The sequence below is a fragment of the Streptomyces bauhiniae genome (genome assembly GCF_004784475.1).
In the GTDB taxonomy this organism is placed as follows: Bacteria; Actinomycetota; Actinomycetes; order Streptomycetales; family Streptomycetaceae; genus Streptomyces; species Streptomyces seoulensis.
Genome location: NZ_SRRT01000007.1, coordinates 56,785 through 113,392 on the forward strand (window position 1 = coordinate 56,785; position 56,608 = coordinate 113,392).

A 56,608-nucleotide genomic window follows, 5' to 3' on the forward strand; every position below is an offset into this window, starting at 1 on the left:
ACTCCCCCGCCAAGACGCCCGGCGAGCTGCGCGAGGCGCTGGCGCTGGGGGTCGCCGTGAACGCGGACAATCCGCAGGAGCTGGCTCGTATCGACGCCCTGGTCGCGGCCGGGCCCACCCGGTCCCCGCTCGGCATCCGGGTGAACCCGCAGGTCGGCGGCGGGACGATCGGGGCGACCTCCACGGCGACGCCGACCTCGAAGTTCGGGGTGGCGCTGCTGGACGAGGGGGCGAGGGAGTGGGTGGTGCGGGCGTACCTGGACCGGCCCTGGCTGACCCGGCTGCACGCGCACACCGGCTCGCAGGGCATCCCGCTGCCGCTGATGGCGCGGGGCGTGGCGGAGGCGTACGCGCTGGCGGAGGAGGTCAACGAGCGGGCCGGGCGGCGCCAGATCGACACCCTGGACATCGGCGGCGGCCTGCCGGTCGACTTCACGGCCGAGGCGACCGCGCCGACGTACGCGCGGTACGCCCGGCTGCTGGCCGCCGAGGTGCCGGGGCTGTTCGACGGGCGGTACGGGCTGGTGACCGAGTTCGGCCGGTCGCTGCTGGCCAAGCACGGCACGGTGCTGGCGCGGGTGGAGTACGCCAAGAGCGCGGGCGGCCGGCGGATCGCGGTGACGCACGCGGGCGTGCAGGTGGCCGCGCGGACGGTGTACGCCCCCGCGCAGTGGCCGCTGCGGGTCGCCGCGTACGACGCCGAGGGGCGCCCGAAGTCCGGGCCGGAGGTGGTGCAGGACGTGGCGGGGCCGGCCTGTTTCTCCGGGGACCTGCTCGCCGAGGGGCGTTCGCTGCCCGCGCTGGAACAGGGCGACCTGGCGGCCGTGCTGGACACGGGCGCCTATTACTTCGCCCACCACTACTCCTACAACTCCCTTGCCCGGCCCGGCATTTACGGCTTCGTGCCGGACGGTGCCGGGGGCGTGGAGTTCGCGGTGGTGCGGGAGCCGCAGACGGTGGCTCAGGTCGTGGCCGAGTCCGGAGGGGCGCACGCGGACGCGCTCACCACCCTGGACGCGCTCGGGAGCCGTTGACGCGGGAAGCCGGGCCGGAGGACAAAGAGCGCACGGACAAAGGGCCCGACTTCCGCGCAACGCAGGCCAATCGGCCCACACTAGTACGCCGGACGCACGTTCCAACGGAAAATGCCAAAGCCCTCACCCGCCACGCACACGTTGCGTAGTGTCAGTGTCACTGAGCCGGAGACCCAGGCGGGGAGGGGAGCCCACGGTGCCCGGAATCGACGAATGCTTACTGGAAGCCATGCGGCTGCCCGGCGCCCGGGGGGCGGCGCTGGTGGACTGGACCAGCGGACTGGCCCTCGGCACGGTCGGCGAGGCGCCCGGCGGTGACCACGAGACCACCGCCGCCGAGGCCGCCGAACTGGCCCGGCTGGCCGCCGAGCACGGCGCCTTCTCGGCCGGGGAGAGCGAGGACGGGCGGCCGCCCGTCGAGGACGTGATCGTCAGCAACCACGACAGCTATCACCTGCTGCGGTTCGTGGACACGTCCTTCGACAGCAGCGTCTTCCTCCATCTGTGGGTGGGCCGCGCGGAGGGCAATCTCGCGCTCGCCCGGATCAGGCTCGGCGAGATGGCCGACCGGCTGGTGCTGGGATGACCGTGGTGGACATACCCCCGCCGCTGCCCGTGCGGGACCGGAGCGACCAGCGCGACCCGTCCGCGGGGGCCCTGTCCCCGATGCTCAGACGGCTGGCGGAGGAAGAGGCCACCGGCGTCCTCGTCCGCGAGCACGGCACGCTCTACCTGGCCCAGGGCCGAGTGGTGCACGCCGAGAGTCCGCTCGCCCCCGGCCTCGGCGTGCTCCTCACGGCCCACGGCACCCTCGCGGCGACCGCCTGGCAGCGCGCCACCGAGCACTCCGCGAGCCCCGCGGACGCCGCCCGGCTGCTGCTCGACGCCGGGCTGCTCCCCGAGGGCGCGCTGGAGCTGTGCCACCTGGACGCGCTGTACGACGCCGGGTACTTCGCCCTCGCGCCGAGCAGCACACCGGGCCGGTTCCGCTACGACGGCACGCCCCGGCTGGGCCCGCTGCCCTCGGTGCCGGTGGTGGCGCTGGAGCGGGAGACGCTGCGCCGGCGCCTGCTGCTGCACCGGCTCTGGCCCGACCCGGCCGCCGACAGCGCCCCGCTGATCCGGGCCGACCCGGCGGGCGCCGCCCAGGTCCCGCCCCGCCGCCGGGCGGTGCTGGAGCGGGTGGACGGGGTCCGTACCGCGCTGCGGATCGCCCATGACCTGGGGCGGCAGGCGTTCCACACCCTGGTGGACGTACGGCGGCTCACCGCGGACGGGCTGCTGGCGCCGATGCCGGTGCCGACCGCGCCGGACCCGCCGCCCGCGGGGTTCCATCCGCCGGCCCCCCTCACCGTCACCGACCCCGACATCGCGCTGCTGAAGAGGCTCAGGAATGCGCTGGAGGCGCTTTGAACGGCAACCGCCCGCCGAGAGGAGAGAGCTGATGCTGCCCGAACCGGACCTGGCCGCCGTCGTGGACGAGCTGCGGCGGCTGCGCACCCGCGTGCCCCAGCTCACCGGCGCCCTGGCGGCGGGCGTGGACGGCCTGGTCGTCGCCCACGACACCCCCGGCGTCGACCCCGACGGGCTGGCGGCGCTCACCGCGGCCTCGCTGGGCGTCGCCGTCCGGCTCGCCGAAGCCACCGGCAACGGCGGCTTCCGGGAGCTGCTGGTGCGCGGCGAGCGCGGCTATGTCGCCACCTACGCGGCCGGGCGCACCGCCGTCCTGACACTCCTCGCGCAGGACCGGGTCAACGTGGGACGGCTGCACCTGGAGGGCCGTCGGGCCGGCGCCCGCGTCGGGGAGCTGCTCGACGCCGCCGAGGCCGAGGCCCGGCGCCGCCCGCCGGAGCGGCCCGCCCGGCCCGCGCCCGCCCGTACCCGCGCCGCCACCCGCACTCCGCGGGCCACGGCCACCGAAACACCTACCGCAACCGAGAGTTGAACCTCCGAAAGGACAGCAGAACCATGGCGAACACCGAAACGGCGCTGAAAGAGGCGCTCACCTCCATCGAGGGTGCCACCGGCGTCGCGCTCGTCGACTACACCAGCGGCATGGCGCTGGGCACGCTGGGCGGCAGCAAGACGTTCGACCTGAACGTGGCGGCCGCGGGCAACACCGACGTGATCCGCGCCAAGATGCGCACCATGGAGCACCTGGGGCTCAACGCCGAGATCGAGGACATCCTGATCACGCTGAGCGACCAGTACCACCTGATCCGCCTGCTCAAGGGCCGGGGCGGCAACGGTCTGTTCCTCTACCTGGTGCTGGACGGCCGGGCCAACCTGGCGATGGCCCGGCACCAGTTGAAGCGGATCGAGAGCGAGCTGGAGGTCTGAGCCGGACCTGAGCCGGTCTCCTGAGCTACACCGACGCCGTGGCACGGCGGCGGGCCCCGCCGGGGGTCGCGTCGCCCGCCGCGACCCCGGTGCTCCGCAGCCCCCGTACGGCCTTGCCGGCCGGGGCTCCGCCGCGTCGGTCCAGCCAGTCGACACGGACCCAGAGCAGCGCGTCCAGCGCCCGTTCGCGGCGCCCGAGCCACCCCGCCTTCAGCCTGAGCCCGGCGCCCGCACCGGCGAGCAGCAGCCCCCCGGCCACGGGCAGGGCGAAGGCGCTGCCGAGCGCGACGACGAAGGCGAGCAGCAGCCACCAGCGGTGTCCCCGGCGCCAGTTGCGCACGGTCACCGCGCGGTCCTGGAGCAGGTCGTACCGTCCCGCGCGGGTCGCCCCGGCGGCGAGGGCCGCGTACCGGGACCGGTGGGCCAGGGCGGTCACGGCGGCGGCCGCCACGAAGAGCGCGGCACCGGCCGCCGCTCCTACGAGGCGCCCGGTCAGCCCCTCCGGCACCGCGCCGATCACGGCCGCGAGCACCCCCAGCCGGACCAGTGGGGCGGCTCCCGCCCGTACGACGACGGCCACTCGGGCCAGTCCCTGTCCACCGCGCGCCACGTCGGCCTCCCGCGTCACCGTGTCTGACATTCGCGCGGCAGGTTAACGAGGGAACCTGAGACGAGCCTTAGAGCGCGCCGGTCACTCCACGAAGAGGCCCCGCGCCGAGGCCCGCGCGTCGAACTCCTCCAGCCGGGCCTGCGCGTCCGGCAGCCCGTCGCACAGCGCCTCCAGCAGGACCCGGCCCAGCAGCATCGGCGCGCACGCGGTGTCGAAGGCGAGCCCGGTGCCGACGGCGGCGGGCAGCAGGAGGTCGGAGTACTTGGCGACCGGCGCGAACGCGGAGTCGGCCACCGTGACGATCGTCAGCCCGGCCTCCCTGGCGTACGCGAGGGTGTCCAGCACCTCGCGCGGATGCCGGGGCAGCGCGAAGCAGAGCAGCGCGGAGGCACCGGCCCGTACGGCGGCGTCGATGCGGTCCTGCACCATCGAGCCGCCCTCGTCGAGCAGCCGGACGTCAGGGTGGACCTTGGCGGCGAAGTAGGCGAAGCCGAACGCCTGCGGGGCGGCAGCGCGCAGGCCCAGCACCAGCAGCGGGCGGGAGGCGGCCAGGACACGCCCTGCGCGCTCGACCGGGGCGGGGTCGGCGAGGAGTTCGGCGAGGTGGCGCAGGTTCTCGATCTCGGCCTCGACGGCCTGCTGGTACTCGTTGAACGCGCCGTTGTCGGCGGCCGGTTCGGCGGGGACGACCTCGCGCAGATGGCGGCGCAGCGCCGGGTAGCCGTCGAAGCCGAGGGCGACCGCGAACCGGGTGACGGAGGGCTGGCTGACCCCGGCCAGCTCGGCCAGCTCCACACTGGACAGGAACGGCACGTCGGCCGCGCGGCGCACCATGCTGTGCGCGATGCGGCGCTGGGTGGGCGTGAGCCGGTGCCCCTCGAAGAGCGCCTGCAACCGGTTCGCAGGGCTGTCGCTCGCGCTCATGCCGCGCTCCCCCTCCAGATGTCGTCGGGTCCCAGGCGCCCCCGCGCGGAAAGTACGGAGGGTACAGCGCCGGGGCGGGGTGGGGCAGCGTCGCCTATTCAGCCACAGCACCCCTTGCATACCTTTATACAGCGCGGCGGGCGGCCCGTCAGTCGGCCAGCAGATCCTCCGGCGCGGACCGGGCGATCCCGGCCAGCGCGTCCAGGGCGGCCCTGAGCACGTCGGCGGTCGGGGAGGCGAGGGCGAGCCGGACCGCGTGCGGGGCGCTGTCGCGGCGGACGGCGAAGGCGGCGGCCGGGGCGACGGCGATGCCGTGCCGCGCGGCGGCGGCGACGAAGGTGTCCGCGCGCCAGCCCTCGGGCAGCCGCCACCAGCAGTGGTAGGCGCGGGGGTCGCCGTGCACGTCGAAGCCGTCGAGCCGCTGGGCCGCGAGTGCCTGCCGTTCGGCCGCGTCCCGGCGCTTGTCGGCCACGAGCCGGTCGGCGGTGCCGTCGCGTTGCCAGCGGCGCATGACCTCCAGGGTGAAGCGCATCGGGGTCCAGCCGCCCGAGCGCAGTGCGGTGGCCAGGGCGTCGGTGCGGGTCGGGGGTGCGACGAGGAAGCCGAGGGTGAGGCCGGGGGCGACGCGCTTGGAGAGGCTGTCGACCAGCACGGTCCGCTCGGGCAACAGGGCGGCGAAGGGCGGGAGTTCACCGCGCAGGAACCCCCAGACCGCGTCCTCCACCACGGGCAGGTCCAGCCGGGTCAGCACCTCGGCGAGCGCGGCCAGCCGGGCGGGCGGTGCGGTGAGCGAGAGCGGGTTGTGCAGCGTCGGCTGCGTGTAGACGGCGTGCAGCGGGGCGCGCCGGTGCGCCTGCTCGACGGCACCGGGGACGAGCCCCTCCTCGTCCATGGCGAGCGGTACGAGGGTGACGCCGAGGCGGGCGGCGACGGTACGGATGACGGGGTACGTCAGCTCCTCCACCCCGAGCCGGCCGCCGGGCGGGACCAGGGCGGCGACGGCGGCGGAGACGGCCTGGCGGCCGTTCCCGGCGAACAGGACTAGGCCGGGGTCGGGGCGCCAGCCGCCTCGGGCGAGCAGGTCGGCGGCGGCTTCTCGGGCGGCGGGGGTGCCGGCGGCGCCGACCGGGCGGAGGGCGTCGCCGAGGATGTCGGGGCGGGTGAGCGGGGCGAGGCCCTCGGCCAACAGGGCCGGGTGGCCGGGCAGGTTGGAGTGGTTCAGCTCCAAGTCGACGCGGGCGGCGGCCGGTTCGGTGAGGGCGGGGGCGGCGGCCTCGGCTCCGGCGCGGACGTAGGTGCCCCGGCCGACCTCGCCGACGGTGAGGCCGCGGCGGGCGAGTTCGCGGTAGACGCGGGTGGCGGTGGAGTCGGCGATGCCATGCCGCCGGGCGAACGTCCGCTGCGGGGGCAGCCGGTCGCCGGGGCGGAGGGCGCCGCTGCGGATCTCCTCGGCCACCGCGTCGGCCACGCTCCGGTAGTCGCTCACTCGGGCCCCCTCCCACGACATTGCCCTGAGAACAATAGTGGCTATTGCACCGAGATTTGAGGGCCCATAGCCTCAAGGCAATACCGCTCACGCACCCAACGGGGGGACTTCCCATGCTCATCGAGCCCAGCGCTGCCCTGGGGGTGACGGTGGTGGCCCTCGGGATGGTCCTCACACCGGGCCCGAACATGATCTACCTGGTCTCCCGCAGCATCACCCAGGGCAGACGCGCCGGGCTCATCTCCCTCGGCGGGGTCGCCCTCGGCTTCGTCGCCTACCTCCTGGCGGCCAACCTCGGCCTCTCGGTGCTCTTCCTCGCGGTACCGGAGCTGTACGTCGCGGTGAAGCTGGCCGGCGCGGGATACCTCGCGTATCTGGCCTGGTCGGCGCTGCGGCCGGGCGGGGTCTCGGTGTTCACCCCGCGCGAGGTGCCCCCGGACTCCCCGCGCCGCCTCTTCACGATGGGCCTGATGACGAACCTCCTCAACCCGAAGATCGCCATCATGTACGTGTCCCTGATCCCCCAGTTCGTCGACCTGGACCGGGGCCATGTCCTCACCCAGGGCCTCCTCCTGGGCGCCTGCCAGATCGCGGTGAGCGTGACGGTGAACCTCGCCATCGTCCTCGCCGCCGGCACCATCGCCACGTTCCTGTCCCGCCGCCCGTCCTGGCTGAAGTTCCAGCGGTACGCGATGGGCACGGTCCTGGGAGCACTGGCCATCACCTTGGCGGTGGACACGTCGGGTCCGAGCGCGACGAGCTGAGATCCCGCAAGAAAGCCCCGTAGAAGAACATTCGCGGGGACCGCCGCACCCCCGGTGAAGGGGGGCGGGACGACGGCGGTCCCCGCGAAGGACGCGGGTCGGGTCAGGCCCGTGCGCGTCCGAGGCGCCGTGGGAGGTCCGGGAGCCGCTCCGGAGGTTCCTGGGCGCCGTTCGGCGCCGGCACGGGCGGGGAGCCGCTCCCGCCCTTGCCGACGCCCACTACTGTGCCGGGCCCGTGTTAAGCACGTGCTGCGCGCACGTGACACGCTCGTGCCGCTTGGGCCACGGCCCGGTCAAAGGCGGTCAGTGATGGGCGCCCTTGGCGAGGAAGGACAGCAGGTCCTGGCGGCTGACCACGCCGGTCGGCTTGCCCTCGACCAGGACGATCGCCGCGTCGGCCGCGCCGAGTACGGACATCAGGTCGCCCACCGGCTCGCCGGAGCCGACCTGCGGCAGCGGGGCCGACATGTGCTTCTCCAGGGGGTCGCCGAGCGAGGCCCGCTGGGAGAACAGCGCGTCCAGCAGCTCGCGCTCCACGACCGAGCCGACGACCTCGGCGGCCATCACGTCCGGGTGACCGGCGCCCGGCTTCACGACCGGCATCTGCGAGACGCCGTACTCGCGCAGCACCTCGATGGCCTGGCCGACCGTTTCCTCCGGGTGCATGTGGACCAGGGACGGGATGACACCGCCGGCCTTGTCCTTGAGCACGTCGGCGACGCGGGCGCTGGGGCCCTCGTCCTCCAGGAAGCCGTAGTCGGCCATCCACTCGTCGTTGAAGATCTTCGACAGGTAGCCGCGGCCGCTGTCCGGGAGCAGCACGACGACCACGTCGTCCGGGCCGAGGTCCTCGGCGACGCGCAGCGCGGCAACGACCGCCATGCCGCAGGAGCCGCCGACCAGCAGGCCCTCCTCCTTGGCGAGGCGGCGGGTCATCTGGAAGGCGTCCTTGTCGGAGACCGGCACGATCCCGTCGGCCACGTTCCGGTCGTAGGCGGACGGCCAGAAGTCCTCGCCGACGCCCTCGATCAGGTACGGGCGGCCCGAGCCGCCGGAGTAGACGGAGCCCTCCGGGTCGGCGCCGATGACCTTGACCTTGCCGCCGCTGGCGTCCTTGAGGTAGTTGCCGGTGCCGGAGATGGTGCCGCCGGTGCCGACGCCCGCCACGAAGTGGGTGATCTTCCCGTCCGTCTGCTCCCACAGCTCGGGGCCGGTCGAGTGATAGTGCGAGAGCGGGTTGTTCGGGTTGGAGTACTGGTCGGGCTTCCACGCGCCCGGCGTCTCACGGACCAGCCGGTCGGACACGTTGTAGTACGAGTCCGGGTGCTCGGGGTCCACGGCGGTCGGGCAGACCACGACCTCGGCGCCGTACGCGCGCAGCACGTTGATCTTGTCCATGCTGACCTTGTCGGGGCACACGAAGATGCACTTGTACCCCTTCTGCTGCGCCACGATGGCGAGCCCGACACCGGTGTTGCCGCTGGTCGGCTCGACGATCGTGCCCCCGGGCTTCAGCTCCCCGCTCGCCTCCGCCGCCTCGATCATGCGCAGGGCGATGCGGTCCTTCACGGAACCGCCGGGGTTGAAGTACTCCACCTTGGCCAGGACGGTGGCCTGGATGCCCTCGGTCACGTTGTTGAGCCTCACCAGCGGGGTGTTGCCGACGAGGCTGATCATCGAGTCGTGGAAATGCACCGTTGTCTCCGGTTGCTTGCAAAAAACTGTGGTCGTCGTGGTTGTGCCAGCCTACGGCCAGCGGGAGGAGATGCGGACGGGCCTTCACTCCGTGTGGAGATTGGCGCACATGCCGTACGGGGCAAGGAGTGGGTACGGCTACGAGGAGGTGGCGGCGACGCATGACGAGCATGTCGAGGGCGAGAGTGGCCCGGCGCATCGCGGCCGGGGCGGCGTACGGCGGCGGCGGGGTCGGACTGGTGGGCGCGGCCGCCGTCGGACTGCTGCTGACGGAGATGCGGATGGCGCGGCGCCATGTGAACAACGGCGGCGCCAGCGGCCGGGTCCCCCTGGCGGACGGTGTGTACGGCGCGGGGTACGGGCGCTTCGGCGAGCCCCCGCTGCGGCTGGCGATGCTGGGCGACTCCACGGCCGCCGGGCAGGGCGTGCACCGGGCGGGCCAGACACCGGGCGCGCTGCTGGCCGCCGGGCTGGCGGCGGTGGCGGAGCGGCCGGTCTCGCTGCGCAACGTCGCCCTGCCGGGCGCCACCTCGGACGACCTGGAACGACAGGTGGCGCTGGTGCTGGCCGCCCCGATCACCGCGCCCGACATCTGCGTGATCATGATCGGCGCCAACGACGTCACCCGCCGCATCCCGCCCACCCGCTCGGTGCGCCACCTGTCGGCGACGGTACGGCGGCTGCGCTCGGCCGGTGCCGAGGTGGTGGTCGGCACCTGTCCCGACCTCGGCACCATCGAGCCGGTGCGGCAGCCGCTGCGCTGGCTGGCCCGGCGCGCCTCACGGCAGCTCGCGGCGGCGCAGACCATCGGGGCGGTGGAGCAGGGCGGCCGGACGGTGTCGCTGGGCGACCTGCTGGGCCCGGAGTTCGCGGCCAACCCCCGCGAGCTGTTCGGCCCGGACCACTACCACCCCTCGGCCGAGGGGTACGCGACGGCGGCGATGGCGGTGCTGCCCACCCTCTGCGCGGCGCTCGGCCTGTGGCCGGCCGAGGAGGAGCAGCCGGACGCCTCGCGCCGGGAGGGCTTCCTGCCCGTGGCCCGCGCGGCCGCCGAGGCCGCGTCGGAGGCGGGTACGGAGGTCGCGGCGGCGATGCCGACCGGGCCGCGCGGCCCGTGGGCGCTGCTCAAGCGGCGCCGGCGCCGCCGGGTGCGGGAGACGGAACCGGTCACGCCCTCTGGCTGAAGCCGCGGGGCGGTGTGACACTGGCCAAGCAAGCGCTTAGACAATTGCGGCCAGTGTCACACCGCCGCACCGGTGACCCGGACCATACGTACGGGTAACTTCCGACTCGGCCCTGCCCGAATTCCCGCAAGCCTCTGGAGCCGTGATGCCCGAAGCCGTCATCGTGTCGACCGCCCGCTCGCCCATCGGCCGCGCCTTCAAGGGCTCCCTGAAGGACCTGCGCCCGGACGACCTCACCGCCACGATCATCCAGGCGGCGCTCGCCAAGGTCCCCGAGCTGGACCCCAGGGACATCGACGACCTGATGCTCGGCTGCGGCCTGCCCGGCGGCGAGCAGGGCAACAACCTCGGCCGGATCGTGGCCGTGCAGATGGGCATGGACCACCTGCCGGGCTGCACGATCACCCGTTACTGCTCCTCCTCGCTGCAGACCTCCCGGATGGCGCTGCACGCCATCAAGGCGGGCGAGGGCGACGTCTTCATCTCCGCCGGTGTGGAGATGGTCTCCCGCTTCGCCAAGGGCAACTCCGACAGCCTGCCGGACACGCGCAACCCGTTCTTCGCCGAGGCCGAGGCCCGCACCGCGGCCGTCGCCGAGCAGGAGGGCACCACCTGGCACGACCCGCGCGAGGACGGCCTGGTCCCGGACGCGTACATCGCCATGGGCCAGACCGCCGAGAACCTCGCCCGGCTCAAGGGCATCACCCGCCGGGAGATGGACGAGTTCGGCGTCCGCTCGCAGAACCTCGCCGAGGAAGCCATCAAGAACGGCTTCTGGGAGCGCGAGATCACCCCGGTCACGCTGCCCGACGGCACCGTGGTCGGCAAGGACGACGGCCCGCGCGCGGGCGTCAGCCTGGAGGGCGTCGAGGGCCTGAAGCCGGTGTTCCGCCCCGACGGCCTGGTCACCGCGGCCAACTGCTGCCCGCTGAACGACGGCGCCGCGGCCCTGGTCATCATGAGCGACACCAAGGCCCGCGAGCTGGGCCTGACCCCGCTCGCCCGCATCGTCTCCACCGGTGTCTCCGGCCTCTCCCCCGAGATCATGGGCCTCGGCCCGGTCGAGGCGAGCAAGCAGGCGCTGAGCCGCGCCGGGCTGAGCGTCGGCGACATCGACCTGGTCGAGATCAACGAGGCGTTCGCCGCCCAGGTGATCCCCTCCTACCAGGAGCTGGGCATCGACCTGGACAAGCTGAACGTCAACGGCGGTGCCATCGCGGTCGGCCACCCCTTCGGCATGACCGGCGCGCGCATCACCGGCACGCTGATCAATTCCCTGCAGTTCCACGACAAGCAGTTCGGTCTGGAGACCATGTGCGTCGGCGGCGGCCAGGGCATGGCCATGGTCATCGAGCGGCTCAGCTAAACCCCTTTTGATCGACCCTCGGTGACCATCTCCGCACGGTCGGTCGAGAACGGCCCAGAACCAGGTAAAGCCCCCTGGTTCTGGGCCGTTTTGTGATCCAATCTCCCCCAGGGTGTGACCTATCTCGCTCACTGGGGGAACGGCGCAGGTCAGTGCCGTGACCCGAGTGACACCCGAGGCCGCCGGGACCAAAACCCTGTCCGTTTCGTGACGTTACGCACTGACAGGCGGTCAGTCCACCCATCAAGCTGAGGTAGGAAGTCGGGGGTCGACTTTGAACCTGGGAGTACGTCAGTGAGCGCCATGTCCATCGCCCTGCTGCTCACCACGGCCGCCACGGGCGCCGTGGGCGTCGCCGTCCTGTGCACCGTGCTGCGGCTGCGCCGCCAGATCGCCGAGCTGCACACGCAGCTCGCCGCGAACCAGGCGGCCGAGATCCGCGCGCTGCTGCCCGCGGCCCGCACCACCGCCGACGCGGAGGAGATACGCGAGGCCGTGGCCGCCGCGCTCGCCGAGGAGCGGGAGCGCGAGCTGGCCGAGGCCCGCGCCTTCTGGGCCGCGCAGGAGGTCCGCGACCTCTCCGACGCGCCGCCCCCGCTGTACGGCCTGGACGCCGATACGTTCCTGCCCCGCGCGTCCGACTTCGCGGGCCTGGAGCCCGTCTCGGAGCCGGTGGTCGAGCCGGACGAGTTCGCCGGCGACTCCCCCGAGCTGGCCGCGGCCCGCCGCCGCCACCCCTCGCACCCGGACTTCGTCCCCGTGCAGTCGCCGGTGGGCGACGAGGAGGACCGCGCCGTCACCATCCTGGAGCGGCTCTCCGTGGAGGGCACCGCCCTCGCCGACGTCCGCCCCGGCCCGCTGGGCACGCTGGACGTCTATGTCTTCGCCGACGGCACCACGCTGTGCATGACGCCGGGCCACCGCGAGACCGCCGAACGGCTGGCCGCCGCGCTCCAGGAGGGCGAGGCCCCCTGTCTGCTGGGCGGCTCGGGCATCTCCGGCGCCTTCACCCTGACCTTCGCCTGCGGCGAGGAGACGGTGTACGTCCTCGCCGACCGGGTCATCGCCTCGCTGTAGGGCCCGCCCCTCAGACCCCGGCCCGCTTGCGGGCCTCCTCGACCAGCTCGACGGCCTCCGCGAGCTGGTCCTCGCCCTGCAGCGCGACCGCCAGGTCGTGCCCGGCCACCGTGATCTGGTCGGCCGCCGCGAACATCCCGGCGTCCGGCATCTCCCGCGGCTCGCTGCCCGGCTCCTCCAGCTCCTGCGCCCGCCGGGCCAGCTCCCGCGCCACCGCCAGCGCCTCGGCGGCCGCGCCGCGCTGCAGCCGGCTCTGCGGGGCGGCCCGCAGCCGGTCGGCGAAGAGTTCCACTGCTTTGGTCAGGGGCGTCGTATCCAGCACGGGCCGAGCGTAACGCGGGCACTGTTGCCAAGCGGCCCGTGCTCGGGCACGGTGACCTGAAGGACCGGCCTTAATTTCCCTTGTGTCCGGAGGCGCCGATGTCCCAAGTCTTCTCCGAGGAGACCCACCGCAACCTGCTCGCCCGCATCCCGCACTGCACCGGCCGTGAAGTCACCGACTGGCTGCGCACCGTCGACGAGGGGCCGTCCCTCTTCCGCTTCGAGGACAAGGTCAACTGGCTCCGGCACGAGCACAACCTCGCGTACGGCCACGCCAAGGCGATCATCCACGAGTACGACCTGAGGAGGGCCGCGCGGAAGCTGGGCTGACCGCCCCGCCCCCCGCACATGACGGAGGGCCCCCGGCGCGTCTGCACCGGGGGCCCTCCGTCGCGTCGAAAGCGCTAGTCGTTGTTGCTGAAGATGGCGACCAGGCGCAGCATCTCCAGGTAGATCCAGACCAGGGACACGGTGAGTCCGAAGGCGGCGAGCCAGGACTCCTCGCGCGGGGCGCCGTAGGCGATGCCGTCCTCGATCTGCTTGAAGTCCAGCGTCAGGAAGAACGCGCCGAGCAGGATGGCGATGACGCCGACGATCGCGCCCAGCGGGCCCATGCCGCGCAGACCGCCGTCCGGGGCGACCCCGAACGCGACCAGCAGCAGGTTGACCACCATGGCCAGCACGAACGCGATGGCGATGGCCATGCCGATCCGGGCGTACCGCGCGGTGACGCGAATCCAGCCGGCCTTGTAGACCAGCAGGGTGGCGGCGGAGACCGCCATGGTGCCGAGCACCGCCTGGAAGGGCGCGCCGCTCCAGCGGCTGTTGTACATCTCGCTGATGACCCCGAGGAAGACGCCCTCGAAGGCCGCGTAACCCAGGATCAGCGCGGGCGACGGCTTGCGCTTGAAGCTCTGCACCAGGCCCAGGACCATGGCGACGATCGCGGACCCGAAGGCCAGGCCGAAGCTGGTCGTGGAGACCGGCAGCAGGGCCCACGCGAGCACCGCGCCGAGGACGACGACACCCAGCGTGGTCGCCGAGCGGACGATCACGTCGTCCATCGTCATCCGGCCGGCCGCGGGCGGCGCCTGCGGCGGCGCACCCTGGCCGACGGTGGTCTGCGCGTACGGGTTCTGCGCATACGGGTTCTGGCCGTACGGGTTGCCCTGCGCGTACCCGGCCTGCGGTGCGGTGTCGAAGCCTGCGTAGCCGTTGTCGCGGCCGAACCCTCGGCGCGAGAAGACCGGGTTGCTGCTCCTCATTTCACTCCTCCATGGCTGCCGTGCGCAGCCTTGGCTCAAGAGTAATGGATTGGCAAAGGACCGTCAGTGCTCCTCAAGGAGGATCTTTCCTTCGCCGTGCTTGACCAACGCACCACGCGGAAGCCATGTTCCCGGACCGGCCCTTTTATATGCGCAGGCCCGTGCAGGCCCGCGCGGAAGAGGCCGGCCGCCGGTCCCCCGCGGGAGGCGCTCGCGGGAACCGGCGGCCGGCCGGGAGGGACGGTCGGACCGGGGTCAGTGGCCCGGCCAGCCGTCCAGTCGGCGGTGCAGGGTGACGTCCGGCCGCTCGGTGCCCTTGGGCGCCTTGGCCACGGCCGCCTGGAGGACGCCGTTCACCTCGCCCGCGAGGGCGTCCACCCGCTGCTGCAGCTCGGTGGCGGGCAGCGTGGACCGGGTCAGCGCGTCCAGCCTGCGGTGGATGTCGGCAAGCCGGCGCCGGGCCCCGGCGTCCAGGGTGAGCCGGTGCGGCGTCGAGACGACGAACTGGTAGGCGCCGGCCAGCGTCTGGCAGCCGTCGCAGTACTTGTTGGCCGCGTCGCTGACGTTGACCGCCTTCAGGTGGTGCGCGTCCCCGGCGACCGTGACGATCTGGAAGGACAGCGCGACCGAGCGGCAGTGGTCGTCCACCGAGCAGCCCATGGAGACGGCGCGCGCCTGGTTGCGTACGGAGGTCGCGTCGACCTTGCCGAACTGGCGGATGGTGAAGGAGTCGCGGGCCTGGGTGTGGTGGAGCCGGTTGGCGTTCGTGAACACGCTGTCCGACACCACGGCGGCCGACCGCGCGGGCCCGGTCGCGGCGTGCGCCGGGACGGCGGTGGCCACGCCCGCCGCACCGGCGGCGAGAAGGACGGTACGGACGGCCCGCCCGTTGAACGGACTGCTGCGTGGTTTCCGGTGGCTGCTCATGGGTTCTCTCCCGAGGAATGAATGAAGGACGTGCTGATGAGGGGCCGCGACGGGGATCAGGACGTGGACACCGGGGCCGGTGAATCGGTGGTCGGCGGCGTCGAGGGCTCGGGGGTCGGCGTCGGGGCCGCGCTCTCCGACGGGACCGACGACGTCTCCGTGACCGGGGGCGGCGACTGCTGCGGGGGCGGATCGCCCCCCGTGGCCGGGCCGCTGCTGCTCTCGCTCTGCCGGGGCCCGTCCTCACCGCGCGTCGGCTTGTCCGGTGCCGTCGACGCGGCGGCCGACGGCTGCGGCGCGGAGGCGGAGGCATCCGCCGAGGCCCCGGCGCTCGGGTCCCCCGGCTTGCCCTCGGCCGGTGCTCCCGGCGAGACCGAGGGCTCACCGGAGGCGGCGCCCGGCCCGCCGGAGGTGCCCTCCGGACCGGCGCCCGGTGTCGAGGCGTCCGGGGACGGCGGTGGTGTGGTGGGCACCCCCGGCTGGAGGATCGGCGCGATGGGCGGCTTCTTCGGCAACGGCTGCGGGGTCACCCCGGACGACCAGGCGTACGCGAGCCCGCCGAGCCCGGCGAGCAGCACCCCGCACAGCGCGACACGCAGCGTCGGCCGGCCGGCCGTGGAGCGCTTGGCCAGCCGGAACAGCCGGCCGCCGATCTTCACCGAGAGATAGAGGACACCGGCCATCGGGAACAGCAGCATCAGCGTGCCGAGCACCCCGACCAGGCCGGACAGCACGTCCCCCGACGCGAACGCCGACCCCGTGCCGGTGACCTGCTCGGTGAGCGAGCGGATCATCGTGCTGATGATCCGGGGCAGGTTCCACAGCCCGTAGCCCAGCTCGCCGATGATCAGCGGCACCATGGTCAGCACCCAGGTGGCGACGATGGTGCGCGCGGACTTCTTCAGCCCCGCGACCTCCTGGCGGGCCGACTGCCCCCGCTTCCCCGGCACCAGGGAGAGCAGGATCGGCTTGATCTTGCCGTACAGGTCCGGGACGCCCGCGAGGTCGCCCAGGATGTAGTAGCCGTCCAGGCGGACGGCGGGCATGAGCTGTTCCAGGATCTCGAAGTGGCCGAGGTAGACCGCGGCCAGGAAGAACTGCTCCCCGGTGGCGAAGTAGGCGCCGGCCATGGCCAGCATGAAGACGACGTTGAAGTACACCCCGCCGAAGTCGGTGCGGATGCGCCCGGCCTTGCCGATCCGGTAGACGTCGGTGACGTCGGTGTACATCGACGGCCAGATGAGGAAGAGCCCGCAGCCGATGCAGCCGGGTCTCGCTCCGCCGTACCGGCACGCGGAGGCGTGGCCGAACTCGTGGAAGACGAGCGAGGCCACGGTGAGCACGAAGACCAGCAGGATGAGCACCGGCTGGTCCAGCACCTCCAGCACCGGCTCGATCGCGCCGAAGAAGCCGAACAGCCAGACGTCCAGGACGACGGCCGCCAGCAGCACCGCCGCGACCACCGCCGGTCGGTGCAGCCAGGCGAACGACTTGGCGATCCGGGCGGTGCGCCGCTCGTCGAAGATGACCCGGTGGCCCTTGAGGGCGAGCAGCAGGTCGGAGCGCGGGGCGTCGACCTCGTCGCTCTCCTGACCCTCCGGGACCGTCACGCCCAGCGGGTCGAGCTTGTTCTCCACGAGGTAGCGGATGTTCTCCCCGCTGACCTCGCGGCCGAAGCGGGCGCTGACCCGGTGGGCGATCGTGTCGTCGTCGCGGACCCCGTCGACGGACGACGCCACCAGGTACAGCAGGCGTGAGAGCTGCACGACCTGCCCGTCCCCCCGACGGGCGATGTACTTGGGCTCGGTGAAGCCCGAGCCCTGGTACTCACCGTGCAGCCGCAGCCCCGCGCTCAGCCGCGGAACGGGCCGGACCGGCACCCCGGCGACCGGCAGGCTGCCGGTCGCCACCTGCTCGTACGTCACCGGCCAGCCACCGGGTCCGGGCAGCGGTCCGGTGTCGTACAGCGTGGTCGTGCCGTTCCCCAGCACCGTCATCCGTGGTCTCCCCCCACCTTGACGCCACATCGATGCCGCCGCGCTTCCCCCGGCATGGCCGCGGGGGCGGACCGCCCCGCACTCGGGCGCGGTCCGCCCCCGTGACCGCCGTCGCGGCGGTGGTGCTACTGCTTGACGCTGATCGTCTGCCCGGCCTGCGACTGGGCGTCCGACCACAGCGAGTGGTCGTTGAGCGCGGCGGACTGGTTGGCGGCTTCGATGTTGGCCACGTGCTTGGTGACGTTGACCGTCTTGTTGAAGCTGAACTTCAGCTTGCCCAGGGCCTCGCGGCCCGGCAGCAGCTCGGCGGACTCGGCGTCCAGGTCGCGCATGTCCATGCTCATGATGGTGTTCCCCTCTTACCGTGCTTGGCGTGCTGTGCTTGCCGGCGGTTTCCCGACGGTCCGGACTACTGGGTGACGCTGATTGCCTGCGAGGCGCCGGAGCCGGCGACGGACCACGCCGAGTGGTCGTTGAGCGCGGCCGACTGGTTGGCCGCCTCGATGTTGGCGACGTGCTTGGTGACGTTCACCGTCTTGCCGAAGCTGAACTTCAGCTTGCCGAGGGCCTCGCGGCCGGGCAGCAGTTCGGCGGACTCGGCCTCGAGCTCGTGGGCGTCCATCATGGTGATTCCCCCTCGGGAAATGGGCATTTCCGGTCGGACCGAGTCAGGTTCCCCCCGGACTCTGTCCAACTTAGTCGGACGAGCTGTCCAACGAGATTGGACACTAGGCCCTCGCGGCGGCTGCCCGCAACCCTTTTGGGTCATCACTCTTTCGGCGGGTCGGCTACTCGCCCGTAGACTCCCTCCCGACAGGGACGTGCGGCCGAGCGGCGAGCAGGACGAGCAGGAAGTGACCAACGGTGGCCAACGCACTGCAGCAGTTGATCCGCGAGCGCCTGGACCGCGAGGGCTGGTCCTACGGCGAAGTGGCACGTCGCGGCGGCGTCCCCCGCTCCACCGTCCACCATCTGGCCACCACCGAGCGCGTGGTGCGCATGCCCCAGGCCGGCACGCTGGAGGGCCTGGCCAAGGGGCTCGAACTCCCGCTGGACACCGTCCGCCGGGCGGCCGCCGAGGCGTGCGGCATCCATGTGTACGGCAGTCCGGCCGGTGAGGACTCCGCACCGGCCGCGCCCCGCTCCGGTGACCCCGAGGTGGATCTGCTGATCGCCAGCGTGCAGCGGCTGTCGTCCGACGACCGCAGACACGTCACCGCGCTGGTGGAGTCCCTGCTCGGCCGCGCGGCGAAGCCGGAGCAGCGGGACTGAGCCGGCTCACCGGGGCGCGTCGCGGAGTGTCCGGGCGGCGCCCTCACCCGGCCGCGCTTCCGTCAACCCGGAAAAAGAAAGCAAGTCCACCCGAACGGGCCGAGATCCCCCGCTAGTCTCTCGTCCTGCCCGAGGAGCGAGAGCCGCACGACCACGGGCCCTTGGGGGGAACGTGTTGTTGGTGCATGGCGGCCCGGCCACCGCGGTGGTCCGGGGCCCGGACGGCGAGTCCGTCGTCCTCCTGTCCGGCGAACTCCCCGAGGTCCTCACCGACCAGGCGGTCCACGAACTCCTCGACCTCGCCGCGGCCATCCTGGACACCCCCGAACTGACCCTCTTCCGCACCTGCCTGACCACCCTCCGCACGAACGGCATGCGAGCGGGCCGCAGCATCGAGGTCGACGGCGCGGTACTGACGGTCTACGAGGGCTGAGCGTGGCTCCGCCGGCCGGCACAGGGGAATCGCGCGCGGAGGCGACACGACGCCGTCGGCCCCGCACCGCCTCCGCATTACCGCCGGCCTGCCCGCAGGCGTCCGGCAGCAAGGGACACCAGAGACCGAGCGCAGGCGATGCGGCCGAGGCGGGCCTGCCCCACGGGACGGGCGGTGCGGAAGGTGTTCGAGCGGTGCGTGCGCCGGCCTTCTTCGGCCAAGCCCCCTGCAAGGGAATGTGCCCGGAGCCGGACTCGAACCGGCACGCCCGCGAAGGGGCAGCGAGGTTTAAGCTCGCCGTGTCTGCATTCCACCATCCGGGCAGGCCGTGGGCTCCGCATTCGAGATCCAGAGCCTATCGGGAGGGCTCACTCGGACAGCGGAAAGAACGGACCGACGTTGTCTTATTTTATTGATGTCTGAGGGTGCATCAGACCACGGAACGAGCCATCCGCACTTGCCAACAGCCTGCCGGGACACCCCCGCACCCGTACGCGGAATGACGGAATTTCACCTACCGAACAAGGGCGGTCCCCCTGTTCCTGGTGGTACGCCCCCTCAGGGTCGGCCGTCCTCCCCAGGTATGACACGGAGCGGCGCCGTCCGACCGAGGTCGCGGTAGGGAACGGGAACAGCGGCTGACCGAATGGCCACCGGGAGCGGGGACCATGGGAACAGACCCCCGAGACCCGTCCGACAGGAGCACCACCCCGTGACCACCACACCCACCACCGGCAGGACCACCGCCGTGGCCGCGCGCGCCGCGGAGCTGTCGAAGATCTACGGGCAGGGTGAGACCCGAGTGGTCGCCCTGGACCGGGTCTCCGTCGACTTCCGGCAGGCCGAGTTCACCGCGATCATGGGCCCCTCCGGCTCCGGCAAGTCCACCCTGATGCACTGCGTGGCCGGACTGGACTCCTTCTCCTCCGGCTCGGTGCGCATCGGCGAGACCGAACTGGGCTCGCTGAAGGACAAGCAGCTCACGCGGCTGCGCCGGGACAAGATCGGCTTCATCTTCCAGGCGTTCAACCTGCTCCCCACCCTGACCGCGCTGGAGAACATCACGCTGCCGATGGACATCGCGGGCCGCAAGCCCGACAAGGAGTGGCTGGACCGGGTCATCCAGATGGTGGGCCTGTCCGGACGCCTCACGCACCGCCCCTCCCAGCTCTCCGGCGGCCAGCAGCAGCGCGTCGCCGTGGCCCGCGCCCTGGCCTCCAAGCCGGACATCATCTTCGGTGACGAGCCGACCGGAAACCTCGACTCCCGCTCCGGCGCCGAGGTGCTGGGCTTCCTGCGCAACTCGGTGCGCGAACTGGGCCAGACGGTGGTCATGGTGACCCACGACCCGGTCGCCGCCGCCTACGCGGACCGCGTCGTCTTCCTCGCCGACGGCCGGATCGTGGACGAGATCCAGGACCCGACGGCCGACTCGGTCCTCGACCTGATGAAGCGCTTCGACGCGAAGGGCCGTACGAGCTGATGTTCCGCACCGCGCTGCGCAACGTCCTCGCGCACAAGGCCCGGCTGATGATGACGGTGCTCGCCGTCATGCTCGGCGTCGCCTTCGTGTCCGGGACGCTGGTCTTCACCAACACCCTCTCCCGCGCCTTCGAGAACAGCTCCGCCCAGGGCTTCGACGGCGTCGACGTGGCCGTAAAGGCCAAGCACCAGGACGCCAGTGGCGACCGGGTCGGCTCCACCCCGGACCTGACCCCGGCGCTGCTCGCCAAGGCCGAGAAGGTGCCCGGCGCCGCCTCCGCCACCGGTGTGGTCAGCGGCTTCACCGCGCTGGCCGACAAGCACGGCAAGCTGGTCGGCGACGGCTGGCAGTCCATGGGCGGCAACTACTGGGGCACCAAGGACCCCCGGTACACGCTCGTCTCCGGCCACGCCCCGCACGGCAAGGGCGAGCTGCTGATCGACTCCGAGACCGCCCGCCGCACCGGTTACGGCGTCGGGGACACCGTCCGCCTCTCGGTCGACGGCCCGGTCCTCACCCCGCGCGTGGCGGGCATCTTCACCACCGACGACGGCAACGTGGCCGCGGGCGGCAGCCTCACCCTCTTCGACACGCCCACCGCGCAGACCCTGCTCGGCAAGAAGGGCACGTACGACGAGATCGACGTGACCGCCGCCCCCGGCACCAGCCAGAGCGCCCTGAAGTCCGCGCTGGACAAGGCCCTCCCGGCCGGCCAGGTCAGCACCACCACGGGTGAGAAGCTCGCCGCCGACCAGGCCGAGCAGATCTCCGCCTCCATGAGCGGTCTGCGCCAGGCGCTGCTGGTGTTCGCGGGCATCGCCCTGTTCGTCGGCACGTTCATCATCGCCAACACCTTCACCATGCTGGTCGCCCAGCGCACCAAGGAACTCGCCCTGCTGCGCGCCGTCGGCGCCTCGCGCGGCCAGGTCACCCGCTCGGTGCTCACCGAGGCGCTCGCGGTCGGCACGGTCGCGGGCGTCGCGGGACTCGCCGCCGGTGTCGGCATCGGCGCCGGACTGCGCGCCCTGCTGAACTCCTTCGGCGCGAGCATGCCGGACGGGCCGCTCGTCATCACGCCGGGCACGGTCGTCGCCGCGCTCGCCGTCGGCATCGTCATCACCGTGCTCGCCGCCTGGCTGCCCGGCCGCCGGGCCGCGAAGATCCCGCCGGTCGCGGCGATGAGCAGCGTGCACGCGACCGCCACCACCCGCTCGCTGGTGGTGCGCAACACCATCGGCACCCTGTTCGCGGCGGCCGGCGCGGCCGTGGTGTTCGCGGCCACCACCATGAACACCGACAAGGGCCAGGGCGCGATGGGCCTCGGCGCGGTGCTGCTGATCATCGGCGTGTTCGTGCTGACCCCGCTGCTGTCCCGCCCGCTGATCGCGGCGGCCGCCCCGCTGCTGCGCCTGTTCGGCGTCTCGGGCCGCCTCGCCCGGCAGAACGCGGTGCGCAACCCGCGCCGTACGGCGGCCACCGCGTCCGCGCTGATGATCGGCCTGACCCTGATCACCGGCATGACGGTGATGGCGGGCAGCCTGCAGAAGTCGATCGACAAGATGGCCGCGGCCTCGATCCGCGCGGACTACGTCGTCTCGATGGCCAACCACACCCCGCTCTCCCCCGGCGTGGCCACCAAGCTGGCCGCCACCGACGGGGTCTCCGCCTCCAGCCCGCTGCGCAACGGCGCCTCGCGCATCGGCGGCGAGACGCAGTACCTGACCGGTGTCACCGGCTCGTCCATCGGCGAGCTGACCGACCTGAAGGTGAAGCAGGGCACGTTCGACGTGTCCGGCGACCGGGTCGTGGTGGACGCCGACCGGGCCGAGGAGCACGGCTGGAAGGCCGGTTCGAAGCTCACCGCGCACTTCGAGGACGGCAAGCAGGCCACGCTGACCGTCGCCGGGGTGTACGAGGGCAACGAGATGATCCGCGGGATCATGATCGACGACAAGACGCTCACCCCGCATCTGCGCGCCCCGGCCGACATGCAGGTCCTGGTCCGCACGGCGGACGGCGCCTCGGACGCGGCCAAGGACCGGCTGGCCAAGGCCCTCGGCTCCAACCCGGCCATCCAGGTGCAGGACAAGCAGGACATCACCGACGGCATCGCCAAGGTCTTCACGCTGATGCTGAACCTGGTCTACGGCCTGCTCGGCATGGCCGTGGTGGTCGCGGTGCTCGGTGTCATCAACACGCTGGCCATGTCGGTGTTCGAGCGCTCCCAGGAGATCGGGATGCTGCGCGCGATCGGCCTGGAGCGCGGGTCGGTGAAGCGGATGGTCCGGCTGGAGTCCCTGGTGATCTCGCTGTTCGGCGGGGTGCTGGGCATCGGGCTCGGCGTGTTCTTCGGCTGGGCGGCCGGTGAGCTGCTGGGCACGAAGATGGCGACGTACGAACTGGTGCTGCCCTGGTCCCGGCTGGTGCTGTTCCTGCTGCTGGCGGCCCTGGTGGGCGTGCTGGCGGCGCTGTGGCCGGCCCGGCGCGCGGCCAAGCTGAACGTGCTCGGCGCGATCAAGGCCGAGTAGCGCGCAGGCACAGTCGTGGGGCCCCGTTCCGGGTTCGGAACGGGGCCCCACTGTCGTATGTCAGGTGTTCCAGGTGCGGGTGCGCGCCGGGAGGCCCGAGGTGCCGGTCTCCGGGGTGCGGACGGCGAGGACCTGGTTGACGCCGATCTGGTTGCGCTCGAAGGCCAGCGCGGAGGCCGCCATGTACAGCCGCCAGACGCGGGCGCGGCCGAACCCGGCGAGCCGCGTCGCGCGGGCCCAGTCGCCCTCCAGGTTGGCCACCCAGGCGCGCAGGGTGCGGGCGTAGTGCTCGCGCAGCGACTCCACGTCCCGTACCTCGAACCCGGCGCGCTCCAGCATGGTGACGGTGGTGCCCAGCGGGGCGAGTTCGCCGTCGGGGAAGACGTAGGAGTCGATGAAGGCGTCCACCTCGTACGCCGTCTCGTCCTGCTGGGGGCGGCGGGCGATCTGGTGGTTGAGCAGGCGTCCGCCGGGCTTCAGGAGGCCGTACAGGTCGCGTGCGTAGTCCAGGTAGCGTTCGGCGCCGACGTGTTCGGCCATGCCGATGGAGGAGATCGCGTCGTAGGGGCCGTCGCGGACGTCGCGGTAGTCCTGGACGCGGATCTCGACCCGGTCGGTGAGGCCCTCGTCGGCGACGCGCTTGCGGGCGAAGGCGGCCTGCTCCTGGGAGAGGGTGACGCCGACGACGCTGACCCCGTGCTCGCGGGCGGCGTGCACGGCCATCGAGCCCCAGCCGCAGCCCACGTCCAGCAGCCGCTGACCGGGCTTCAGGCCGAGCTTTTGGCAGACCAGTTCCAGCTTGTCGCGCTGGGCGGTCTCCAGGGAGCAGTCGTCCTCCCAGTAGGCGCAGGAGTACACCATGGACGGGCCGAGGACGAGGGCGTAGAAGTCGTTGCCCACGTCGTAGTGGTGGCTGATGGCCCGCTTGTCGGTGCGGCGGGTGTGCAGATGGCGCCGCCTGCGGACCTCCTCGCGCGGCGGGGCGGGCGGCAGCGGTGGCCCGACGAGCCGGATCAGGTCGCGGACGGCGGCCCGGGCGGCGGGGTCACGCACCGTGTCGGCGAGGGAGCGGCCGCGCCCCTCGTCGTCGTGCTCCCAGAGCAGGCCGGCCATGGCGCCGAGGGCGGTGTACAGATCGCCCTCGATGTCCAGGTCGCCGGCCACCCAGGCGCGGGCCATGCCCAGTTCGCCCGGCTTGAACAGCATGCGGCGCAGGGCGCGCCGGTTCCGTACGACGATCACGGGAGCCCCCGGCGGCCCGGCCTGGGAGCCGTCCCAGGCGCGTACCCGCACCGGGAGGGGCGCTCCCAGCAGTTGTTCGGCAACACTCACCAAGCGCGACGCGGCGTCGGCCATGACGCACACCTCCAAGACGACGATCCCGGATGTCCGTTACCACGTAAACACCGCGCCGTACCCGGCACAGTCCCGCATTGGGGTTACGACAGGGCAAAACAGGGGGCGCGGCCGGGAACGCCGAAGGACCTCCCGCACCACGGATGGCGGAAGGTCCTTCGGGTCGAGCAGGGTGAGGGTCAGGCGGGTGAGGGGAACTGACCGGAGGTCAGCTCGCCTTGGCCTTCTCCTCGGTCTTCGGCGCGGCGGCGGCGACCGGGGCGGGCTTGGCGGCCTCGTAGAACTCCTCGCGCGGGTGCTCCATGGCGCCGAGGGCGACGACCTCGCGCTTGAGGAACATGCCGAGGGTCCAGTCCGCGAAGACGCGGATCTTGCGGTTGAAGGTCGGCATGGCCAGACCGTGGTAACCGCGGTGCATGTACCAGGCGAGACGGCCCTTGAGCTTGATCTTCATCTTGCCCATGACGATCATCGCCACGCCCTTGTGCAGGCCGAGACCCGCGACGGCGCCCTTGTTGGCGTGCTCGTAGTCCTTCTGCGGGAAGCCCCGCATGCCGGAGACCACGTTGTCGCCGAGGACCTTGGCCTGGCGCAGCGCGTGCTGGGCGTTCGGCGGGCACCAGGCGTTCTCGTTGCCCGCCTTGCGGCCGACGAGGTCGGGCACCTGGGCGTTGTCGCCCGCGGCCCAGATGTAGTCGGTGCCGGTGACCTGGAGGGTCGGCTGGCAGTCGACGTGGCCGCGCGGGCCGAGGGGCAGGCCGAAGCGGCTGAGGGCCGGGTTGGGCTTGACGCCCGCGGTCCAGACGATCGTGTCGGAGTCGACCTCGAGGCCGTTCTTCAGCACGACGTGGCCGTCGACGCAGGAGTCCATCGAGGTGGAGAGGTAGATCTCCACACCGCGGCTCTCCAGGTGCTCCTTGCCGTACTGGCCGAGCTTGGGGCCGACCTCGGGGAGGATCTTGTCGGCGGCGTCGACCAGGACGAAGCGCATGTCCTCGCGGGACACGTTCTTGTAGTACTTGGCGGCGTCGCGGGCCATGTCCTCGACCTCGCCGATGGTCTCCGCGCCCGCGAAGCCACCGCCGATGAAGACGAAGGTGAGCGCCTTGCGGCGGATCTCCTCGTCGGTCGTGGAGTCGGCCTTGTCGAGCTGCTCCAGGACGTGGTTGCGCAGGCCGATGGCCTCCTCGATGCCCTTCATACCGATGCCCTGCTCGGCGAGGCCGGGGATCGGGAAGGTGCGCGAGACCGCGCCCATGGCGATGACCAGGTAGTCGAACGGCAGCTCGTACGCCTCGCCCACGAGGGGGGCGATCGTGGCGACCTTGCGGTCCTGGTCGATGGTGGTGACCCGGCCGGTGAGGACCTCCGCCTTCGGCAGCACGCGTCGCAGCGGTACGACGACGTGGCGAGGGGAGATGTTGCCGGCGGCGGTTTCGGGGAGGAAGGGCTGGTAGGTCATGTACGACCGGGGGTCGACGACCGTGACGGTCGCCTCTCCGAAGCGCATCTTCTTGAGGATGCGCCGAGCTGCGTACAGGCCTACGTACCCACCGCCTACTACGAGGATCCTGGGACGCTCCGTGGTGCTCATGCCATCGAGTATCCACCCGCCCCGAGGGGGTAGCTCGTGCGCCCCTTCACAAGCTTGGAGAGGGGGTGTGTTATCCTCCGCCACCCGCGTGACGCAGGTCATGTTCACAAGGGGGAACCCCACGTGAACGGGGTGCGTTGTCCATGCCGCTTGAGCTGGCTTTCCGACCTCTGCGACCCCTCCCGCGACACCCCTCCCGGGCGCTCCGGACACCCCGCCGAAACCCCGTCGCAATACGGTCGTGATCATGCTCCAGGGGCCGTCCGGACCCCGAACGGGGCAATGCGGACCCTTGCGTCCCCCACCGGGGCCGATTTCCTTGTGAAGAACTTCACGAAGGTTGTGCCGAGAGCCCCGCGAAGCGGTGTGTCAGCCGCCTCGCGGGGGCGCTCAAACGTCGTCCGGGCTGCTCAGCCGCACACTACTGGACAGTAACAAGCCGTGCCAGTAAGGGTGTCGGAAAGGCCGCGCGGAGTCAGGCGATGGACCACGCGATGCCGTCGAGGATGTCGTGCTCGCTGACGACGACCTCCTCGGCACCGGTGCGCTCCATGATCGAGAGCAGTACGAGGGCGCCCGCGCCGATCACGTCGACCCGGCCGGGGTGCATGGAGGGGATCTCCGCGCGCTCGGCGTGCGAGGAGCTGAGCAGCCACTCGGTGATCTGGCGGACGCGGGCCCGCGAGATCCGGGAGTGGTGGATGCGGGCGGAGTCGTACTCCGGCAGCTCCAGGGCGATGGCGGCCACCGTGGTGACCGAGCCCGCGAGGCCGACCAGGGTGCGCGCGTCGTCCAGCGGCACGGTCTCGGCGGCCAGGTCCAGCGCGGCCGCGATGTCCGTCCTTATGGCGGCGACCTGCTCGTGCGCCGGCGGGTCGGTGACCTTGCCGTCGTGCACCAGATGCCGCTCGGTCAGCCGTACGCAGCCGATGTCCACCGACCGCGCGGCGCCCACGTGGTCGTCCCCCACGACGAACTCCGTGGAGCCGCCGCCGATGTCCACCACCAGGTACGGCTTCTCCAGGTGGTCGCCGCCGGACAGCTCCCGGGTCGCGCCGGTGAAGGAGAACTCGGCCTCCTGGTCGCCGGTGATGACCTCCGGCTCCACGCCGAGGATGTCCACGACCCCGCGTACGAACTCGTCCCGGTTCTCGGCGTCGCGCGAGGCGGAGGTGGCGACGAACCGCACCCTGGTCGCGCCGAGTTCGCGGATGACCCCGGCGTACTCCCGGCAGGCGGCGAAGGTGCGCTCCAGCGCCTCGGGGGCGAGGCGGCCGGTGCGGTCGACGCCCTGGCCGAGCCGGACGATCGTCATCCGGCGGTCCAGGTCGGTCAGTTCACCCGTCTCGGGGTCGGCGTCCGCGACCAGCAGGCGGATGGAGTTGGTGCCGCAGTCCACGGCGGCCACACGGGTCATCGCTGCTCCTCCGCACCGGACTCGGCAGTCTCGTCGGGTTCCGCCGCGCAGGCGCCGGGGACCACGCACGGGCCCTTCGCCCACCACTCGGGCAGCATGGCGATGGCCTCGTCGCCCAGCGGGTTCACGCCCGGTCCGGCGGCCAGCGAGTGGGCAACCAGCACGTGCAGGCACTTCACCCGGTCGGGCATGCCGCCCGCGCTGGGGAAGCCCGCCAGCACCTCGATCTCGTCCCGGCGCCGGATGTAGTCCTCGTGCGCCGCCCGGTAGGCCGCGGCCAGCTCCGGGTCGGTCCCCAGCCGCTCGGTCATCTCCTTCATGACGCCGTTGGCCTCCAGCGTGCCGATGGCCGAGTTGGCGCGCGGGCACGTCAGGTAGTACGTCGTCGGGAAGGGCGTGCCGTCGGGCAGCCGGGGCGCCGTCTCCACGACGTCCGGCTGGCCGCAGGGGCAGCGGTGGGCGATGGCCCGCAGGCCGCGCGGCGGGCGGCCGAGCTGGAGCTCGAAGGCGGCGATGTCCGCCTCGGTGGGCTCGGTGCGCGGGGTGTGGGGCGGGGGCGTTTCCATGACTGCTTCCGTAAGTGGCTTGTCTTCGGTCACCGGCGGGTGCCGGTCACTGGTCGGAGGCGTCGGACCTGTCGACGCCGTCCCAGACGTTGGCGTACCAGGGCCGGTGGGCGGCGCCCCGGTCGCTGCGGGACTGCTGGGCGGCGCCGGGGTCGATCACGACGTACCCGGTCTCGCCGGGCATCACATAGTGCAGCCTGCGCCGGATCTGCTGTTCGGCGTAGGCGTCGTCCTGCCAGCGGGCCTTGACGTCCCGGAGCTGCTCCACCCGGGCGCGGGCCTGCTCCTGGCGGTGCCTCAGGTCCGCGATCTCGGCGCGCTGGGAGACGTACTGCCGCATCGGGTAGGCGAGCGCCACGATCATCGAGCACAGCACCAGGGCCAGCAGGGCGGCGCGGCCGGTGAGGCGGGAGCGGCGGACCTGCCGCTTGGCCTGGGAGCGGTAGACGCGGGCCGCCGTCTGCTCGCCGAGCAGCCGCAGCCTGGTCGTGGTGGAGAAACGGTCCCGGTCCCTCGCGGCCATCTGGCTCTCCGCCTCCACTGTGCCTGTGCGTCTTCTGCTGTGCGTGTGCCGCTGTGCGTGTGCTTCTGGGCTCACACGTGCGTACGTCCCCGGACACGGTACGGGACCGCGTCCGGGGACGTACGTACGACGGGCGGGGGCCGGCTCGTGCCGACCCGCCGGGGTCAGCCCTTGAAGCGCGGGAAGGCGCTGCGGCCGGCGTAGACCGCGGCGTCGTCGAGGATCTCCTCGATGCGCAGGAGCTGGTTGTACTTGGCGACGCGCTCGGAGCGGGCCGGGGCACCGGTCTTGATCTGGCCGCAGTTGGTGGCGACGGCCAGGTCGGCGATGGTGACGTCCTCGGTCTCGCCGGAGCGGTGGGACATCATGCACTTGTAGCCGTTGCGCTGGGCCATCTCGACGGCGTCCAGGGTCTCGGTCAGCGAGCCGATCTGGTTGACCTTGACCAGCAGGGCGTTGGCGATGCCCTCCTCGATGCCGCGGGCGAGGCGCTCGGGGTTGGTGACGAACAGGTCGTCGCCGACGATCTGCACCTTGTCGCCGATGCGGTCGGTGAGGGCCTTCCAGCCCGCCCAGTCGTCCTCGAACAGCGGGTCCTCGATGGAGACCAGCGGGTAGGCCGCCACCAGCTCCTCGTAGTACTCCGTCATCTCGGCGGCGGAGCGCTCCTTGCCCTCGAAGAGGTACTTGCCGTCCTTGTAGAACTCGGACGCGGCGACGTCGAGCGCGAGGGCGATCTGCTCGCCGGGGGTGTAGCCGGCCTCCTTGATGGCCTCGAGGATGAGGTCGAGGGCCTCACGGTTGGAGCCGAGGTTCGGCGCGAAGCCGCCCTCGTCGCCCAGACCGGTGGCGAGGCCCTTGTTCTTCAGGACCTTCTTGAGGGTGTGGTAGACCTCGGCGCCCCAGCGGACGGCCTCGGAGAAGGACTCCGCGCCGATCGGGGCGATCATGAACTCCTGGATGTCCACGTTGGAGTCGGCGTGCGAGCCGCCGTTCAGGATGTTCATCATCGGCACCGGGAGCAGGTGCGCGTTGGGGCCGCCCAGGTAGCGGAAGAGCGGCAGGTCGCTGGCCTCGGAGGCGGCGTGGGCGACGGCGAGGGAGACGCCGAGGATGGCGTTGGCGCCCAGCGAGCCCTTGTTGTCGGTGGCGTCCAGGTCGAACATGGCCTGGTCGATCAGGCGCTGCTCGGTGGCGTCGTAGCCGACCAGCTCCGGGCCGATCTGCTCGATGACGGCGAGGACGGCCTTCTCGACACCCTTGCCCTGGTAGCGGTTCGGGTCACCGTCACGCAGCTCGATGGCCTCGAAGGCACCGGTGGAGGCGCCGGACGGGACGGCGGCACGACCCGTGCTGCCGTCGTCGAGGCCGACCTCGACCTCGACCGTGGGGTTGCCTCGGGAGTCCAGGATTTCCCGGGCTACGACGACGTCGATGGACGGCACGAGCATCTCCTTCATGGATGTGACGCGATGAGTGCGGGGCGTGCGCCGGATGGCATGCCTTGCGTCTAGAGCCTAACCGTCCCAGGGGCGTCGGCACTCGACCGACCGCCTCGTGGACGGGGTGGGACAGGGAGACGGTACCCATTGTTCCCGTCCGGAACAAAGGGTTCTGGGCAAAGGTTCCGGGCGGGGTGGGGAACGCGCACCGCCCCGGCGCGCGGGGGGAACGCGCACCGGGGCGGGGGGTCCGTCAGGGGACCGGAAGCTCGGGGACCGGACGGTTCGGGGGCCGGGCCGCCGAGCGGGTCGCGGTTACTTCAGGTGCAGCATCTGGCCGGGGAAGATGAAGTCGGCCTTCTCGACGATGTCCTTGTTCAGGTCGAACAGCTTCTTCCAGCCGCCCTGGACCTTGTGCTTGGCGGCGATGGAGCTGAGCGTGTCGCCCTTGACGACCTTGTACTCGCCGTCGCCCTTCTTGACCTTGCCGCCGGTCGGCGTGGTGACGGTCTTGCTCGCGTCCGGACGCTCGGTGGAGCGGGAGGCGGCCTGGTCGTCAGAGGTGCGGTCGGAGGTGTCGGCCGCGGCCTTGTCCTCCGTCTTGCTGTCCGTGGAGGGAGCCGGGCTCGCCGGGGCGGCCGAACCGCTGTACGGCGTGCTGGACAGGCCCGTGCCGCAGACCGGCCAGGCGCCCTTGCCCTGGGCGGAGAGCACCTTCTCGGCGACGGTGATCTGCTGTTCCTTGCTCGCCTTGTCGGCGGTGGCGGCGTACTGCGTGCCGCCGTACGCGGCCCAGGTGGAGGCGGAGAACTGGAGCCCGCCGTAGTACCCGTTGCCGGTGTTGATGGACCAGTTGCCGCCCGACTCGCACTGGGCGACGGCGTCCCACTCGGAACCGGTGGCGGCGGAGGCGCTGCCCGACGCCATCACCGGGCCCGCGACGGCCGCACCGGCGACACCGGCGAGCGCGAGGACACGGACGGTCTTGGACGGGCGACGGTGCTTGCCCTTGCTGGAGAACAGCATGGATCGATCCCCTCACCGACGCCTGCGAGGTGAGCTGTCGGGTTCGGGCCGGTTGAGTTGCCCGGCCACCCCTCCCCGGTACTGCTGGAAGGCGTGGCTCCACCCCAAGCCCGTCCCGGTGTCAGACACCGGTCCGGGCACCTACCTTGGGTCCCCCGCTCCTGCCTACGGCGCTTGACGCGACGGTTGTCCCCGACGGCCGCTGGCAGGATTCGGCGTTGCGGCCACGGGGGCTCGTGGTGACGAGCGGTCCCGACCGTAGACATGCCGCGCGGCGAAATTCAAAGACGATCAGGTCTTCTGAGAGTCATCCCACACTTTCGCCAAATAGGACATATAAGAAGATAGCGGGGCGTCAAATGCCGCTGTGTGACGCCCGTTCGCCCTATTCGCCCGGCAGTTTGAGGGTCTGACCCGGGTCGACATGGTTCGGGTTCGCGCCGATGGCCTGCTTGTTCGCGGAGTAGAGGGCCTCCCAGCCGCCGTCCACGTCAAGGGAGTCGGCGATGGAGCCGAGGGTGTCACCGTCGCGGACGGTGTAGGTGCCCGGAGAGGTGGTGGCGTGGCGGCCCGTGCCGGCCGTGTGCTGACCTTCCGTCACGCTCTCCTCGGCACTGCCGCCGCGGTGACGGCCGCCGCCGAGGTCGCCGGTGTCGACGAGGCTCCAGGAGCCGCCGTCCTCCCACGACTCGTCGTCCTCCGTCGCGGGGGCGCTGGAGGGCGAACCGCCGTCCTGGTAGCCGTGACCGGCGGCCGGGGGCGCGGACGCGTCGGAGCGGGAGGCGCCGGTGTCCTTCTCGGAGTCGCCGGCGGTGTCCTTCTCGCTCGCGCTCGGGGACGGCTTGCCGGTCTCCTTGGCAGAGGAGTCGGACGAGTCGGACGACGGGGAGGAATTACCCAGTCCGGACGAGCCGGACCCATCGGACGAAGCGCCCGCGTCGGGGGCCTCGCTCGACTTGCCGGCGTCCTTGTCCGAGCCGCCCTGGTCGGCGGACGGGGACTCGCTCACGCCCGTGTCGACGTCCACCGAGCCGGAGTTGGAGGTGAGCCCGGCGAGCAGGGCGCAGGTGGCCCAGTGGGTGGTGCCCTGGTCGGCCAGGATCTTCTCGGCCACCGAGATCTGCTGCGAACGGCTGGCCTGGTCGGCGCTGGCCGCGTACTGCGTGCCGCCGTACTTGTCCCAGTCGTCCTGGGATATCTGGAGGCCGCCGTAGTAACCGTTGCCGGTGTCGGCGCTCCAGGAGCCTCCGCTCTCGCACTCGGCGACCTTGTCCCAGGTGGTGCCGTCGGCCGCGTTGGCGCTCGCCGCCCCGAGGAGCGGGATGGCGATGGCGGACGTGGTCACGCCGGCCGCGACGAGGAGCGCCGGAGCCTGGCGGGGGCGACGGTGCCTACCGTTCCCGGAGAGCATGCGGTTGCCTTTCGTGCGACAGCGGTACGGCGTGGCGAGTGGTACTCGGCGCCACACTGATGGGTGAACGTAGCGTCAGACGAACACTTGTCACAAGTTCATGCCGCAGAGATCACATGAAGATCACATAGTTGAACGTCCGTCATGTGTGCTTTCACGACTGGGACCGACCGGTGTGAACTCCACCGGCAGTGTGCGCAGTCCACGCATGATCAGCCCGCCGCGCCAGCGGAGTTCGGCCGGATCGGCCCCCAGGGCGAGGTCCGGCAGCCGGGTGAGCAGGGTGGCCAGCGCGGTCTGTCCCTCCAGCCGGGCGAGCGGCGCGCCCACGCAGTAGTGGATGCCGTGTCCGTATCCCAGGTGCTGGTTGTCGCGGCGTCCGAGATCCAGCAGGTCCGGGTCGGCGAACCGCTCCGGGTCGCGGTCCGCCGCCGCGAGGACCACCAGCACCGGGTCGCCGGCCGCGATGTCCTGGCCGCCAATGGTGAGCGGCTCGGTGGCATAACGCCAGGTCGCCAGCTCCACCGGCCCGTCGTAGCGCAGCAGTTCCTCCACTCCGGTCTGGAGCAGGCCGGTCTCCCCCGCCGCCAGCGAGAGTTGGAGCCGATGGCGCTCCTCGGGGTGGGTGAGCAGCGCGTAGGTGCCGTTGCCGATGAGGTTGACGGTGGTCTCGAAGCCCGCGAACAGCAGGATGAAGGCCATGGCGGCGGCCTCGTTCTCGGTGAGGTGCTCACCGTGGTCGGAGGCCCGGATGAGCGCCGAGATGAGGTCCTCGCCGGGCGCGGGCTCGGCGGGGAGCGCCTGGCGCTTGCGGTGGATGAGGTCCGCGAGATAGCCCCGCATCTTCTTCACCGAACGCGCCACCCCGCCCCTGGGCCCGCCGCCGTGCCGGATCATCATCCCGGCCCAGTCCCGGAAGTCGTCCTGGTCCTCTCGCGGGACGCCGAGCAGGTCGCAGATGGCGTAGATGGGGAGCGGGAAGGCGAACTCGTGGATGAGGTCGGCCGAACCCTTCTCGGCGAACCGGTCGATGAGGTCGTCCGTCAGCTCCTGCACCCGGCCCGCGAACTCGGCGACCCGGCGCGGGGTGAACGCCTTGCTGACCAGCCGGCGCAGCCGGGTGTGGTCCGGCGGGTCGATGTTCAGCAGGTGGGTCATCAGGTCGGCCTTGCGCTCACCGGGGATACCGGTCTTGCCCTTGGCCTGCGCGGTCTCGGCGTGGTGCGCCGGGTTCTTGCTGAGCCGCTGGTCGGCCAGGGCCTGCTTGGCATCGGCGTACCGGGTGACCAGCCAGGCGTCCACCCCACTGGGCAGCTTGGTCCAGCGCACGGGAGCGTGCTCCCGGAGCCAGGCGTAGGCGGGGTAGGGGTCGGCGGCGAACTCCCAGGTGAAGAGGTCCGGGGCGGGTCCCTGGGCGGGGGCCTCGGCGGTGTCCTCGGCGGGGGCTCCGGGGGTGGGGTCGTCGGGAGTGGGCTGGTGCGGCTGGGTCACTCCCCGACGGTATCCGGCGGGCCGGGGTGGGGGCGGGTCGGCTCCTTTCTGCTGGGTCTGCTGGGGCCGGCTCTGTGCCGGTGGGGGGCCCGCGCCGGTGTGGGCCCGCCCGGCCGGGCTACTCGGTGTCGTGGTCCGGGGCGGTCACGCCCTCGGCGGTGCGTATCGCGTCCCGGTAGGTGCGGGCAGCCGCTCTCAGGGCCGCTTCCGGGTCGACGCCCGCCTGCTCGGCGCGGGCGGCCAGGTCGAGCAGTTCGTATCCGATGCCGTCGCCCTGGGGCAGGGGCACGTCCAGGCCGGCGGTGCGGACACGGGAGGCGAGCTTGGCGGCGAGGGCGAGGCCGGGCTGGCCGAGGGGGACGCCTTCGGTGACGGAACTGCGCTGCTTCTCCTCGGCCTTGGTGCGCAGCCAGTGCGCCTTGACGTCCTCGGGGGTCTCGGCCTCCTCCTCACCGAAGACATGCGGGTGACGGTGGATCAGCTTGGTGACGATGCCCCCGGCGACGTCGTCGATGGAGAAGGGCGCGTCCGCGTCCTCCTCGGCGATGCGGGAGTGGAAGACGACCTGGAGCAGCACATCGCCCAGCTCCTCCCGCAGCTCCTCGCGGTCGCCCGCCTCGATGGCCTCGACCAGTTCGTACGCCTCCTCGATGCCGTACTTGGCCAGGCCCTCATGGGTCTGCCGGGAGGACCAGGGGCACTCGGCGCGGATGCGGTCCATGACCTGGACGAGGTCGAGGAGGCGGGCGCCGGGCAGGTCGTAGGAGGCGGGGAGCAGCTCCAGTTCGGGCATCTGCACCCGGCCGGACCCGGCGAGCCGGGCGAGGCCGTCGGTGAGGGCGGGCTCTCCCTCACCGGTGGCGACGACAACCACCGTGCGGTCGCCCGCGCAGGCGTCGACCAGTTCCTCGGCGGTCGGCGACGCCTCCGTCACCGCTATCCCGGCCTCGCGCAGATACGGCACCTGCGGATGGGCGCCGTCCGCGCACAGCACGGCGTCGGCGGAGCGCAGCGCCTGCCAGGCGGGCCAGGACAGCAGGCCGGGGGCGACGCGGTGGCTGGTGGTGAGCAGGACGATGCGGCCAGGGGCGGAGGCGGAGCTGTTTGCGTTCACGATCCGAACGTAACCCAGGACGCGGAAGGACGGGCCGGGTTATCCACAGGGGTGGAGGAGTCCTGTGATCGTATGACCGACACACCGTGCGGGGCCGGGAATCAGCAGGTCACCCGCCCCGCGCCGGGCGTACCGCGCTCAGGCGCTCTGCGCCGCCGAGGCGTCCCGCAGCCAGGGTGTACGGGCGTCGACCCGGCTGCTCTTGGCCACGTCCCAGGCGCCGTAGCGGGGGTTCACGTCGATGTGGAGTTCCTTGGACGCCTTGGACAGGGCGTCCCAGAACGGGGGCTGGCTGGTGTCGGTGCCGAGCTTGGCGGCGAGCTTCTGCGCCTCGATCTGGAGGCCGAGGTTGTCGTCGAGGCGCTCGGGGGCGATGCCGTACTTCTGGAGCCAGGCGGACTGGAGCTGCTTTTCGCCGCCCGCCTGCTTCTCCAGGTCGGCGTGCATCCGCTGGATCTCCTTGCGGGTGACCGTGACGCCCTGGTCGCGCGCGGCGCGGTGCAGTACCTGGTCCAGGACCATGTTGTGCAGGGTGTCGCGGGTGAGGCTGCCGGTGGAGGCGAGGACCTGCTGGTACTGGGCCTGGTCGGTCACCTCGGCCCGCTGCGCCGCCCGTACCTCGTTCACCCGGCTCTCCAACTGCGACACGGAGATCCGCTGCCCGCCGACGACGGCCGCGGCGCCCGGATGCGCGTCGCTGCCGCAGGCGGTCAGGAGCGGGGCCGCGGCGGCGATCGCGGCGGTGAGGACCAGCGTGGTGCGACGGCGGCGGAGCAAGGGGAACCTCCTGAGGAGATTGTGCGACGGTGCACAAAGTCTTGCGGTGATCGATGTTAGGCAGCCGTACTGCTCCGGCCAACCCATTGGACCAACGATTCACCACGAGTTCGGGCACCGCCGCGTCACTCTGCCGGGGGCGCTCACCCCGTGCGCGGCCGCCGCAGCATGCTCACGGCCGGCCAGCCCACGCCCGCCACCGCGGCCCACAGGACACAGGTGAGGATCGTGTACTCGCCCGCGCCGGTCTCCGGATCGCCCGCTCCCCCGACCGTCCAGGCCAGGGCCACGAAGGCGAGCAGCGCGGTGAGCGACAGCAGCAGGAAGATGCCGATCCGCTGCCCCCAGGTGCGCCGGGCGGGCGCGGCCCCGCTTGCCGTGGCCACCGGCTCCGGGCGCCGGGCCGCCGGTTGCGGCTGCTGGCGGGGCGGCAGGTGGACCACCGCATGCGGCGGCACGGCGGCGTCCAGGGCGGCCATCGTGTGGGCGTCGATGCCGTACAGGCCCGGCTCCACCTCGACGGTCAGACCATCCGTGCCGACCAGTCGCCGGCCGCCGTCGGGCCAGCTCAGCACGGCGGCGCAGGCGCGGTAGTGGACGGTGACGGCGCGCTCGGAGCCGTTCGCCGTCCGCCCGGTCAGGCTGACACCGTCGGCGCCCATGACCAGTGCCGTGTCGTCGCCGTCCCGCGCGGGGAAGCACCGTCCGGTGACCGCGTAGGGGGAGTCGACGGGGGCGGCGGTGTACCCGGCCCAGTCGGCGCTGTGGCCGCCGGGCACCTGGAGCAGGGCGGTGCCCGCCGCCTCCAGGGCCACCTGGTGCAGGTCGGCGGGGGTGACCGCGCGCAGCTCGGCGCGCAGTTCGTCGGCGGTGCGCAGCGGGCGCCCGGCGAGCAGGTCCTCCGCGAGGCCGGGCAGCCTGCGGGCCGCCGTGTCGGGGGCGGCCAGAGCGCCGTCGGCCCGGCCGCGCACCGCGTCGAGGTCGGCCTGGGCGATCCGGCCCGCCTGGAACCCGGCGAGCACGTCGACGAAGCCGCCGAGTACCGCGTCCTGCTTGGCGGGCAGGCTGTCCGCGAACGCGGTCACCAGGGCGTGGCCGTCCCGGCGGGAGGTGAAATCGCTCGCGGCGGTGTACGAGTAACCGCCCTCCTGCCGCAGGGCGCGGGTCAGTTCGCGCTCCAAGACGCCCGAGTACAGCCAGGCGGCGGTGGTGTCGGCGACCACGGCGTCCAGCAGGACCCCGCCGGTGCCGTCCGAGAAGTACGCCGGGGTGGTGGGGAGGGCCGAGGTCACCGCGGGCATCGGACGCCGGTCGCCCGCGGGGAGCTTGAGGGAGAGGCCGGCCGGGATGTGCTCACCGGCGATCCAGAGCACGGCGTTGTCCGCGGTGAACCAGCTCTGCGCCCACTGCCACACGTCCTGCGCGCTCGCGTTGCGCACCCCCCACTCCGGGTAGCTGACCAGCCCGTACCCCTGGGCGCCGTACCGCCACAGGGGGAGCAGGCCCGAGTCGCGGCGGGACTCCTCGGTGCGCAGGATCTCCTTCTCCGTCTCCAGCCGGTCCATGGGCAGGTCGGTGAGGGAGGCGCAGACACCGGTGAGGTAGGCGGCGATCTCGTGCTCGGCGCCCTCCACGTGGAAGTGGGTGAACGCGGCCTTGGTCGCGCCGTTGTAGTGGTAGTCCGCGACGCCCTGGCGGTACAGCGCGAGGTGCTCGATCAGATGGGTGAGCCCCGCCCGGCCGAGGGTCTCGTCGGCGATCCCGACCCGGAAGACGAGCCCGGCGCGCATCGGCCCGGCCGCCTGGACGAAGAGCGTGGGTATGCCGTCGACCCGGGTGTGGTGGACGGCTGCGTGCGGGTTCATCCTCGGCCTCTGTTCGGCATGGTGGTCATCCTCGGGCGAGCGCCGCGTCGCGGTGCTTGACGTACGCCTCGGCGGGCTTCCCGAGGTAGCTCCAGGGGAATTCGGACGCCAGGTTGCCGAGGGCGCGGAAGTGGTGGGCGGCGCGGACGGTGTCCCCCATCAGGGAGAACAGGGCGGCGTACGTGCCCTCCACGCCGACCCAGCCGTAGCCGCGCGCGAAGTCGGGGTGGGCCACCGAGCGCCCGGCGCTCTCCACGAGTTCGGCGTGGACGTGGGGCTGGCGCAGGTAGGCGGTGCGCTCCTGGCCGGCGTCGAGTTCCAGCCAGTGTTCGAGGTGGGCCTCCGCCACCAGGCCGCCGTTCAGGGCGCCTTCGGGGGCGGCGAGCATGCACTCGCGGGCGAAGCCGTGGGCGTCCTCCCAGGTGCCGCTCCACTTGGGACACAGTTGCTGGAGCAGCCGGGCCTGGCCGGTGAAGTGGTGCGGGTGGTGCTTGGCCAACTGCCGGTAGCGGCGCCGGGCCTCGTTCTGGCCGAGCTGCAGGCCCCGTGCGGTGTTGAGCCGGGCCGCCCAGGCCGCGTCGGCGGACGGGTCGAGGGCGGTGGCGCGTATGAGGTACTGCTCGGCGGTCCGCAGATGCCCGTGGAAGGCGGCGAACTGCTCCCGGCTGACGTGCTCCGCGCGGAACGCCGTGCGTACCGCCCAGCCGATCTCGACCTCCCGGGCACCGAGCAGCGTCAGGCCGAGTACGTCGTCGGGAACCGCCTCGACCCGCGCGCGCAGGGCGTGTTCGACACCGTCCACCTCGCTGACGATCCGGACGGGGAACGCCCGGTCGGTGCCGTGCGGCAGCCCGTGGAAGTACCGCCACAGCGCCTCCAGGTCGCCCGCGGCGGCGGCCTGCCGGAGCCAGGCGACCTCGGGGAAGGCGGACGCTACCTCGAAGTCGGGTGGCGGCAGGGCAGATCCGGAAGCGAACGACATGCGGCGGATACTAGGTGAGACCAGTGACAACCCCTCGCACGGGGCGCCTTCCGGAACTTCCGTACAACCATCGCCGCCCGGCGTGAGTCTCCTTGGAGCCCTTTTCCCAGCAGCGCTTCCCCGGAGTCCGAAAATGTCCCTCAATGCCCGCCGCAACCGGCAACTGCTCGAAGCCACCGCCCCCTTGCTCCTCCAGGGTGAGCGGGTGGAGTTCACCTCGCTGGCCGGGGTCGGCTCGGTGTCGGTGCGCAGGCAGGCGCTCACCGCGGCGATGGTCGGCGTGCTGAGCGCCGGCACGGTGATGGCCACGGTCACGCCCCGCCCGCTCTACCTGGTGCTCACCGACCAGCGCCTGCTCTTCTTCGACGGCAACCAGGGCCGCAAGCCGGGCCGGCTGGTGCTGAACCTGCCCCGCCCGTACCTCTCGGCGGGCAACTCCAGGAAGGTGTTCCTGGGGCTGCAGTTCGCCACGGTCCTCTCGCTGGCCGGTGAGGAGCACGGGCTGAAGGTGACGTTCCCGGTCCAGCACAAGTCGGACGGGCCGCGCTTCGTCGCGGCGCTGCCGGTGACGCGCTGAGCGCTTCAGCGCACCTGGCCCAGCCATTGCAGGGTCCGCCGGATCTCCATCGCCGTCGGATGTCCGGGGCCGTGCGTCCGCTCCACGTCCATCAGCAGCCGCGCCAGCGTGTCGTGCGCGGCCGGGCGGTCGCCGAGGGCGAGCAGCAGATGACCGATGCGGCGGCGGACGTCGTGGGCGAGGCCGGGGTCGTCGAAGGCGTACCGGTTCTCGTAGTACGGGAGCAGCGCGCGGTACTCCGCCAGTGCGGCGGCCGGTTCGCCCAGTTGCTCCAGGCACTGCGCGGCCTCGTAACGGAAGCGCAGGGACTGCTGGTCGGCCTGGCCCGCCTCGGCGGCGCGTTCGTCGGCGAGGCGGCGCAGCTCGGGCAGGGCACGCCGGTACTGGCCGTCGTCGAGCAGCGTGGCCGCGTACTGCTTGCGCAGGGTGCGGACCACCGGCGAGTGCTCGCCGTGCTGTTCGGCCGCGGTGGGCAGGATCGCGCCGAGGATGTCCACGGCCCGGGTGATGCGCCCCTCCCCCAGCAGCCGCTTGACCTCGTCCACGGCGGCCGCCACATCGGGCTTCTCGTCCACCGGGGGCGCCGGGGCGACCGGTGCCGGCTGCGGCGCGGGGGTGCGGGCGCGGTCCGGCCAGGGGGCGTGCGGGCGCAGGAAGGGACGTGTGGGGTCGAGCGGCGCGCCGGTGGGCGTGCCCCGCGCGGGCAGCAGCGGCGCGAGCTGCTCGTACACCTCCTGCGCGGAAGCCGGGCGCGCCTGCGGGTCCTTGGCGAGCAGCCGCAGCACCAGCGCCTCCAGCGCGGGCGGCACCTCGGGGCGCAGGCGGCGCACCGGGAGCGGGGGCTCGTACAGATGCCGGTGCAGTACGCCGAGCGCGGTGGAGCCGGTGAACGGCACGTCCCCGCTGAGCAGTTCGTGCATCAGCACGCCCAGCGCGTACAGGTCGGTGTACGGGCCGACCGCGCCGCCCATCGCCTGCTCCGGCGCCATGTAGGCGGGCGAGCCGATCGGTGAACCGGTGTGCGTGAGGCGGGTGGTGTCGGTGTCCATGACGGACGCCACGCCCAGGTCGAGCACGGTGACGGTGCCGTCCTGCTTCACCATCACATTGCGCGGCTTGAGGTCCCGGTGCACGATCGGCACCGCGTGCACCGCGCTCAGCACGGCGCACAACTGCGCGGCCACCGCGACCGTCCACGGCCACGGGTACGGGTCGTGCTCCGCGAGGTGGTCGGAGAGGTCGGCGCCGTCCACGTACTGCATGACGAGGAACAGCTCGTCGCCCTCACTGCCCGCGTCGTGCACGGTGACCAGACCGGGGTGGTCCACCTGCGCGGTGACCCGGCACTCGCGCAGGAACCTGCGGCGCAGCTCGTCCGCCTCGAGACCGGCCACCTTGTCCGGGCGGAGCAGCTTCACCGCGACCCGCCGGTCCAGCCGACGGTCGTACGCCGTCCAGACCTGGCCCATGCCACCCTGCCCGATCAGCGTGGACAGCTCGTACCGGTCGGCGACGACGCGTCCCTGCGTCACGCTCACCGTCCGCCCTCGGGCTTGCCGTCCTGCCGGCGCAGGTAGTCGCTCAGCTCGTCCAGCTCGGCACGCACCTGGTCGATACGGGCGGGCGCGGGGCGGGGCGGCGCGGAGGGCTGGGGCGGGACGGTGTGGGGCGCGGGGGTGTGCGGCGGCTGCGGGGTCGGTATGTACGGCGGCGGCGTCGGGGTCTGCGCCGCCGGGTAGGGCGTGTTCGGGTAGCCGTAGGCCGAGGGAACCGTCTGGGCGGAAGGCGGCGCGTAGCCCGCGGGCATGTCGCCCTGTTGGTTCTGGAGTCGCATGTCCACGACCAGGAAGTGGACGGCCGCCGCGATGGCGAGCATCAGGATCAGGGCGAGCGCGACGTCGCTCATCGGGTCGTTCTCCGGCAGGGAGCCGACCACGGCGAAGCCGCCGACGCCCAGCGCCAGGCCCGCCCAGGCCAGCAGCCAGTCGGAGCTGCGCCCGCGCAGGTACGCCACCCGGAACAGCGGCACGCACGCGAACAGCCCGCAGGACAGCAGCGCGCACGCGGTCAGCAGCACACGAAGGAGGACGCCCGTACCCGCGCTGCGGGCGGGCGGCTGCGCGCCTTGGCCGTGCATGACTGCTCCTGGACGGTTCGGTATCAGGGTTCGAGCGTATAGGCCGACACCGACAGGGCGTTACGGGTTGTGCATAACCGTTGTACGGGGTTCCGCTCAGTGCGGCTCGACCGTGCCGTCCGTGAGCCCGTCGTACATGCCGCGCAGCAACTGCTCCCCCAGCCTGCCCGCTTGGCGCAGCGCCTGCTCGAACTCGTCCAGGGCCCGGAACCGGGCGCCGTAGCGGCGCTGTTCGTCCAGCGGGAGGCGGGGCAGTTGCAGGCGGCGCACGTCGAGACGGGTGGCGGTGGAGGCGTAGCTGCTGGCCTGGCGGTTGTTGGCGGTGCCGCGCAGGAACCCGGCGAGGAACCACGCGTCGAGCGCGCCTGCGTCCGGGCGCAGCAGGACGAGGTTGCGGCCGAGCGCGGCGCCCGCCGTGGCCGCGTCCACCACCCGGGCGACCGAACCGCCGCCGAGCACCGGGACGACGACGTCGCCGGGCTCGGTCAGCACGGCCTCCTCGTCGCTCTCCGGGAGCGTGCCGGAGGGGGGTGATCCGGCGAGCACGTCGTGGTCGGTGAGGACGGGTACGCGCGCGTGGGCGGTGGTCGCGGTGCTGCCCGGGGTGCCTGGCATGGCGCCGGTGCGCAGCAACAGGGCGCCGCCTCGGGCGAGTTCACCGATGGTGGTGAGCGGCCAGCGGGTGGGCGGGGCCGGGACGGCGGGGGGCGGGGTGAGATCGGTGGTGAGGCGGAGGGTGGCCGCCAGGTCGTCCCGGACGGCGGCGAGCTGCTCCACCCCGTCGGCCGCGGCGGGGGGCGGGAGGTGACGGGCGGGGGCGAGGTCCACGTCGTCGTCGAGGAGTTCGATGACCGGCACGGAACGCGCGAGACCGGCCCGCTCCGCGAGCTTCCCGTCCCGCGCGAAGGCGCGCCAGGTGCCGAGCGCCGCGTCCCGCACCGCATGCCAGTCCGGCCCGCCGCGCGCCTCGCCGGCGAACGCCCCGGTGTCCACGAGCAGCACCTCCGGTGCCACCGGCGTCCGGTCGGGACGGCGCAGCACCCAGAGGTGAAGCGGCAGGTTGTACGGCGGGGCCGCCCCGACCGGCAACGCGAGCACCGCCCTGAGCGCGCCCCGGCGCAACAGGTCCGCGCGGATACGGCGCCCGGAACGCCGGGAGGCCGCGGCCGGCGGCATGAGCAGCACCGCGGTGCCACCGTCGGCCAACCGGGCCAGCGCGTGCTGCACCCAGGCCAGCTCGGACTCGTTGCGCGCCGGGAAGCCGTACTCCCAACGGGCGTCGTAGGCCAGCTCGTCGTGCCCCCAGTTGCGCTCGTTGAACGGCGGGTGGCACAGGACGGCGTCCGCCCGCAGCTCCGGGTACGCCTCCGCGCGCAAGGTGTCCCCCACGGCACCGCGCACAGCCGCGCGAGTGTGCAGCGCGAGTCGCAGCGCGGTGAGCGCGACGAGGTCGGGGGCGCTGTCCTGGGCGTACAGCGTCTGGTCGGGACGGGCTTCGACGGCCCGCAGCAGGGCGCCGGTGCCGCAGGCCGGGTCGAGAACGGTGAGGGCGGGGCCTGCCAGCTCCGCCATGAGCCCGGCCAGCTCGACGGGGGTGGGCGTGTACTGGCGTGAGTGCGCGTCCAGATACCGGCCCAGCAGGAACTCGAACGTCTGCCGCGCTCCCAGCTCCCCGGCGAGTTCGACGGCGCCGCGGAGAAGGGGGGCGGAGGGGAGGAGCTGCGGCCCGGAGGGCGTGTGAACCGGCGTCGCGGTGTTCACAGAGCCTGAGGGGTTCACAAGCCCTGAGGTGTTCACAGAGCCTGACGTGTTTACGGGGCCCGAAGCGTTCACAGGCTGACAACCGAACCGCGCCGCCATCACCGCCTCGAGCACACCGGGCAGCTTCGCGGCGAGCCGCTCGTCGGAACCGGCTTCGATGTCGAGCCAGACGGTGGGCCGTTCCTGGACGAGCAGCAGGACACAGCCCACATGCACCAGAGCCACGGCCGGCCCCTCGGGGTGACCGGTGAGCTGCTGCCAGACCCGCTCCCGCAACGGCACCTCGGCGAGTTTCCCCTGATCACGCAGCCACGCCTCGACCTCGGCGAGCGCGAAGGAGGGGCTGGTCTCGGTACCGCCGACCGGCTTGGGGAAGTCGGGGTGCCGACGGCGCCAGTTGCTGACGGCGGCCCGGCCCACCCCGGCGAGCCGCGCGATCCCGGCCGCGGTCACCTCTGTCGCGTTGTCCTGCACCGGCCCCGCTCCCCTCGTCCCATGTGTGCACCGAGCATACCGACGCTTACACAACTCTTGAATTCACACCTGTGCACTCCCCACTTCTTGTGAACCGTGTTGACTCGGTTCACAAGCTCTGTTCTTATTGACCCAGCGAACGAGCGGCCCGCTGGAGGGGGTTGGCCGCAGGCATCAGGGAGGGACGCGCCGTGGGCATGATGGGCAGGATCGCGCTCAACGCAGCTACCGGACTCGTCGTCATCGGCGCCCTCTCCGCGAACACCGGCAACGGGGGGGACCTCGGCGCCGGGGGCTCGGGCGGGGAGGCGTCCACCAGCGCCGGGAGCGGGTCCGGTCAGGCGCCGGGCGGTGACGGGGGCTCAGGGGGCGCCGAGTTGGGTGCGACGAACGGCGTGCTGTCCGGTGACGGTGACTTCCGGGTCGGTACGGACATCGCGCCGGGTACTTACCGGTCCACCGGCAACGCCCACCGCACCTGCCGCTGGGAGCGCGTCAGGGACGCCAAGCATCGCTTGCGCTCGGTCATCGCCAACGGACACACGGCCGGCACCGCTGTCGTCACCATCCGCGCTACGGACGCCTACTTCAGGTCGACCGGCTGCGGCGGGTGGAAGAGGACCGGCTGACCTGCGTCGGGCACCAACTCCTCCTTGGCAAGCTTTCGTTCGCGGCGCTCCTTCGCCGTCCGGCGCACTCACGCCCGGACCGCGCACCTCACTTCTCTTCACATCTCCTCTCTCCTCCCTCTCCTCGCTCCTCTCTCCTTTCACGACTCTTCAGTAGGAACTCTCATGCGCATTCCGGCCCGTTTCGTCCAGGTCATCGCCGTCGCCGCGCTTCCGCTGGCCCTGGCCGCCTGCTCGCCCAGTTCGTCCGACTCCGGCGCGTCGGCCGGGAAGCCGCAGGCGAAGAACCTGAACGCCGGTCTGATGACGGGTACGCAGCTCAAGAAGGCGCTGGCGCCGGCGTCGGTGTTCCCGTCCAACCTGAGCGTGGTCCCCGACGGCTTCTCGGACAGCGGTGACGAGTTCGCGTCCCCGGCCGGCCGGGACACCGCCAAGCCGGACTGCACCAAGTTCGAGAACACGACCTGGCTGGACGTCTCCGGGTTCAAGGGAGGCGTGTCGTTCGCGCAGGGCGAGTACGCCAACAAGGACGAGACCGAGGAGATGGTCCAGGAGCTCGACGTGTTCCAGGGCACGACGGGCGAAACGGTGATGCGGCAGATACGGGCGGCCGCCGGAGCCTGCGCCACGTTCACGGACCTCAACGACCACTCGAAGGTGAAGCTGTCCGGCAGCACCACCTCCGGGCTCGGTGATGACGCCTACACCATGACGATGACCAGCGGACACTGGGAGAACGGCACGACCCTGGTGGCCGCCCGCGTGGGCAACGCCGTGGTCACCGTGACCTCCACGGCCGGCAAGGACAACGGCGCCGCCAACGCGGCCAAGCTGGCGGGGCACCTCGTGGACTCGCTGAAGGCCGCCGGCGCGAAGGGCTGAGCCGGCCCCGAGGACTGACCGGCCGTGGACTGGCCCGCCGGGCAGCCGCCAGTCAGCAGGCTCAGCGGGCCCGGAAGCGGGACGGGGCGTTGGTGGGGTTGCCGCCCGTGGGGAGCTTCTGGGCGGGGCAGGAGGTGAGGATCTTCTTCATCGCGGACTTCTCGGCCGAGGTCACCCAGAGGTCGTACTTCTTCTTCACGGCGACCTGGGCGGCGACGTAGGTGCAGCGGTACTTCTTCTCCGGGGGGACCCAGCTCGCGGTGTCGCCGTCGCCCTTGCCCCGGTTGGTGCTCGCGTCGACCGCGATGAGGTTCAGGGGGTCGTTGGCGAGGGCTATGCGCTTGCTGCTGTCCCAGTACTTGGCGCCCTTCTGCCAGGCGTCCGAGAGGGCGACGACATGGTCGATGTCGACGAGGCTGCGGCCGCGCCGGTAGGTGACCGTCTTGCCGGAGTAGGGGTCGGGCTCCAGTACGCCGAAGGTGACCTTGCACTTGCCTCCGCTGAACTTCACCTCCTTCAGGTCGCGCTTGAGGATGTCGTCACGGGTGTCGCAGGAGTTGGAGTCGGTGTCGGCCCAGGCGCTGCCGAAGCGCTCACGGGAGTAACCGGTCTTCGGCGCACGGCCCTTGACGTCCAGTGAGTCGACGGCGGTCAGGGCGGCACCCTTGGCGCCCGTCGGCTCCGCGCCGGAAGAGCCGTTGACCTCCTCGGCCTTGCAGCCCGTCACGGCGGTCATCACGGCCATGGCGGTGACCGCCCCGCCCCACAGACGCTTCACGTGCGTCCCCCTCGTTCGCCCTGGTCCGTCCGCGGACGCGGGCGGAGAGATCCGCCCTCCACCGTAACGGCCGCGCCGTGCTTGGTGGATAGGAACAGAAGGGGCGTACAGGGTTATTGGGGGCCTTGGATGACTGCCGGTTCGTGCGCCTTGCTCAGACCTTGCCTATTCCCAGGGTCGATTCGGAGGGCAGCAGGCCGGAGGAGAGGACCGCGACCCAGTGGTCGCCGAGGAGGTCGCCCAGGCGGTCGGCATCCGTCCGGCCGAGGGACTGCCACGGGGCGGCGGCCAGGCGGTCGGTGTGCTCCTCGACGCGGCGGCGCAGGGCGCGGCCCTCCTGTGTGGCCGTACCGTCCGGCTCCACCAGGCCGCGCTCCGCGAGGCGTTGGCGGGCGGCCGCCCATTCCTCGCGGCTCCAGCCCCGGCTTTCGAAGCGTTCCACGGACGCGGCGCCTATCGCCGCGAAGGACACCAGGGATTCGACGGGATCGAGTCCGGCGACGAGCAGGGCGGCCAGGTGGCCGTCGCCCCGGTGTTCCCGCAGGATCGTGGCCGCGTGCCACAACTGGAGGTGCGGGGCTTCGGGCCAAGGGAGTTCGGCGTTGGCCGCCGCGAGGGGACGGCCCTCGGTGCCGGCCGACTCGGCCGCGCGGCGGGCCAGGGCGGCGGCCTCGGCCAGGCCGGGCCCCTCGACACCGTCTCCGAGTATGGCCCGGTAGGCGCGGTCGATGCCGCGCAGGCGGGCCGCCAGGACTTCCCGGGGGCCGGCGATGCCCCACGTCCCCTTCATGTGCCGAGCCACCATGCGCGGGCTGAAGCTGTAGAAGGCGGAGGCCACACGCTCGGCACCGACCTCTCCCAACGGGGCCGCGCGCAGAGGGAAATACGTGGGCCAGCGGTCCTCGGTGCCGTACCCGAGCGCGGCCATCTCCTCTTCCACCTCGGGTGCGAAATAGAGCAGAGCGTGGAACGGCTCCAGCAGGTGCCAGAGCTGGCGTACGCGGGCCGTCTCCACCGTCTCCAGTGTCTTCTCGGACATGCCGGTCTCCTCCCCCGGATGCGACCGTCGGCCGGTCGCCCTCGACTTGACACTGACTAGATTGCCGGAGCAAAAGGAACTTGTCAATGACTAGATTCCGCGTATGCTGATTCCATGAGCCCCTCGAACTCCACGTCCGCGGACCGGCGGACGTACCACCACGGCGATCTGCGGCGGGCCGTGCTGTCCGCCGCGCTCGACGTCATCGCCGCCGAAGGACCCGGTGCGCTGAGCCTGCGCGACCTCGCCCGCCGCGCCGGGGTCTCGCACGCGGCGCCCGCGCACCATTTCAAGGACCGCACCGGACTGCTCACCGCGATAGCCGCCGAGGGGTTCGGCCTGCTCGCGGACGCCCTCCGGGAGGCTCCCGGCCTGCGCGAGGCCGGTGTGCGGTACGTCCGCTTCGCCCGCGAACACCCCGCGCACTTCCAGGTGATGTTCGGCCCCGAGCTGCTGCGCGCCGAGGACCTGGAGCTGACCACCGCCCGCGCCCTGGCCGGTGACGCCCTGGCCCAGGCCGTCACCGCCGTCGATCCCGGCGACCGGGGCCCCGACGCCCGGCTGGCCGGGGTGGCCGCCTGGTCGCTGGCCCACGGCTACGCGACGCTGCTCCTCGGCCACAACCTCGACAACCAGTTGGGAAAGGAGGACCCGGAGGACACGTTCCGCGCACTCACCGCGATGCTGTTCCACTCGGCCGCCGACTGACGCCGGACCCGGGCAGCGGAACGGGCCGAGGGAACCAGCGCTCCCCCGGCCCGCTGAAGGTCTTGCTCAGGACCCCAGGATCGACGCCAGGAACTCCCCTACCCAGCCCAGGAGTTCCCGGCCGACCAGCGGCTTGCCGCCGACCTTGGCCGTCTTGGGGCGCGGCACCAGCACCTGGTGCGCGGTCGGCTTGATGACCGAGCCCGGGTACAGCCGCTTCAGCCGCAGCTCCTGCGACTCGCGCAACTCCACCGGCGCGAAGCGGATGTTGGGGCCCTGGAGGACGACCTCGCCGACCCCGCAGGCCCGCGCGAGCATGCGCAGTCCGGCGACGAGCAGCAGGTTCTCCACCGGCTCGGGCAGCTTGCCGTAGCGGTCGGTGAGTTCCTCGCGGACGGCCTTGATGTCGTCCTCGGAGTTGGCGGAGGCGATGGACCGGTACGCCTGGAGGCGCAGCCGCTCGCCCGGCGCGTAGTCGTGCGGGACGTGCGCGTCGACCGGCAGCTCGATCTTGACCTCGAGCGGCGCCTCCTCCACGCCTCCCGCCCCGTGCTCGCCTGTCTCCAACTGGCGCCGGTAGTCGGCCACGGCCTCGCCCACCATGCGCATGTAGAGGTCGAAGCCGACGCCCGCGATGTGCCCGGACTGCTCGCCGCCGAGCAGGTTGCCCGCGCCGCGGATCTCCAGGTCCTTCATGGCGACGTACATGCCGGCGCCCATCTCGGTGTGCTGGGCGATGGTGGCGAGCCGTTCGTGCGCGGTCTCGGTGAGCGGCTTCTCCGGCGGGTACAGGAAGTAGGCGTACCCGCGCTCGCGGCCACGGCCGACGCGGCCGCGCAACTGGTGCAACTGGGAGAGGCCGAAGTTGTCGCCGCGCTCCACGATCAGGGTGTTGGCGTTGGAGATGTCGATGCCGGACTCCACGATCGTGGTGGAGACCAGGACGTCGAACTTCTTCTCCCAGAAGTCCACCACGACCTGTTCCAGGGCCTGTTCGGACATCTGGCCGTGGGCCGTGGCGATGCGCGCCTCGGGGACGATCTCGCGGAGCTTGGCGGCCGCGCGGTCGATGGACTCGACCCGGTTGTGGATGTAGAAGACCTGGCCCTCGCGGAGGAGTTCGCGGCGGATGGCGGCGCCGATCTGCCGCTCCTCGTAGGGGCCGACGAAGGTGAGGACCGGGTGGCGCTCCTCGGGCGGGGTGGTGATGGTGGACATCTCACGGATGCCGGTGACCGCCATCTCCAGGGTGCGCGGGATGGGCGTGGCGGACATGGTGAGGACGTCCACGTTGGCGCGCAGCTTCTTGAGCTGTTCCTTGTGCTCGACGCCGAAGCGCTGTTCCTCGTCGACGATGACCAGGCCGAGGTCCTTGAACTTGGTCTCGGAGGAGAACAGGCGGTGGGTGCCGATGACGATGTCCACCGAGCCGTCCTTGAGCCCCTCAAGGACGGCCTTGGCCTCGGTCTCGGTCTGGAAGCGGGACAGGGCGCGCACCTTGACCGGGAACTGCGAGTACCGCTCGGAGAACGTGCCGAAGTGCTGCTGCACCAGCAGGGTGGTGGGCACCAGGACGGCGACCTGCTTGCCGTCCTGGACGGCCTTGAAGGCGGCGCGGACGGCGATCTCGGTCTTGCCGTAGCCGACGTCGCCGCAGATCAGGCGGTCCATGGGGACGGACTTCTCCATGTCCTCCTTGACCTCGGCGATGGTGGTGAGCTGGTCCGGGGTCTCCGCGTACGGGAAGGCGTCCTCCAGCTCGCGCTGCCAGGGGGTGTCGCCGCCGAAGGCGTGGCCGGGGGCGGCCATGCGGGCGCTGTAGAGCCGGATCAGGTCGGCGGCGATCTCCTTGACGGCCTTCTTGGCGCGCGCCTTGGTCTTCGTCCAGTCGGCGCCGCCCAGGCGGTGCAGGGTGGGGGCCTCGCCGCCGACGTACTTGGTGATCTGCTCCAGTTGGTCGGTGGGGATGTACAGCCGGTCGCCGGGCTGGCCGCGCTTGGCGGGGGCGTACTCCACGACCAGGTACTCGCGGGTGGCGCCCTGGACGGTGCGCTGCACCATCTCGATGTAGCGGCCGACGCCGTGCTGTTCGTGGACGATGTAGTCGCCCGATTCGAGGGTGAGCGGGTCGATGGCCTTGCGGCGGCGGGCGGGCATACGGGCGCCCTCGCGGCCGGCGGCCTTCTGCCCGGTCAGGTCGGTCTCGGTGAGGACGGCCAGCTTGAGCGCCGGGTCCACGAAGCCGTGGTCGATCGAGCCGCAGGAGACATGGACGACGGACGGGCTCAGCTCGTCGAGGTCGGCGTCCAGCCGGGCCGCGATGCCCTCGCCGCCGAGCACCTCGACGGTCCGGGCGGCCGGGCCGTGGCCCTCGGTGAGGAACACCGTGCGCCAGCCGTCGGAGAGCCAGCCCTTGGTGTCGGCGAGGGCGCGGGCGGTGTCGCCGCGGTAGGTCTCGGGGGCGCGCATGCCGAGCTTGAGGGTGTCGCCGCCCAGCTCCTCGTCGGCGGCGAACGGCGAGACGGACCACCACATCATGTCCAGCTCGCGCGCGCGGTCCCGTACGTCCGCGATGGACCACAGGGAGGCCGCGCCGACGTCGATGGGCGCCTCGCCGCCGCCCGCGCTGGCCGCCCAGGACGCCTGGAGGAACTCCTGCGAGGTGGCGACGAGGTCGGAGGCGCGGGTACGGACCCGCTCCGGGTCGCAGACCACGGCCATCGCGTTCTTCGGGAGGACGTCGAGGAGCAGTTCCATGTCGTCGACGAGGACGGGGGCGAGGGATTCCATGCCCTCGACGGCGATGCCCTCGGCGATCTTGCCGAGCAGTTCGCCCAGCTCGGGGTGTTCCTCGGCGAGGGCACGCGCGCGGGCGCGTACGTCGTCGGTGAGGAGCAGTTCGCGGCAGGGCGGGGCCCACAGGCCGTGGTCGGCGACTTCCAGGGAGCGCTGGTCGGCGACCTTGAAGTAGCGGATCTCCTCTACGTCGTCGCCCCAGAACTCGATGCGCAGGGGGTGTTCCTCGGTGGGCGGGAACACGTCCAGGATGCCGCCGCGTACGGCGAACTCGCCGCGCTTCTCGACCAGCTCCACGCGCGCGTACGCCGCGGCGGCGAGGGCTTCCACGATCTCGTTCAGGTCGGCGGTCTGGCCGGTGCGCAGGGAGACGGGTTCCAGGTCGCCCAGGCCCTTGACCTGGGGCTGGAGTACGGAGCGGACGGGGGCGACGACGACCGAGACGGGGCCGGTCTCGGGGTCGTCGGGGCGGGGGTGGGTCAGGCGGCGCAGTACGGCCAGGCGGCGGCCGACGGTGTCGCTGCGGGGGCTGAGGCGTTCGTGCGGGAGGGTTTCCCAGGAGGGGTACTCCACCACGCCCTCGGGGGGCAGCAGGGAGCGGAGCGCTGCCGCCAGGTCCTCTGCCTCTCGGCCGGTCGCCGTCACCGCGAGTACCGGGCGGGTGGTGTCCCGGGCGAGGGCTGCGATCGCCAGGGGGCGGGCCGCCGGGGGGCCTACGAGGTCGATGTGGGGGCGGTTGCCGTCCGTGGCCGCGGTGATCGCTTCCGCGAGGGCGGGGTCCTTGACGACGGCGTCGAGCAGACCGTGCAGGCTCATGGAGGGGCTTTCCGTCCTGGGGGTGGGAACGCGAATCGCCCGACTCGTCGTACGGGCCGGGGGTCTTCCCAGCGTACGTCGCTGCGCTCTGGCTTGGCGGGGGCTGTGGATAACGTCTGCTTCCTGGGGGGCCTGTGCTGCAGCTCGCGTACCAGGGGGCTCTGCCCCCTGGACCCCCGCTTTCCCACCCAGCCCACCCGTCTCGGTTGGCTGAAAAGGCGAGCGGCTCAGTCCGGGCTCGGTTGGCTGAGAGGCGGCCGTCGCGGTCGGGTGGGATGGGCTCGTTCCCGGAGCTGCCCGAACACACGCGCCCCCAAACACGCCGGTGCCGGGAGCCCCCAAGCTCCCGGCACCGGACCACCCTCAGTCCCCCTACTCCGTGGCGATAGCGCTCAGCACATTCATCCGCCCCGCCCTGAACGCCGGGATCAGCGCCGCGAACAGCCCCACGAAGGCCGAGGCGATGAACACCGTGATGATCGTCGGCCAGGGAATGTCCAGGACCTTCAAGCCCTGGAGGGCCAGCAGCTTCTGGGCAGTGGCCCCCCAGCCCATGCCCAGCCCAAGCCCCAGGAGCGCGCCGAAGAGGGCGATCACCACCGACTCCAGGCGGATCATGCGGCGGAGCTGGCGGCGGGAGAGGCCGATGGCTCGCATGAGGCCGATCTCGCGGGTGCGTTCGACCACCGAGAGGGCGAGGGTGTTCACGACGCCGAGGACGGCGACGATGATGGCGAGGGCCAGCAGGCCGTAGATCAGGTTGAGGAGCTGGCCGATCTGGTCCTTGAGGGCCTGCTTGTAGTCGGTCTGGTCGCGGACGGTGTACTGCGGGTAGTCGTGCAGGGACGCCTTGAGCGCCTTGTACGCGGCGTCCTGCTGCCCCTCCTTGGCGGTGGCGAAGAAGAGCAGGTCGAGTGGCATCTTGTCGGCCGGTACGTACTTCTTCGCGGTGGCGATGGAGACGTACATGGCGCCCTTGTCGACCACGACCTCGTCGCTGGTGATCGCGCGGACCGTCAGCCTGGCGGTGCGGCCGTCCTTGAAGGCGACGTCGACCTGGGAGCCCAGCTTGATGCCGTGGTCCTTGGCGAAGCCGGCGAAGACGGACATGGAGTCGGCGCCGTAGGCGTCGGCGAGGTCGCCCTGGACGGTCTTGGTGCGCAGATCCTCGGCGTAGGAGGGGTCGGCGGCGTTGAGGGACTCGTTCTTGGAGACCTTGCCGTCCGGCGTGGTCATGGTCACCGGGAGGATCTTGTACTCGGTGACCCGCTCCAGGCCCGGCGTGCTCTTGAGGGCGTCCACGGCCTGCGGGGTGATGACCGAGCCGTTGTCGCTCTGGACGATGAAGTCCGCGCCCACCGTCTTGTCGAGCTGGTCGGTGGCGGAGGCCACCATGGACGAGCCCACCACGGACAGGCAGGCCACCAGGGCGAGGCCGATCATCAGGGCCGCGCCGGTCGCGCCGGTGCGGCGCGGGTTGCGCAGCGCGTTGCGCTCGGCCATGCGGCCGACGGGCCCGAAGACCCTCAGGACGATCGCGCCGAGGACGCGCACCACGCCGGAGGCGAGCAGCGGGCCGATCACCACGAAGCCGATCAGGGTGAGCACGATGCCGAGGCCCAGCCAGGCCGAGCCGGTCGTGGCGTGGTCGCTCGTGCCGGCCGCGGCCAGCCCGGCGGCACCGGCGCCGGTGAGGACCAGGCCGATGACCGCGCGGATCACGCCGGCCCTCGCGTCGGCCGGGGCGCCCGCGTCGCGCAGGGCGGCCATGGGGGAGATCTTGCCCGCGCGGCGGGCCGGCAGATAGGCGGCGAGGACGGTGACGACGACGCCGAGCACCACACCGGCGACCGGGGTGGTCCAGGCGACCGTCAGATCGTCCGTGGACAGGTGCATGCCGATCTGACCCATGAGCTTCATCAGGCCGACGGCGATCCCGACCCCGGCGCCCACGCCGAGCACGGAGCCGACGACGCCGAGCAGCAGGGCCTCGATCAGCACCGACCGGTTGACCTGGCGGCGGGAGGAGCCGATGGCCCGCATCAGGCCGATCTCGCGGGTGCGCTGGGCGACCAGCATCGAGAAGGTGTTGATGATCAGGAAGATGCCGACCAGGAAGGCGATCCCGGCGAAGCCGAGCATCGCGTACCGCATGACGTCGAGGAAGCTCTTCACGTCCTGCTGGTTGGCGTCGGCGACCTCCTTGGCGGTCTGCACCTTGTAGCCGGTGCCGAGGGCGGCGCTCACGTCCCGCTTGAGGCGGGCGTCGGTGACGCCCTGGCCGGCGGTGACGTTGACGTTGGTGAAGACGCCGGTGCGGCCGACCAGGGCCTGCTGGGCGGTCCTGGTGTCGAGGTAGAAGATCGCCGCGCCGGGGTTGGTGACGGTGAAGGTGGCGATGCCGGACACGCGCGCGTGGTGCGTGCCGACGGCGGTGATGACCCCGATGTCGTCGCCGAGCTTCAGGTGGTGCTTCTTCGCGGTGTCGGCGTCGACCATGATCTGGCCGGACCCCTTCGGCGCCGCACCGGTGGTGATCTTCATGGTGCGGGCGTCGTTGGCGTTCCAGTTGCCGACGATGGTCGGGGCGCCGCTGGTGGGCGACAGCTTCTCCTTGTCGCCGTCGACCACGGTGACCGAGGTGGAGAACACGGTGCCCTCGGCCGACTTCACGCCCGGCGCCCGCTCGATCTTGCCCACCACGGCTGCGGGAAGGACCGGCGGCTTGCCGGTGTCGGAGGTGGTCTCCCCGGTGTCGGAGGCGCCCTTGGCGCTCACCGTGACATCGGAGGACGTCACCTGGAAGAGCTTGTCGAAGGTGGTGTTCATGGTGTCGGTGAACACCAGGGTGCCGCAGACGAACGCCACCGAGAGCAGGACCGCGATCGCGGAGAGCGCCATCCGGCCCTTGTGCGCCAGGAAGTTGCGCAGCGAGGTCTTCAGGACGGTCATGAGGTGCGCCCCCGCGCGTCGAAGTCCTTCATCCGGTCCAGGACCTGCTCGGCCGTGGGCTTGAGCATCTCGTCCACGATCCGGCCGTCGGCCAGGTAGAGCACGCGGTCCGCGTAGGAGGCGGCGACGGGGTCGTGGGTGACCATGACGATGGTCTGGCCCAGCTCGTCCACCGAGCGGCGCAGGAAGCCGAGGACCTCGGCGCCGGCGCGGGAGTCGAGGTTTCCGGTCGGCTCGTCACCGAAGATGATCTCCGGCCGGGCGGCGAGCGCGCGGGCCACGGCGACACGCTGCTGCTGGCCGCCGGAGAGCTGGGTGGGCCGGTGCCTGAGCCGGTCCTTGAGTCCGACGGTCTCCACGACCCGGTCCAGCCACGCCTTGTCGGGCTTGCGGCCGGCGATGTCCATGGGCAGCGTGATGTTCTCCAGCGCGTTCAGCGTCGGCAGCAGGTTGAACGCCTGGAAGATGAAGCCGATCCGGTCGCGGCGCAGCCGGGTGAGCTTTTTGTCCTTCAGGCCGGTGATCTCGGTGTCGTCCAGATAGATCTGACCGCTGGTCACGGTGTCCAGACCGGCGAGGCAGTGCATCAGGGTGGACTTGCCGGACCCGGAGGGGCCCATGATCGCGGTGTACTGGCCGCGGGCGATGTCCACGTCGACATGGTCGAGGGCGACGACGCGGGTCTCCCCGGCCCCGTATGCCTTCACGACCTGCCGCGCTCGTGCGGCGACGGCCGTAGGCCCTCCAGTGCCCCCGTGCCTGGGAATGGTCACAGCCGATGTCACGGTATGTCTCCTATGCGGGTCGATCGCGGGCACCCTGGATCGCGGTGCGATGCGGGAGTGGAGTGGTGCGGGCCGGTACGTCCGTGCGCTACGCCTTGAGTCTGGCCGTGGCGGGGGGTGCCGCACGCTGGTGCGGGCCCCCGTTTCCCGGGGGGAAATCCCTACCCCCGGGGTTCGGCCAGCCGCCCCCCTGGCGGCATAAAGACAGACTAAGGACGGGGCACGCCCGCCCTCGTCCTCCGCGGGGACGAACCCTCCCCGAGCCCTCGTACGGAGATACCCCTAGGGGTACTCCACCGACGGGTGGAGCCGTTCTCAGGGTCGTGTCCACCCCCGACCCCGGTCAGCCTCCACCCTTACGCCGCGTCAGGGTCAACCCGCCCCCTACGGGCACCCCGACATGACCCCACGTCACCGCGCGGCGGCCCGCCCCGTCAGCTCGGTCAGCCGGTCGCGCACGCGGCTCGTCTGGGCCTGGACGTCGTCCCAGGTGTCGCTGTGTTCGCGCAGGACGCGCTCGGTCTCGCGGGCGGTGCGTTCCGCGCGGAGGCGGGCCCCGGCGAGGATCTCGGCGGCACGCGCGCGTGCCTCGTCCTGGCAGTGCCGCGCCCGGACGGCCGCCTCCTCCAGCGCCCGCCCGGCGGCCGCGAGTTCGGCCTCCGCGCGGGCGGTCCGCTCGGCGAGGCGGGCTTCGGCGGCCGACTCCCGCTCCGCGTCCGCGCGTTCGGCCGCCGCCCGGCGCTCCGCCCGCTCGGTCTCCAGTACGGCGGGCAGCGCGGCGGCGTGGGCGCGCGCCTCGCGCAGGACCGCGAGGGCCCGCCCGCGCAGTTCCCGCACCTCGCGCCGGGCGCCCACCCGCACCCGGTCCGCCTCGGTACGCGCCGCCAGCAGCAGCCGTACGGCCTCCTCCTCGGCCTCGGCGCACCGGGCCCGCGCCGCCTCCCGCGCGGCCCGTACGGCGCCGGCCGCGTCCTGTTCGGCCCGCGCCACCTCGTGCCGGGCCTCCTCGTGGGCCGCCTCGCGCACCGCGCGGGCCTCCTCGCGCAGCAGCCCGAAGGCGTACCGGGCGCGCTCGCCGAGGGTGTCGTACTCCTGCGGGGCCAGCCCCGCGGCCGTCTCCCGGAGCCGCGCGGACTCGGCCTCCATCCGCCTCGCCAGAACGGTCAGCCGGGCCGCGCGCTCCCAGGCGGCGTCCCGGTCGCGGGAGAGTGCCGTCAGGAACGCGTCGACCTGGTCGGGACGGTAACCCCGCGGTGTCCTCGCTGTGCCGCTCACCTTCGGACCCCTCTCCGCCGGACCTACCCGACAGGACGATTTCCCGCATATCCTGCCGGTCTGGTCATACGCGCTCATAACGCGACACTCCGCAGACACCACTTGGTCAGGAGCGGACAGGAAACGCCAAAGGGCCCTTCACCCGAACCGGTGAAGGGCCCCATGTTTGAGCGGCGGCGCGCGCTAAAGCAGGCCGTCCCACATCTGCTCCAGCAGCACCGACCACCAGCTCTCCGGCGACGCCAGCGCGGCCGGGTCCAGGGCGGCGAGCTGGGCCTGGAAGTCGACGGTCCAGCGGGCCGCCTGCTCCTGGTTCAGGCCGTACCGCAGCCGCCACATCCGGCCCAGCAGCGCCAGGCAGCGGGCGAACTCGGGCAGCCCGGAGTTGACGAACTGCGGCGGCACCGGCGCCCCGCCCGGCCCGCTCTCCACCGGCACGGCCACGATGTTCGCGGTGCCGTACTGCACGCAGATCGCCTTGCCGAAGTCCGTGCCCATCACCAGGTAGGACCCCGCGTCCGAGGCCGGGGCCACCCCGCGCTCGGCCGCCAGCTCCGCCAGCGTCGGCACCGGACGGCCCGGCTGGGCCTGCGCCCAGAAGAACGGGCCCATGTCCAGCGGGAGTCCGGCCACCACCAGGGTGTGCGCGACGACCGGCGGCACGCCCTGCCGGGCCACCGCCTGCTGCTCGAACCGGTACACGCCCGGACCGAACACCGCCGCGAGCTC

Annotated in this window: 51 protein-coding genes, 1 tRNA gene and 1 riboswitch (2 of these 53 running past the window's edge); of the genes, 18 read left to right on the forward strand and 34 right to left on the reverse strand. The window is 72.1% G+C overall.

The annotated features are described in order from the left end of the window. The 5 genes from E5083_RS22910 to E5083_RS22930 form a co-directional block, all read left to right on the forward strand. Nucleotides 1-1,034 carry the 3' portion of a type III PLP-dependent enzyme domain-containing protein gene (locus E5083_RS22910; RefSeq protein ID WP_425276749.1) on the forward strand. The gene continues 352 nt to the left of window position 1, outside the view, so the window shows 1,034 of its 1,386 coding nt (coding positions 353-1,386); its start codon lies off the left edge, out of view; it ends in the stop codon at nt 1,032-1,034. 196 nt (nt 1,035-1,230) lie between these two features. Further along, a complete protein-coding gene (locus E5083_RS22915) occupies nt 1,231-1,620 on the forward strand; it encodes a hypothetical protein (protein WP_078858580.1) in 390 nt (129 codons plus the stop codon). After that, nucleotides 1,617-2,447: a transcriptional regulator gene (locus E5083_RS22920; RefSeq protein ID WP_135787593.1), complete on the forward strand. Its 831-nt coding sequence runs from the start codon at nt 1,617-1,619 to the stop codon at nt 2,445-2,447. The genes E5083_RS22915 and E5083_RS22920 overlap by 4 nt, the downstream gene beginning before the upstream one ends. A gap of 31 nt (nt 2,448-2,478) precedes the next feature. Then, complete coding sequence (locus E5083_RS22925) at nt 2,479-2,979, forward strand: roadblock/LC7 domain-containing protein (RefSeq protein ID WP_135787594.1); 501 nt, start codon at nt 2,479-2,481, stop codon at nt 2,977-2,979. A gap of 23 nt (nt 2,980-3,002) precedes the next feature. Beyond that, entirely contained in the window at nt 3,003-3,374 is a 372-nt protein-coding gene (locus tag E5083_RS22930; protein WP_030814321.1) for a roadblock/LC7 domain-containing protein, read from the forward strand. Nucleotides 3,375-3,399: 25 nt separating this feature from the next. Here E5083_RS22930 and E5083_RS22935 read toward each other — a convergent pair whose 3' ends face one another. The 3 genes from E5083_RS22935 to E5083_RS22945 all read right to left on the reverse strand — a co-directional run bounded on the left by E5083_RS22935 (nt 3,400) and on the right by E5083_RS22945 (nt 6,394). After that, entirely contained in the window at nt 3,400-4,014 is a 615-nt protein-coding gene (locus E5083_RS22935) for a hypothetical protein (RefSeq protein ID WP_244317630.1), read from the reverse strand. 51 nt (nt 4,015-4,065) lie between these two features. Next, the gene (locus tag E5083_RS22940; RefSeq protein WP_135787595.1) at nt 4,066-4,908 is read right to left on the reverse strand and encodes a MurR/RpiR family transcriptional regulator; all 843 of its coding nucleotides are present in this window, start codon (nt 4,906-4,908) and stop codon (nt 4,066-4,068) included. Between the two features lie 148 nt (nt 4,909-5,056). Further along, on the reverse strand, nt 5,057-6,394 hold the full coding sequence (locus E5083_RS22945; protein ID WP_135787596.1) for an aminotransferase-like domain-containing protein: 1,338 nt from the start codon (nt 6,392-6,394) through the stop codon (nt 5,057-5,059). 113 nt (nt 6,395-6,507) lie between these two features. Here E5083_RS22945 and E5083_RS22950 point away from each other — a divergent pair, with 113 nt between their 5' ends. Further along, on the forward strand, nt 6,508-7,158 hold the full coding sequence (locus E5083_RS22950; protein ID WP_135787597.1) for a LysE family translocator: 651 nt from the start codon (nt 6,508-6,510) through the stop codon (nt 7,156-7,158). Nucleotides 7,159-7,461: 303 nt separating this feature from the next. On the opposite strand, the gene E5083_RS22955 is transcribed toward E5083_RS22950, so the two are convergent. Then, nucleotides 7,462-8,853 (reverse strand): cystathionine beta-synthase, encoded by a 1,392-nt coding sequence (locus tag E5083_RS22955; RefSeq protein ID WP_135787598.1) that lies wholly within the window; start codon nt 8,851-8,853, stop codon nt 7,462-7,464. Nucleotides 8,854-9,014: 161 nt separating this feature from the next. Here E5083_RS22955 and E5083_RS22960 point away from each other — a divergent pair, with 161 nt between their 5' ends. From E5083_RS22960 to E5083_RS22970, 3 genes are all read left to right on the forward strand, one after another. Next, on the forward strand, nt 9,015-10,037 hold the full coding sequence (locus E5083_RS22960; RefSeq protein WP_208754129.1) for an SGNH/GDSL hydrolase family protein: 1,023 nt from the start codon (nt 9,015-9,017) through the stop codon (nt 10,035-10,037). A 145-nt stretch (nt 10,038-10,182) separates the two neighbouring features. Then, nucleotides 10,183-11,403, forward strand: coding sequence for an acetyl-CoA C-acetyltransferase (locus tag E5083_RS22965; RefSeq protein ID WP_135787599.1), 1,221 nt, complete (start codon nt 10,183-10,185; stop codon nt 11,401-11,403). Nucleotides 11,404-11,697: 294 nt separating this feature from the next. Then, a complete protein-coding gene (locus E5083_RS22970) occupies nt 11,698-12,480 on the forward strand; it encodes a hypothetical protein (protein ID WP_135787600.1) in 783 nt (260 codons plus the stop codon). Between the two features lie 10 nt (nt 12,481-12,490). Here E5083_RS22970 and E5083_RS22975 read toward each other — a convergent pair whose 3' ends face one another. Continuing rightward, nucleotides 12,491-12,802, reverse strand: a complete 312-nt coding sequence (locus E5083_RS22975) for a hypothetical protein (RefSeq protein ID WP_207229147.1) — start codon at nt 12,800-12,802, stop codon at nt 12,491-12,493. 98 nt (nt 12,803-12,900) lie between these two features. On the opposite strand from E5083_RS22975, the gene E5083_RS22980 reads away from it, so the two are divergent. Continuing rightward, nucleotides 12,901-13,131 (forward strand): DUF4287 domain-containing protein, encoded by a 231-nt coding sequence (locus tag E5083_RS22980; RefSeq protein ID WP_086690129.1) that lies wholly within the window; start codon nt 12,901-12,903, stop codon nt 13,129-13,131. 74 nt (nt 13,132-13,205) lie between these two features. On the opposite strand, the gene E5083_RS22985 is transcribed toward E5083_RS22980, so the two are convergent. The 5 genes from E5083_RS22985 to E5083_RS23005 all read right to left on the reverse strand — a co-directional run bounded on the left by E5083_RS22985 (nt 13,206) and on the right by E5083_RS23005 (nt 17,615). After that, nucleotides 13,206-14,066: a Bax inhibitor-1/YccA family protein gene (locus E5083_RS22985; RefSeq protein WP_135787601.1), complete on the reverse strand. Its 861-nt coding sequence runs from the start codon at nt 14,064-14,066 to the stop codon at nt 13,206-13,208. A 255-nt stretch (nt 14,067-14,321) separates the two neighbouring features. Further along, nucleotides 14,322-14,993, reverse strand: coding sequence for a hypothetical protein (locus E5083_RS22990; protein ID WP_135787602.1), 672 nt, complete (start codon nt 14,991-14,993; stop codon nt 14,322-14,324). 56 nt (nt 14,994-15,049) lie between these two features. After that, nucleotides 15,050-16,990, reverse strand: coding sequence for a zinc metalloprotease (locus E5083_RS22995; protein WP_135787603.1), 1,941 nt, complete (start codon nt 16,988-16,990; stop codon nt 15,050-15,052). 125 nt (nt 16,991-17,115) lie between these two features. Next, nucleotides 17,116-17,334 carry a hypothetical protein gene (locus E5083_RS23000; protein WP_030814261.1) on the reverse strand — a complete coding sequence of 73 codons (219 nt, stop codon included), beginning with the start codon at nt 17,332-17,334 and terminating at the stop codon, nt 17,116-17,118. 65 nt (nt 17,335-17,399) lie between these two features. Next, on the reverse strand, nt 17,400-17,615 hold the full coding sequence (locus tag E5083_RS23005) for a hypothetical protein (protein ID WP_135787604.1): 216 nt from the start codon (nt 17,613-17,615) through the stop codon (nt 17,400-17,402). 239 nt (nt 17,616-17,854) lie between these two features. On the opposite strand from E5083_RS23005, the gene E5083_RS23010 reads away from it, so the two are divergent. Together E5083_RS23010 and E5083_RS23015 are read left to right on the forward strand one after the other, a co-directional pair. Then, nucleotides 17,855-18,262 (forward strand): helix-turn-helix domain-containing protein, encoded by a 408-nt coding sequence (locus E5083_RS23010; protein ID WP_135787605.1) that lies wholly within the window; start codon nt 17,855-17,857, stop codon nt 18,260-18,262. A 172-nt stretch (nt 18,263-18,434) separates the two neighbouring features. After that, the gene (locus E5083_RS23015; protein ID WP_244317631.1) at nt 18,435-18,695 is read left to right on the forward strand and encodes a hypothetical protein; all 261 of its coding nucleotides are present in this window, start codon (nt 18,435-18,437) and stop codon (nt 18,693-18,695) included. Nucleotides 18,696-18,934: 239 nt separating this feature from the next. Here the strand turns inward: E5083_RS23015 and E5083_RS23020 are convergent. Next, a tRNA-Leu gene (locus tag E5083_RS23020) sits at nt 18,935-19,018 on the reverse strand. Between the two features lie 389 nt (nt 19,019-19,407). Here E5083_RS23020 and E5083_RS23030 point away from each other — a divergent pair. Both E5083_RS23030 and E5083_RS23035 read left to right on the forward strand, forming a co-directional pair. After that, nucleotides 19,408-20,178 carry an ABC transporter ATP-binding protein gene (locus E5083_RS23030; RefSeq protein WP_135787606.1) on the forward strand — a complete coding sequence of 257 codons (771 nt, stop codon included), beginning with the start codon at nt 19,408-19,410 and terminating at the stop codon, nt 20,176-20,178. Next, on the forward strand, nt 20,178-22,706 hold the full coding sequence (locus E5083_RS23035; RefSeq protein WP_135787607.1) for an ABC transporter permease: 2,529 nt from the start codon (nt 20,178-20,180) through the stop codon (nt 22,704-22,706). Before E5083_RS23030 ends, E5083_RS23035 begins: the two co-directional genes overlap by 1 nt. A gap of 60 nt (nt 22,707-22,766) precedes the next feature. Here E5083_RS23035 and E5083_RS23040 read toward each other — a convergent pair whose 3' ends face one another. From E5083_RS23040 to E5083_RS23100, 13 genes are all read right to left on the reverse strand, one after another. After that, nucleotides 22,767-24,062, reverse strand: a complete 1,296-nt coding sequence (locus tag E5083_RS23040) for a class I SAM-dependent methyltransferase (protein ID WP_135787608.1) — start codon at nt 24,060-24,062, stop codon at nt 22,767-22,769. 208 nt (nt 24,063-24,270) lie between these two features. Then, nucleotides 24,271-25,656 (reverse strand): NAD(P)/FAD-dependent oxidoreductase, encoded by a 1,386-nt coding sequence (locus E5083_RS23045; protein ID WP_135787609.1) that lies wholly within the window; start codon nt 25,654-25,656, stop codon nt 24,271-24,273. A 475-nt stretch (nt 25,657-26,131) separates the two neighbouring features. Further along, on the reverse strand, nt 26,132-27,073 hold the full coding sequence (locus tag E5083_RS23050; protein ID WP_135787610.1) for a Ppx/GppA phosphatase family protein: 942 nt from the start codon (nt 27,071-27,073) through the stop codon (nt 26,132-26,134). After that, nucleotides 27,070-27,639, reverse strand: a complete 570-nt coding sequence (locus tag E5083_RS23055; protein ID WP_135787611.1) for a DUF501 domain-containing protein — start codon at nt 27,637-27,639, stop codon at nt 27,070-27,072. Before E5083_RS23055 ends, E5083_RS23050 begins: the two co-directional genes overlap by 4 nt. A 46-nt stretch (nt 27,640-27,685) precedes the next feature. Beyond that, complete coding sequence (locus E5083_RS23060) at nt 27,686-28,162, reverse strand: FtsB family cell division protein (RefSeq protein ID WP_135787612.1); 477 nt, start codon at nt 28,160-28,162, stop codon at nt 27,686-27,688. A 164-nt stretch (nt 28,163-28,326) separates the two neighbouring features. After that, nucleotides 28,327-29,607 carry a phosphopyruvate hydratase gene (gene eno, locus E5083_RS23065; RefSeq protein ID WP_135787613.1) on the reverse strand — a complete coding sequence of 427 codons (1,281 nt, stop codon included), beginning with the start codon at nt 29,605-29,607 and terminating at the stop codon, nt 28,327-28,329. A gap of 312 nt (nt 29,608-29,919) precedes the next feature. After that, nucleotides 29,920-30,630 (reverse strand): LysM peptidoglycan-binding domain-containing protein, encoded by a 711-nt coding sequence (locus E5083_RS23070; RefSeq protein WP_135787614.1) that lies wholly within the window; start codon nt 30,628-30,630, stop codon nt 29,920-29,922. Nucleotides 30,631-30,634: 4 nt separating this feature from the next. Next, a riboswitch (cyclic di-AMP (ydaO/yuaA leader) is annotated at nt 30,635-30,813 on the reverse strand. Nucleotides 30,814-31,015: 202 nt separating this feature from the next. After that, nucleotides 31,016-32,041: a LysM peptidoglycan-binding domain-containing protein gene (locus tag E5083_RS23075; protein WP_135787615.1), complete on the reverse strand. Its 1,026-nt coding sequence runs from the start codon at nt 32,039-32,041 to the stop codon at nt 31,016-31,018. A gap of 123 nt (nt 32,042-32,164) precedes the next feature. Beyond that, nucleotides 32,165-33,532, reverse strand: coding sequence for a cytochrome P450 family protein (locus E5083_RS23080; RefSeq protein WP_244317632.1), 1,368 nt, complete (start codon nt 33,530-33,532; stop codon nt 32,165-32,167). 118 nt (nt 33,533-33,650) lie between these two features. Further along, a complete protein-coding gene (locus E5083_RS23085; protein WP_135787616.1) occupies nt 33,651-34,646 on the reverse strand; it encodes a nucleoside triphosphate pyrophosphohydrolase in 996 nt (331 codons plus the stop codon). Between the two features lie 138 nt (nt 34,647-34,784). Beyond that, nucleotides 34,785-35,423: a SurA N-terminal domain-containing protein gene (locus tag E5083_RS23090; RefSeq protein WP_167513608.1), complete on the reverse strand. Its 639-nt coding sequence runs from the start codon at nt 35,421-35,423 to the stop codon at nt 34,785-34,787. 143 nt (nt 35,424-35,566) lie between these two features. Continuing rightward, nucleotides 35,567-37,288 carry a M16 family metallopeptidase gene (locus E5083_RS23095; protein WP_135787618.1) on the reverse strand — a complete coding sequence of 574 codons (1,722 nt, stop codon included), beginning with the start codon at nt 37,286-37,288 and terminating at the stop codon, nt 35,567-35,569. Nucleotides 37,289-37,313: 25 nt separating this feature from the next. Beyond that, nucleotides 37,314-38,270 (reverse strand): hypothetical protein, encoded by a 957-nt coding sequence (locus tag E5083_RS23100; RefSeq protein ID WP_135787619.1) that lies wholly within the window; start codon nt 38,268-38,270, stop codon nt 37,314-37,316. Nucleotides 38,271-38,403: 133 nt separating this feature from the next. Here E5083_RS23100 and E5083_RS23105 point away from each other — a divergent pair, with 133 nt between their 5' ends. Then, complete coding sequence (locus E5083_RS23105; RefSeq protein ID WP_135787620.1) at nt 38,404-38,847, forward strand: hypothetical protein; 444 nt, start codon at nt 38,404-38,406, stop codon at nt 38,845-38,847. 5 nt (nt 38,848-38,852) lie between these two features. On the opposite strand, the gene E5083_RS23110 is transcribed toward E5083_RS23105, so the two are convergent. From E5083_RS23110 to E5083_RS23120, 3 genes are all read right to left on the reverse strand, one after another. Continuing rightward, entirely contained in the window at nt 38,853-40,343 is a 1,491-nt protein-coding gene (locus tag E5083_RS23110; protein ID WP_279632518.1) for a serine/threonine-protein kinase, read from the reverse strand. Nucleotides 40,344-40,381: 38 nt separating this feature from the next. After that, nucleotides 40,382-40,984: a hypothetical protein gene (locus E5083_RS23115; protein ID WP_135787622.1), complete on the reverse strand. Its 603-nt coding sequence runs from the start codon at nt 40,982-40,984 to the stop codon at nt 40,382-40,384. Between the two features lie 96 nt (nt 40,985-41,080). Continuing rightward, complete coding sequence (locus tag E5083_RS23120) at nt 41,081-43,219, reverse strand: N-6 DNA methylase (RefSeq protein ID WP_135787623.1); 2,139 nt, start codon at nt 43,217-43,219, stop codon at nt 41,081-41,083. A 197-nt stretch (nt 43,220-43,416) separates the two neighbouring features. Here E5083_RS23120 and E5083_RS23125 point away from each other — a divergent pair, with 197 nt between their 5' ends. Both E5083_RS23125 and E5083_RS23130 read left to right on the forward strand, forming a co-directional pair. Next, on the forward strand, nt 43,417-43,848 hold the full coding sequence (locus E5083_RS23125) for an Rv1352/Rv1906c domain-containing protein (protein WP_135787624.1): 432 nt from the start codon (nt 43,417-43,419) through the stop codon (nt 43,846-43,848). A 165-nt stretch (nt 43,849-44,013) separates the two neighbouring features. Further along, entirely contained in the window at nt 44,014-44,730 is a 717-nt protein-coding gene (locus tag E5083_RS23130; protein ID WP_135787625.1) for a hypothetical protein, read from the forward strand. Between the two features lie 61 nt (nt 44,731-44,791). On the opposite strand, the gene E5083_RS23135 is transcribed toward E5083_RS23130, so the two are convergent. Then, nucleotides 44,792-45,508: an HNH endonuclease family protein gene (locus E5083_RS23135; RefSeq protein WP_425276745.1), complete on the reverse strand. Its 717-nt coding sequence runs from the start codon at nt 45,506-45,508 to the stop codon at nt 44,792-44,794. Nucleotides 45,509-45,662: 154 nt separating this feature from the next. Further along, entirely contained in the window at nt 45,663-46,547 is an 885-nt protein-coding gene (locus E5083_RS23140) for an SCO6745 family protein (protein WP_135787626.1), read from the reverse strand. A gap of 114 nt (nt 46,548-46,661) precedes the next feature. On the opposite strand from E5083_RS23140, the gene E5083_RS23145 reads away from it, so the two are divergent. After that, on the forward strand, nt 46,662-47,255 hold the full coding sequence (locus E5083_RS23145; protein WP_135787627.1) for a TetR/AcrR family transcriptional regulator: 594 nt from the start codon (nt 46,662-46,664) through the stop codon (nt 47,253-47,255). A 66-nt stretch (nt 47,256-47,321) separates the two neighbouring features. Here E5083_RS23145 and mfd read toward each other — a convergent pair whose 3' ends face one another. From mfd to E5083_RS23170, 5 genes are all read right to left on the reverse strand, one after another. Continuing rightward, the gene (mfd, locus tag E5083_RS23150; protein ID WP_135787628.1) at nt 47,322-50,867 is read right to left on the reverse strand and encodes a transcription-repair coupling factor; all 3,546 of its coding nucleotides are present in this window, start codon (nt 50,865-50,867) and stop codon (nt 47,322-47,324) included. 372 nt (nt 50,868-51,239) lie between these two features. Then, nucleotides 51,240-53,819, reverse strand: coding sequence for an ABC transporter permease (locus E5083_RS23155; protein WP_135787629.1), 2,580 nt, complete (start codon nt 53,817-53,819; stop codon nt 51,240-51,242). Then, nucleotides 53,816-54,604, reverse strand: coding sequence for an ABC transporter ATP-binding protein (locus E5083_RS23160; RefSeq protein WP_135787630.1), 789 nt, complete (start codon nt 54,602-54,604; stop codon nt 53,816-53,818). Before E5083_RS23160 ends, E5083_RS23155 begins: the two co-directional genes overlap by 4 nt. A 411-nt stretch (nt 54,605-55,015) precedes the next feature. Beyond that, nucleotides 55,016-55,879 (reverse strand): cellulose-binding protein, encoded by an 864-nt coding sequence (locus E5083_RS23165; RefSeq protein WP_135787631.1) that lies wholly within the window; start codon nt 55,877-55,879, stop codon nt 55,016-55,018. 183 nt (nt 55,880-56,062) lie between these two features. Next, nucleotides 56,063-56,608: the 3' end of an SUKH-4 family immunity protein gene (locus E5083_RS23170; protein ID WP_135787632.1), read on the reverse strand. Its footprint extends 1,812 nt past the window's final position; only the last 546 of its 2,358 coding nucleotides appear in the window; its start codon lies beyond the right edge, outside the window; it ends in the stop codon at nt 56,063-56,065.

Bases quoted from the DNA above. Each gene is read 5' to 3' on its own strand.
- E5083_RS22920 (WP_135787593.1), top strand. From the start codon at position 1,617: ATGACCGTGGTGGACATACCCCCGCCGCTGCCCGTGCGGGACCGGAGC.
- E5083_RS22925 (WP_135787594.1), top strand. From the start codon at position 2,479: ATGCTGCCCGAACCGGACCTGGCCGCCGTCGTGGACGAGCTGCGGCGG.
- E5083_RS22930 (WP_030814321.1), top strand. From the start codon at position 3,003: ATGGCGAACACCGAAACGGCGCTGAAAGAGGCGCTCACCTCCATCGAG.
- E5083_RS22935 (WP_244317630.1), bottom strand. From the start codon at position 4,014: ATGTCAGACACGGTGACGCGGGAGGCCGACGTGGCGCGCGGTGGACAG.
- E5083_RS22940 (WP_135787595.1), bottom strand. From the start codon at position 4,908: ATGAGCGCGAGCGACAGCCCTGCGAACCGGTTGCAGGCGCTCTTCGAG.
- E5083_RS22950 (WP_135787597.1), top strand. From the start codon at position 6,508: ATGCTCATCGAGCCCAGCGCTGCCCTGGGGGTGACGGTGGTGGCCCTC.
- E5083_RS22960 (WP_208754129.1), top strand. From the start codon at position 9,015: ATGACGAGCATGTCGAGGGCGAGAGTGGCCCGGCGCATCGCGGCCGGG.
- E5083_RS22965 (WP_135787599.1), top strand. From the start codon at position 10,183: ATGCCCGAAGCCGTCATCGTGTCGACCGCCCGCTCGCCCATCGGCCGC.
- E5083_RS22980 (WP_086690129.1), top strand. From the start codon at position 12,901: ATGTCCCAAGTCTTCTCCGAGGAGACCCACCGCAACCTGCTCGCCCGC.
- E5083_RS22985 (WP_135787601.1), bottom strand. From the start codon at position 14,066: ATGAGGAGCAGCAACCCGGTCTTCTCGCGCCGAGGGTTCGGCCGCGAC.
- E5083_RS22990 (WP_135787602.1), bottom strand. From the start codon at position 14,993: ATGAGCAGCCACCGGAAACCACGCAGCAGTCCGTTCAACGGGCGGGCC.
- E5083_RS22995 (WP_135787603.1), bottom strand. From the start codon at position 16,990: ATGACGGTGCTGGGGAACGGCACGACCACGCTGTACGACACCGGACCG.
- E5083_RS23000 (WP_030814261.1), bottom strand. From the start codon at position 17,334: ATGAGCATGGACATGCGCGACCTGGACGCCGAGTCCGCCGAGCTGCTG.
- E5083_RS23005 (WP_135787604.1), bottom strand. From the start codon at position 17,615: ATGATGGACGCCCACGAGCTCGAGGCCGAGTCCGCCGAACTGCTGCCC.
- E5083_RS23035 (WP_135787607.1), top strand. From the start codon at position 20,178: ATGTTCCGCACCGCGCTGCGCAACGTCCTCGCGCACAAGGCCCGGCTG.
- E5083_RS23040 (WP_135787608.1), bottom strand. From the start codon at position 24,062: ATGGCCGACGCCGCGTCGCGCTTGGTGAGTGTTGCCGAACAACTGCTG.
- E5083_RS23045 (WP_135787609.1), bottom strand. From the start codon at position 25,656: ATGAGCACCACGGAGCGTCCCAGGATCCTCGTAGTAGGCGGTGGGTAC.
- E5083_RS23050 (WP_135787610.1), bottom strand. From the start codon at position 27,073: ATGACCCGTGTGGCCGCCGTGGACTGCGGCACCAACTCCATCCGCCTG.
- E5083_RS23055 (WP_135787611.1), bottom strand. From the start codon at position 27,639: ATGGAAACGCCCCCGCCCCACACCCCGCGCACCGAGCCCACCGAGGCG.
- E5083_RS23060 (WP_135787612.1), bottom strand. From the start codon at position 28,162: ATGGCCGCGAGGGACCGGGACCGTTTCTCCACCACGACCAGGCTGCGG.
- E5083_RS23070 (WP_135787614.1), bottom strand. From the start codon at position 30,630: ATGCTGTTCTCCAGCAAGGGCAAGCACCGTCGCCCGTCCAAGACCGTC.
- E5083_RS23075 (WP_135787615.1), bottom strand. From the start codon at position 32,041: ATGCTCTCCGGGAACGGTAGGCACCGTCGCCCCCGCCAGGCTCCGGCG.
- E5083_RS23095 (WP_135787618.1), bottom strand. From the start codon at position 37,288: ATGAACCCGCACGCAGCCGTCCACCACACCCGGGTCGACGGCATACCC.
- E5083_RS23100 (WP_135787619.1), bottom strand. From the start codon at position 38,270: ATGTCGTTCGCTTCCGGATCTGCCCTGCCGCCACCCGACTTCGAGGTA.
- E5083_RS23105 (WP_135787620.1), top strand. From the start codon at position 38,404: ATGTCCCTCAATGCCCGCCGCAACCGGCAACTGCTCGAAGCCACCGCC.
- E5083_RS23115 (WP_135787622.1), bottom strand. From the start codon at position 40,984: ATGCACGGCCAAGGCGCGCAGCCGCCCGCCCGCAGCGCGGGTACGGGC.
- E5083_RS23125 (WP_135787624.1), top strand. From the start codon at position 43,417: ATGATGGGCAGGATCGCGCTCAACGCAGCTACCGGACTCGTCGTCATC.
- E5083_RS23130 (WP_135787625.1), top strand. From the start codon at position 44,014: ATGCGCATTCCGGCCCGTTTCGTCCAGGTCATCGCCGTCGCCGCGCTT.
- E5083_RS23140 (WP_135787626.1), bottom strand. From the start codon at position 46,547: ATGTCCGAGAAGACACTGGAGACGGTGGAGACGGCCCGCGTACGCCAG.
- E5083_RS23145 (WP_135787627.1), top strand. From the start codon at position 46,662: ATGAGCCCCTCGAACTCCACGTCCGCGGACCGGCGGACGTACCACCAC.
- mfd (WP_135787628.1), bottom strand. From the start codon at position 50,867: ATGAGCCTGCACGGTCTGCTCGACGCCGTCGTCAAGGACCCCGCCCTC.
- E5083_RS23155 (WP_135787629.1), bottom strand. From the start codon at position 53,819: ATGACCGTCCTGAAGACCTCGCTGCGCAACTTCCTGGCGCACAAGGGC.